Genomic DNA, 57,671 nt, shown 5'->3' on the forward strand with positions numbered 1-57,671 from the left:
TCAACCCGTCTACCAGGGGTTTCGCCATGTCATCAGGCGAACGTCAACCTCGCGATGATGCTGTGATCAGCAACTCACCGCACGGGGATGAAAACGGCTCACTGCCAGTCCCAGCGCGATCGGCGACATCGCCCGCGCCGCCCTTGTCCTCACCCATTTCGAGCACAACTGGCTACCAGAAATTCGCTGAGATCACTTCACTGGGGGAACCGTGATCGAATCTGTGTTTCGTACGGATGAGCTGGCCGCTGCGGACAGATACGACTCTTGGATCGAGATGACCGCTCGATCATTGCTCCCAACCGCCATCAGCTCTGACCACGCCGACGACTTTCACGCGGAGACACGAGCGCTGGATCTTGATGTCGTGCAGATGTCGGTGCTGAGGTTCCCGCCGATGCGATCACGTCGGACCCAGGAGCTGATCCGGCGGAGCGACCCGGAGACCTGTCAGCTCGCCCTGAATCCGTGCGGAATCATGGGCATCTCCCAACTCGGCAGGGACATGATCTTGCGCCCGAGTGAATTGATAGCCCTTGACAGCTCACATGCCTTCGATTCCCACATAGCCGCGGACAACGGCACAGGCGCTGGGGTGACAATTCTCCAGGTGCCTCGCGCGTTGTTGCCGCTGGCCGAAACTGACCTGAGAGAAATGATGGTCAGGCCTCTGCCCGGCCGATCCGGAGTCGGCATGTTGCTCACTCAGATGATTGGCCGAGTTCTTGCCGACACGAGCCAGTTCCGGTCCGCCGACGGCCCACGAGTGGGCGCCGTTCTGCTGGAGCTCTTGAGCGCGCTTCTGGCCAACGAGCTCGACGACCGCCAACCCGCTGGTCCAGCTCACCGACTGACTCTCCTGAGCCAGGCCAAAGCGTTCATCCACCAGCATCTCGGCGACGCCGACCTGTCGCCGGGGATGATAGCCGCAGCCCACCACATCTCCACCCGGCACCTGCACCGACTGTTCAACGACACCGGCGCGACCATCGCCGGTTGGATACGCCGACACCGACTCGAACAGTGCCACCGAGACCTCATCGATCCCCGTCGGCGCACACGTCCCATCCACGTCATCGCCGCTCGCTGGGGGTTCACCAACCCCGCTCACTTCAGCCGCACCTTCCGCGCTGCCTACGGGATGTCCCCCAGCGAACACCGGCACAACGCCCAGCGGTCTCGGTGAGGACACGGGACCCGCGGCAACCGACAACGTCACGTGATGGCACGGACGGACAAGATGATGGCGCGGGCCGTCAACGACAAGGAGCCCGCGGTACGGCAAGCTCCACTTGCCGCTTGGCATCGCGCCAACGTCCCAAATGATCATCCGTGGGGAATCTCGTACGCATCCAACAACCGTCGGTTGAGAAACAGATACGGCCGGTCGGCATCGAGAAGACTACGTGAGCAGTTGTTTCGTTGAACCGTGATGGTGCGGTGGCAGCGACTTGTGGGTGACCATTCACGGGATCGGCGGCGTGGCGGTACCACTCCAACCCGAAGGGACGCCGATGTCCAGTAAGGATCAGAACACCTGGCGAGACCCGGACGAGATCGCTCGCCGGGTGCGGGACGGGAGTCTCACCAGACGGAATCTGCTCACTCTGTTCGGTGTGTCGGCGGCGTCGGTGGCGCTCGCCTCGACCATGGGGACGGCAGCCGCGGCAACTCGCCGCCACGACTACGTGATCGTGGGAGCCGGCTCGGCCGGGTGCACGCTGGCCGCGCGTTTGTTGGCGGACTCGGGGGCGAGTGTGCTGCTGATCGAGGCCGGCGGCACGAACGACCTGCCGGTGGTGCGGGACTTCACCAAGTCAGCCATGGCGGCGGCACCGAACTCAGGGCTCGTCTGGCCGTACGAGTCGATGCCGCAGCGGGAGCTGTTGAACGTGCGGCAGTCGTTCGTGTGCGGGAAGCTCGAGGGCGGCAGCAGCTCGGTGAACGGGATGGTCTGGGTTCTCGGCAATCCGGCTGACTACGACAGGTGGGCCGCTCAGGGCGCCACCGGCTGGGACTACGCGAGCGTGCGACCGTCGCTGGAAGCGCTGTCCGGGCCCATCAAGCCGTCGGACGAGCTGACGCGGCGCAACCTGCTTTCCCAGGCCACGGTGAACGCGGCCGTCGACCTCGGCTACACGTTCAATCCGGACTACAACGGCGCGACCCAGTTCGGTGTCTCCTACACGCAGCTCAACGTGGTGGACAGAATTCGCCAGGACGCGTTCACCTCGTTCCTGGTCCCGTACCTCACCGACCCGCGCCTGACGATCATGACGGGCGCGGAGGTCGCGCGGCTGACGTTCGACCGCCGGAACGCGATCGACGGTGTCGTCATCAACGCCGGTGGCCGCCAGTTCACCGTCCGGGCAGAGCGGGAGGTGATCCTCAGCACGGGCACGGTCAACACCCCTCGCCTGCTTCAGCTGTCCGGCATCGGTGCGGCGCGAGATCTGGAACGACTCGGCATCCCGGTCGTCGCCGACCTGTCCGGCGTGGGTGCCAACCTGCACGACCACCTGATCTCGGTGGCGTTGAGGAGACTCCGCACGCCCGAGCCCGCGACGCACATCACCTCGATGGACGTCAGTGTCTTCACCGGCAGGGGCCGGGTGCCAGGGACGCCGAGGTACCAGGGCCAGATCTACTACCTGGCCGAGGGAGGGTATCCGCCCTTCTTCGGGAACTCGCAGGCGGTCGGTGTGATGAACCTGCGCCCGACCAGCCGAGGGTATGTCAAGCTGCGGTCGGCCGACCCAGCCGTACCGCCGATCATCCAGCCGAACTTCCTGCGGACCAAAGAAGACCTCGAGACGCAGCTCGATGGCTACCGGCTGGCCATCGAGCTGATCAACGCGAAGGGACTGCGCGACTGGATGATCGACGACGACGCCATCCCCGGCCCTGAGGTCAACACCCGCAAGGAGCTGATCCAAGCGGTGCGTACCTATTCGCAGGCCGATTTCCACGCGGTCGGCACCTGTCGGATGGGCACCGACAGGCACGCCGTCGTGGATCCCCAACTGCGTGTACACGGCGTCAGCGGCCTGCGGCTGGCCAGCGCCGCGATCATGCCCAGCATCACCTCCGGCAACACCAACGCCCCGTCGATGATGATCGGCGACCGTTGCGGACGGCTCGTTCTGGGTAACGCCTGACCCCGCGACTCACGATCCACACGGATGCCGCCTTACCCGTCTCGTCAGCGTATGTTCACGTCGGTGATTCGCTCGGGATCGATGATCGGATCAGGAGCAGTGCGCAGCGGAGCCGCTTGGTCCAAGGCCCGCGCCGGGTCTCCCAAACTCCGCGGCGGCGGGCTGTGACCCTGCTGATCGGCCCGGACTCGTTCGACGACGGCAGGGTCCACTCCGTCATCGGCCGCCTCGTCCGCGACCTGCGCTGCCCCCGTCAGCGCGACAACGACTGCAGTGACCCGGCGATCCGGTGCCCGGCCCAGCGCTTGATCTTGCGCAGCACCTCCAGCCGGCTCGCCGCCCGGTCGAGCCGGTAGTACAGCCGCGGCGGCATGTACGACAGCAGCGGCGAGTGCCGCTGGCCGAGCAGCGCGAACATCTGCGCGGGCTCCAGGCGCAGGTAGCGCGGCAGGTCCTCGTAGAACCGCGCGCTGTAGCGGGCGGCGCTCTGGACCGGCAACAGCGCGGCCTTGCGCTCCCGCGCGTAGGCCGCGAGCGCGGGGGCCAGGGCGGGGTGGCGCTCGATCGCGCCGGCCAGCGCGATGGCGTCCTCGATCGCGAGCGTGGTCCCGGCGCCGATGGAGTAGTGCGTGGTGTGCGCGGCGTCGCCGAGCAGGACGAGGTTGCCGCGGTGCCAGGAGCGGTTCGTCACGGTCTGGAAGCGCAGCCACTGCGCGACGCCCTGCCCGCGCCCGATGAGCCGATGCCCGTCGAGCAGGTCGACGAACAGCTTGTCCAGCAGCTCCAGGTTGCCCACCTCGTCGGCGCGGTCGAGCCCGAGCCCGAGCCACGTGGCGGGCGCGCACTCGATCACGCAGGTGCTGCGCTCGTCGTCGAAGGGGTAGCCGTAGCACCAGATCCAGCCGTGCTCGGTCTCCACGAAGGCGAAGGTGAAGGCGTCGAAGACCCTGGTGGTCCCGAGCCAGATGTAGATGTTGCCCCCAGTGGCGACCTCGGTGCCGAAGTCGTGGCGGCCGCGCAGCGGGCTGTTCACCCCGTCGGCGGCCACCACCAGGTCGGCGTCCGGGACCTCGCCGAGGATCTCGCGCTCGAACTCCACCCGCACGCCGAGTGCGATCGCCCGGTCGGCCAGGATGCCGAGCAGCCGGTGGCGGCCGATGCCGAAGCCCTCGTCGCCGCGGTGCGTGGTGGTGCGGCCGCCGACGAGGGCCTTTCCCTCTTGCCACCGTACGGACGCCTCGCCGATGGCGCGGCCCGACTCGGGATCGCTCTCGTACAGCCGGTCGAGCAGGCTGCCCCAGTACGTCACGCCCCAGCCGTACGTCGAACCCGCCGGACCGCGCTCGAAAACGGATATGTCACACGAAGGATCGCGCAGCTTCATCAGGATCGCGAAATACAGGCCAGCGGGTCCGCCCCCGACACAAATCACCTTGTGTACTTCATTTGGCACAGAGTAGTTATACGCGCACAGTGCGCCACCGCGCGCGCTACGCCACGCCGAACCCGAGCAAGCTGTTCGCACGCATCGACGAGCATCAGTCGGGGTGGCGGCGCCCTACGCCTGCCGAAAATCGCATCCATGCAGTTCAAGCCGCATGCGAGTACTCGCGGAGGACGCCGCCTAGCCGGTCTTGTCGGCGTATGTTCAGGTCGATGATCTGCTCTGGGTCCGTGATCGGATCGGGGACAGTGCGCAGCGGCGCCGCTTGGTCCAAGGCTTGGTGGGCACGATGGTGGTTGTACAAGTGTTCGTATTCCCGTAGGGCGTGCCGCAAGTGGTGTTCGTTCCATACGAGGCAGCGGTCGAGGAGTTCGCGGCGGCACAACTGCACCCACCGCTTCATGATCGAGTTCATGCGCGGCATCCGGGTACCGGTGAGCACCGTCTTGATGCCGGCCCCGGCGAGAATCTCGTCCATGAGGGCCGGGAACTTCCCATCCCTGTCTCGAATCAGAAAGCGCGCCCGACGGCCCGCATCGTCCAGATCCATCACCAGATTCCTGATCGCCTGGGCAACCCAGCTCGGGCTTGGATGAGCGGTGGTACCCAGCACACGGACACGCCTGGTGGCAGGCTCGATGACCGCCAGGATGTACGGGCGCTGCCCGTTCAAAGTGATGGTCTCGATGAAATCACAGGCCAGTAGAGCGTCGGCTTGCGAGCGCAGGAAGTCAGCCCACGTGGTGGACGCCCAGTCGGGCGCCGGATCAACACCTGCCTGCTTGAGGATCTCCCACACCGTGGACGGTGCGACCTTGATACCGAGCGCGGCGAGCTCACCATGAACCGCCGATAGCCCCAGCCGGGCTTCTCCCGGACCAGGCGCAGAATGAGGGCACGGATAGAGCGCACCGTGGGCGGGCGCCCGGGCCGCTTCGGCCGGCAGGTACGGGCATGACGCCGTCGCATCAGATCTCGGTTCCAGCGCAGGACGGTGCCCGGTCGGATGAGCAGCCGCAATCGGCGCAGGACCTCGCGTGGCAGCGAAGTGAGGAGGGCGGCGAGAAAGGGCCGGTCCTCCGGGGCAAATCTCACCCTGATATCAGGGCCGAGCTGCCGTTCGAGGACGGAGCCCCCACACGGCCATGACCTGGCCGGATGCAATTATCGGCAGGCGCACTCTCGTACGTGAGCACTCCGCCACGTGAACGTACAGAACTAGCCACGCAACGTGACCGGCTTCGCCCTTATGTCCGGGCCAGAGCTACTAACCGAGGGGTTGTGATCCAGTGGGCCACGGATTGCCTGACGCGGAGCCCTGCGTTTCGGACGGCCACAGTCGCACGGTGCCGTCGTCACCGGCGGTGGCGAACAGGCGTCCGTCAGGATGGAAGGCCACCGCGAGGACACGTCCCCGATGGCCGGTGAGGGGCCCGCCGATCGGCTGGCCGGTGGCTACGTTCCACAGTCGCACGGTGCCGTCTTCGCCAGTGGTGGCGATCAGGTGGCCGTCGGGGTGGAAGGCGACACCGTTGACGGGATGGTACGCGGTAAGGGGCTCGCCGGCCTGCTCACCGGTGTCGGGGTTCCACATGCGCACGGTGCCGTCGGCGCCGCCGGTGGCAAGCAGACGGCCGCCGGGGTGGAAGGCGATCGCGTAGACGGCTAGCCAGTGGCTGGTGAGGGGCTCGCCGGTCTGCTCGCCGGTGTCGGGGTTCCACAGTCGCACGGTGCCATCGGAGCCTATGGTGGCCAGCAGATGGCCATCGGGGTGGAAGGCGACACCGCGGACGCGTCCGGTATGGCCGGTGAAGGGCTGCAACGCCTGCTGGCCGGTGGCTGGGTTCCACAGTCGCACGGTGCTGTCGGCGCCGGTGGTGGCGAGCAGGTGACCGTCGGGGTGGAAGGCCACCGCATAGACACGTCCGGTGTGGCCGGTGAGGGGCTCGCCGACCTGTCGGCCGGTGGAGGGGTCCCACAGCCGGACAGTGCTGTCGTCGCTGGTGGTGGCGAGCAGGTGGCCGCGGGGGTGGAAGGCAACCGCGCGGACGTGTCCCTGATGACCGGTGAGGGGCACGCCGACCTGTCGGCCGGTGGAGAGGTCCCACAGCCGGGCGGTGCCGTCGTCGCCGGCGGTGGCGAGCAGGTGGCCGCCAGGATGGACGGCCAGCGCGCGTACGGAGGGCGGGTGCTGCAAGAGAGCAGGTAACCGCTGGATGCCTTGCGGGTTTGCCGCCAGCTGATTCCGCGGGCGGGATCTTTCCAGGTGGTCCTGCAAGCGGCGGATGCGCTCGTACAGGAACTCCCGGCTGGGCCACAATTCGGCCGCCAACGCCCACAGCCGTACGGTGCCGTCATCGCCGGCGGTGGCCAGCAGGTGACCGTCGGGGTGGAAGGCGAGCGCACCGACGCCTGCCGCGTGACCGGCGAGGAGGTCGCCGACCGGCTGGCCGGTGCCAGGATCCCACAGCCGAGCGGTACCGTCTTCGCCGGCGGTGGCCAGCAGATGGCCGCCAGGGTGGAAGGCCACCGCAAAGACCCGTCCCTGATGGCCGGTGAGGGGATCGCCGACCGGCTGGCCGGTGGCGGGATCCCACAACCGGATGGTGCCATCGGAGCCGGCGGTGGCCAGCAGGTGGCCGTCGGGGTGGAAGGCGACCGTAACGAATCCGTGGTGGCCGGCGAGGGGGGCGCCGACCTGCTGGCCGGTCGAGGGGTTCCATAGCTGGACGGTGCCGTCATCGCCACCGGCGGCGAGCAGGTGGCGATCGGGGTGCAAGGCGATCGCGCCGACCCGTCCCTGGTGGCCGGTGAGGGGGGTGCCGACCGGCTGGCCGGTGCCGGGGTCCCACAGGCGGACGGTGCCGTCGTCACCGGCGGTGGCCAGCAAGTGGCCGTCGAGGTGGAAGGCGACCGTAACGAATCCGTGGTGGCCGGTGAGGGGGGCGCCGACCGGCTGGCCGGTGCCGGGGTCCCACAGGCGGACGGTGCCGTCGTCACCGGCGGTGGCCAGCAGATGGCCGTCAGGGTGGAAGGCGACCACGCCGATGCCTGCCGCGTGGCCGGTGAGGGCATCGCCGACCTGCCGGCCGGTGCGACGATCCCACAGCCGTGCGGTGCCGTCGTAGCCGCCGGTCGCCAGCAGGCGGCCGTCGGGGTGGAAGGCAACCGCGTAGACGAATCCCTGGTGGCCGGTGAGGGGCTCGCCGACCTGCTGGGCAGATGCCGGTAGCTGGCGATGTGTCCTGGCCGAGTCACTATCAGGGCGCGAAGGAGAACTGCGAGCAAGTGCGGCGGCGCGGGCCGTCACCCACAGCGGCTTGAAGTCCTCCGGGTCGGCTTCCAGCGCTTCTGCCACGAGCTCGACCTGCCCCCAACGGGGGAGCTTCTCGCATCGCACCACCGCCCTGGCGGTGGTGTGACTCAAGGCCTTACCGGTACGGCGTTCGATCTCGCGAAAGCTCGGCGCGCCACTGTACAGGTGCGCATGGCCCAACTGATCGCGCAACGCAGCCAAGGCCACGGCAGCAGCGTCGTCAGCGCCCGGGGGGACGGCTGCGGGTACGGCGGGTGAGCTCATGATGCGTCGAGCATCCCAGAGCGGAAGAAAACGTAAAACCCGCTCTGTGGAAGTGCCCCCGCACCTGGTGTGAAGCGTCAACGTCTGTCAGCGAACGTAGCCAGATGGAACGATGCGCGCCCTCGACGGAAGACCTTGGCCAAGATCGGAAACGCCCCTAGCCACATCCCCATGCTGGGAACACGTCCCCGACTGCGAGGACCACGCCAGCGAGGCCCACCCAGGCCGCCCTCTGTCACCGGACACGGCACAGGAGTGCCCGCGAGGCGTCACAACCACGGGAAGGAACACCCACCGATGATGCCCTACCTCACTCTGGGCGCCATGGCCCTATTCGCCATCTACCACACCGCCGTGCAGGACAGGACAGCGCTCCGCAAGCCCCGCCCCCGCCGGCCCGCGGAGCGCGGCCCCGGCCTCTTCGTGCCGCAGCATGTGATCACCGCACTGGCCTGCCTCCTCTTGGGCGTCGCCGTCGGGGTGCTGGTGTGGCTGATCCCCACGATGTGGCCTCCAGTCGATGCGGCCTTGGCGGTCACAGGGCTGGCTCTGGCGCTGCATGGACTACGACGTGGACGATGACTCTTCTAAGCTCCCCGGGCGCGGATGTTGGGCATCAAGAGCGCCCGGCGCGAGCCGCGCCGACGTGGTGGATCGGCCGGCCCGGCGTGCGGCTCCTCGGCCGGTCCCCGGTCACCGCCCGCCAGGCAGCGCAACATGACCTGGGGCGGCGCCTTCCCCGCCCGGACGCCACGCCGCGAGTGCTTCGATCACCTGCTCATCCATGGTGAGCGGCACCTGCGCAAGGTCCTGACCGTGTACGAGCGCCATTTCAACCATCATCGCCCGCATCAGGGCCGTCCGCTCCGCCCGCCAATGCACGATCCCAGCGAGGTGATCGACATGACTTCCCGGAATCCACCGTCGAAGGACCGTCACAGGACTGATCAACGAGTACCACAGAGCAGCCTGATCACCCGACAAACGCCCAGCTCAGCAACAGTGTCCGCGTTTTGGCACCGCACAGGTACGGCGCCCGGCGGGCGCAGGATCAGCGCCCGCCGCCACCAGGTCGAGCGTCGAGTAGGTGTCGATGAGGAACGGCTTGGACACCTTGAGTCCGGCATCGACTCTCGGCTATGAGCTGCCATTACCCATCGTCATGGTCGGGACGGCGTCGAGGAGCTGCTTCGTGTACGGGTGCGCGGAACGCTCGATGACGTCCTCCGTCGTACCGTGCTCGACGAGCCGACCGGACTTCATGACCGCGATCGAGTCGGCCATGTAGCGGACCACGGCGAGGTTGTGCGAGATGAACAGGATCCCGACACCGGTCCGGGTCTGGATCTCCTTGAGCAGGTTGAGCACGGCACCCTGGACCGAGACGTCGAGCGCCGACGTGATCTCGTCGGCGATCAGGACCTCGGGCTCGGCGGCGAGGGCGCGGGCGATGGCGACGCGCTGCCGCTGTCCGCCGGAGAGCTGCCGGGGACGCTTGTGGACGTCGCCAGGATCGAGCCGGACCATCTCGAGCAGCTCGGTGACCCGGGCCGGCCGCTCCCGCCGCCCGATCGCCCGGGGCAGGCCCTCGGCGATCGACGCGCCGACGCTCATCCGCGGGTTGAGGGACGCGTACGGGTCCTGGAACACGTACTGCAGCGGCGGGTGGCCGCGCGGGTCGAGCCCCGCCCCCTTCCAGAGGATCGTGCCCGAGGTGAGCGGGGCGAGGCCGACCGCCGCCCGGGCGAGGGTCGACTTGCCGGACCCCGACTCGCCGACGAGCCCGACGACCGAGCCGGCCGCCACGGTCAGGCTGACCTCGTCGACGGCCGTCACGGCGCCCTGATTGTGGCCGTACCGGACAACTATGTCGCGGAGCTCGAGCACGTCACGCCTCACTTTCCAGGACCGGCAGCAGCGGATGCCAGCAGGCGACGGCGCCGCCACCGCCCGAGTCGGCCAGTTCGGGACGCGCCTGCCGGCATCGGTCGTCCGCCCGGCCGCACCGGGGCGCGAACGCGCAGCCCGGCGGCAGGTCAGAGGCGTGCGGCGGGCGGCCGGGAATGTTCGCGAGCGGCCGCGACCGGTCCGTCGACATGTCCGGGATGCTCGCGATCAACGCGCGGGTGTACGGATGCGCGGCCTCGGCGAGCCCGCTGACCGGCAGTTCCTCGACCACCCGGCCGGCGTACATGACCAGGACCCGGGACGCGTTCTCAGCCACCACCGCGATGTCGTGGCTGATCAGCAGGACGGCGGCGTCGCTCTCCCGGGAGATGCGCCGCAGCAGGCCGAGCACCTCCTTCTGGACGGTCACGTCGAGGGCGGTGGTCGGCTCGTCGGCGACGATCAGCGCCGGCTGGGCCATGAGGCCCATCGCGATCGACGCGCGCTGGCGCATGCCGCCGGAGAACGCCATCGGGTACTGCTTCGCCCGCGCCTGCGGGTCGGTGATCAGCACTGCGCTGAGGCGGTCGACGGCTCGTCGCCACGCGTCCCGGCGGCCGAGGCGTTCGTGGGTTTCAGCGACCTCGGCGAGCTGGCGTCCGACCTTGAGCGTCGGGTTCAGCGACGACATCGGGTCCTGGAACACCATCGCGAGCGAGGTGCCGAGCAGCCGCTCGCGGTCGCGGGGGCGCATCCGCCGCAGCTCGTTGCCCTTGATCTGGTGCACGTCGGCCTCGGCGACGTTCGGGTACGAGGTGAGCTGTGCGGCTGCCATGGCGGTGAGGCTCTTGCCCGATCCCGACTCGCCGACCAGCCCGACGATCTCGCCTCGGCGAAGGCGCATGCTGACGTCGACGACCGGGGAGAAGGGCGCGGTCTCGCCGGGTACGGTGACGGTCAGGCGCTCGATCCGGAGCACCTCGTCGCCCGGTGGCGGCGTCTCGGCCGGGGCCGTGTCCCGGCGCTGGGACCTGAGGGACGGGAGCCGGAGGTGACCGTGCTGGCTGCCGCCGAGGACCTGGGTCAGCAGCTCGCCGGCGAGGACGAATGCGAGACCCGCGACGACGATCATGATGGACGGCGCGAGCGCGGCCGCCGGGTTGGTGTAGATGGCCGGCAGCCCGTCGGCGAGCATGCGTCCCCAGTCGTACTGCGGCGGTTGCACGCCGAAGCCGATGTAGGACAGTGCCGATATGCTGAGCAGCGCCGCCCCGACCTGGCTGGTCGCGTTGATGACGAGGGGTTCCGAGATGTTCGGGATGACGTGGCGAATCAGGATCCGCCACCGCGGGACCCGGAGCAGTCGCGCGGCGGAGACGTAGTCGGCGTTCGCGACGCCGCTGGCGGTGGTGTGGGTCAGCCGCGCGAACGAGGGCGCGAAGGCGATCGCCATCGACAGCACGGCGCCGCGCGCCCCCACTCCGAAGATCATGGCGAGGAACAGGGCGAGCAGCAGCCCGGGAAAGGCGACCATCAGGTTCAGGACGGCGACCACCGCTCGGCCGGCGCGCCGGCCGAGCACGACGGGGACGGTGCCGATGATCAGCCCGCAGGCCACGCCGATGCCGACGACGAGCAGAGCGAGGACGAGGGACAGCCGGGTGGCCACCAGCGTCCGCGTGAGGACGTCGCGTCCGAGGGCGTCCGTGCCGAACGGGTGCGCCGCCGACGGTCCAGCCTGGAGCGCGCCGCCCGCGATCTCCGTGGCCCGGTCGCCGAGCAGCAGCGGCGCCACGACGGCGGTCGCGACCAGGAGCAGCAGCAGGGCGACCGTGACCACGCCGAGCGGCGACGACAGGTGATGGCGGGTACGTGACCAGGACACGTCAGCTCTCCTTGATCGTCGAGCGCGGGTCGATGACGGCGATCGCGATGTCGACCGCGAGGTTGATCAGCAGGATGCCGGCGCCGAAGAAGAGCGCGACCGCCTGGACGACCGGGTAGTCCTTGGCGAGCACCGAATGCACGAGCTCGGCGCCGACGCCGGGCCAGGCGAACACGTTCTCCACGAGCACGGTGCCGGCCACCATCGACGCGAGGATCATGCCGGAGACGGTCAGCGTCGGGGTCAGCGTGTTCGGCAGCGCGTGCCGCAGGTAGATCAGCCGCGCCGGGAGGCGCTTCGCGCGCGCCGCCCGGATGTAGTCCTCGCCGAGCACCCGCTGGGTCTCGGCCCGGACGATCCGCGCCAGGTAGGCGGCCGGCCCCACGACGAGGGCGGTCACCGGCAGCACGAACGACGCGGGACCGGACAGGCCCGCGACCGGCAGCGCATTGAGGGAGACGGCGAAGACGAACACGAGTCCGACCGACACCAGGTAGTCCGGCACGGAGAGCGCGAGCCCGGTCACGCCGCCGAAGCCGAAGTGCAGGCCGCGGCCCCGGCCGTCCCGGGTGGCGATACCGAGGAGCAGGCCCACCGGTATCGCCACCGCGAGGCAGACCACGAACGCGGTCAGGCCGAGCTGGAGGGTCGCGGGCACCAACTGTGCCATCTTCTCCCGCACCGGCGTCTGGGTGTCCAGGGACGTGCCGAGGTCGAGGTGGAGCAGGTTCCAGAGATAGTCCAGGTACTGCCGCCACAGCGGGTCGTTGAGCCCGAGACGCTCCCGGGCGGCCGCGATGGTCTCCGGCGGCGCCATCAGGCCCAGGGCTCCGCGTACCGGGTCGCCCGGCAGCGCGTGGACCATGGCGAACGATGCGGTGACGACGACCGCCAGCGAGACGACGAACCTTCCCAGCCGCCGGATCAGGAATACCGGCCACGGGTGCCTGGCGCGCAGCGACGACTTCACAGAACCTCCCATCCTCCCCGCCGTACCTAGCGCAGAACCCGGAGCGAGGTGGGCTCCAGCACGCGGGCGACGACGTCGAACTTGGCCCCGTTGCCCCAGTAGAGGTAGGGCGAGACGGCGATCGGGGTGATGTCCGCGTCCTTGATCAGGGCGCCCTCGCCCGCGTTCCAGTCGGCGCAGCCGCCGGTGCCGGACTTCGCCTGCGCCGCCTTGATCGAGCTGTCGAAGACGTCGTTGTGCATCGAGCCGTAGTTGATGCCGCCCTGCGACGGGGTGGCGCCGGAGAAGAACGGCACGAGCGTGGCCGGGTTGGACACGCCGAGGCCGATGAGGGTCGCGGTCCACGGGCCCTTGCCGCCGAAGACGACATCGGACCGCGCGTTGAACGACTGTCCCTTGAGGTCCACCTTGACGCCCAGCGCCGTCCACTTCTGGCCGATGTACTCGGCCGCCGCCGCGGTCGTGGTGTCCTCGTTGTCGTAGACGAACGCGACCTCGAGCGGCTTGCCGTCCTTGGCCCGGACTCCGCCGTCGGCGGCCGTCCAGCCGGCCTGGTCGAGCAGCGCCGCCGCCGCGGCCGCGTCGTACGCCGGCTTGTTCGGGGTGACGGTGTCACCGCTGCAGATCTTCGGGTCGGTCAGCAGCCCGTTGGCCTCCTGTCCGAGGCCGCTGGTGGCGACCTGGGCCAGTTCCTTCATGTCGAGAGCGCCGACGAGCGCGCGCCGGACGTTGACGTCGGCGGTCGGCAGACCGGCGGCCTGGTTGAAGGTGAGCTCGTCGTCGATGATGCTGCCGCCGTCCGAGAACACCTTGGCGGCCTTGAGCCGCTGGGTGTCGGCACCGGACAGGTACGAGATGTTGACGCCCTTGCTCAGCAGGAGGTTGGCCGTCGTGGTCACGCTCGTCACGAGCTTGAAGGTCACCTTCGCCGGCATGCCCTTCTCGGCGGTCGAGGCGCCGTTCGGCCCCCAGGCGTACCCGTCGCGGCGGGTGTACGTGTACTGGTTGCCGGCCTGGACGCCGGAGAGGACGAACGGACCGGAGCCGGCGGAGGCCGCCTTCAGGGAGTCGCGGTTCTTGATGGCGCTCGAGCAGACCAGCGGCAGCTCGGCCAGGTTCTGGAAGAAGAAGGGCGCGCCCTCCTTGAGCTTGACCGCGACGGTGCCGGCGGCCTTGTCGGCCGTTGCCGTGGCGCCGGCGGGAACGGCGGCGCCGCGCATGGGCGAGCCGTTGCCCTCGGCGGCCACGTAGTTGATGTTGTCGGCCACCGTCTGCGCGTCCATCGGCGAGCCGTCCGAGCAGGTGACGCCCTCGCGGACGGTCAGCGTGTAGGAGGTTCCCTCGCCGGTCCACGACTTGACGACGCTGGGCGCCACCTCGCCGGAGTCCAGCAGCTTGACGGGCGTGTCGTAGGCGAAGACGGCCATCATCTTGTTGACGCCGTTGACCGAGCGCTGCGGGTCGAGCGCACCGGGGTCGCTGTCGATCGCGATGGTGAGCGAGCCGCCGTCGGCATAGTCGTCGCCGGACGAGCTACCGGTGCTCCCACCGTTGGAGCAGGCAGCCAGCGCGACCGTCGAGCACAATACGGAAATCGAGACACGAAAAGGGCGATTTCGGACCATTGGCGCGTGACTTCCTCTGCGGCCGGCGGGACGAGCCAGCTCGGCGCTGGGTGATGTAACCCACGATTGAAGCCACAGCGCGGCGGCGATTCTTGTCCAAGCCCACAAAGGTGCCCGTGCTCGATCGTGGCCAGACCCAAGCCCCACGGTCGCCCCTCACTTTAACGTCGTCCGTCAGACCGTACCCGACTAGGTGAAACGTGGATCAAATGACGGAGGGGTCCGGGTTGGTGGACGTCGAAAGCCTCGGCAAGCGGTACCAGGAGCTCCGGTACCGCACGGCGCCCACCTGGGCGCACCTGATCGGTGAGTACTCGGTGGCGGGGCACTTCGAGGACGTCAGCGCGACGGCCGAGGCGGCCGAGCTCCGCGACCTGCGCGAGGTGGCACATGCCGCCGCCGCGCTCGCCCGTACGCCGGACGGCACACCCGTCTCGCTCGACGGCGCGGTCCTCGCCTGGCAGGCCGCGACCAGAGCCGACGTGCTCGAACACCGGTTCGCCGAGCTCGACGTCGACCCGCTCTTCGGGCCGGTGACCCAGTTCCCGGGCCAGGTCGCCAAGCTGGCGCTCCCGTCCGCCGAGGTGGCCGGCGCCCTGCCGAAGAAGTACCGCGGCTTCGCGCGCAATCTGCGCGACAGGCTGGAGCGTCTCGCTGCGGGCCGCGCGGCCGGCCGTACCCCGGTCGCCTTCGCCGTGGCGGACACCGTGGACAGGGTGCGGAAGTGGCTGCACACCCCGCTCGAGGACGACCCGCTGCTGGCCGTCGACCGCGCCGCGCGCACGGATCACCTGCGCGCGGTGGTCGGCGAGGTGGTGCGCCCCGCGCTGGCCGACTATGCCAACGCGTTGACATGGGAGGTCGCGCCGTCCGCGCGGCCCGACGAGCGGTGCGGGCTGTGCTGGCTCGACGACGGCGATCGCGTCTACGCCACCCTGGTCCGCTCGCACACCACCACCGACCTCCACCCTGACCGCATCCACGAGACCGGGCTCGCCCAGGTCGCGGCCCTGGACGAGGAGTACGCCGCCCTCGGCCGGGAGGTCTTCGGCACCTCGGACGTGCCCGCCGTCATGGCCAGGATGCGCGACGACCCGGCCCTGCACTTCGACGACGCCGCCGGCCTCGTACGCGCCGCGGAGGTCGCCCTGGCCCGGGCGACCGACCGCGCCCCGGGCTGGTTCGGGCGGCTGCCGCGCGCCGCGTGCGCGGTCGAGGCGGCGACGAGCGGATCGCTCGGCCAGTACATGCTTGCGCCGAAGGACGGCTCGCGGGGCGGGACGTTCGTCATCAACGTCTCCGATCCGCGTGCCTGGGCCCGGTACGAGGTTGAGGCCCTCGCCTTCCACGAGGGCGTTCCCGGGCACCACCTGCAGATGGGCCTCGCCGCCGAGCTCACCGAGCTGTCGGAGTTCCGCCGCACCACCACGGTCACCGGCTTCCTCGAGGGCTGGGGGCTGTACGCCGAACGACTCGCCGACGAGATGGGCCTCTACAGCAGCCCGCTGGACCGGCTGGGCATGCTGTCGTTCGACTCGCTGCGGGCCTGCCGCCTGGTCATCGACACCGGCCTGCACGCCAAGGGCTGGAGCCGGCAGCGGGCCAAGCGCTTCCTGGCCGAGCACTCCCCGCTGAGCCCGGGGCACATCGACGCGGAGGTCGACCGGTACATCGTGACGCCGGGCCAGGCCCTGGCCTACTTGGTCGGCCGGCTCGAGATCGTCCGGATCCGGCGGGAGGCCGAGCGCCGGCAGGGTGCCGGCTTCGACCTGGCCCGGTTCCACGACGTGGTGCTCGGCGCGGGGCAGCTGCCTCTGCCCTTGCTGGAGGCGCACGTCGCCGCGGCACTACCAGGCGTCGTCGGGTAGCGCGCCGGGCGGGCGGCGGCGATGCCAGTCGCTGACCGCCTGCACGGCTTCGCCCACCACGAGCAGGGCCCGGTCGGCGCCGCGCCGGCCGACCAGCTGTGCGCCGACCGGCAGCCCGGCCGGCGAGGGCGACACCGGCAGGCCGAGGACGGGCAGGCCGGTGACCGACCAGCAGCCGGTGAGCTGGTTGATCCGCCGGCTGACGAGGGTGAGATCGCCGTCCCCGGCAACGGGCGCGACGAAGGGCGTGGCCGGCACGGCGATGACGTCGGCCTCGGCGAGCACCTCGTCGACCCGGGCCCGCCAATCGAAGGCCACCGCCAGCGCGCTCTCGATCTCCTCGGTGGTGACCCGGCGGCCCGCCTCGATCCGCCCCTTGATCCCGGCGCAGACGCGGGCGTCGTGCCAGTACGGCCGGAGGTGACGGATCGCCTCGGAGTTCTGCAGCGCGGCCATCGCCTGGTGCACCCGATCGACGTCGCGCAGGGCCACCCGCCGGATCTTCGCGCCGTGCGCGCCCAGCAGGTCGAGCAGGTCGCGGAAGCCGGCGGCGACCGCCGGCTCCAGGTCGTCGAGGAAGTACTGCTCGGGTACGGCCACGGTCAGGCTGGACAGGTCCCGCGGCGGAAGGGGCCGCGAGCCCGTGCCGGCCATGACCTCCAGGGCGATGCGGGCCTCGGCCGCACTACGCGCGAGCGGCCCGACGACGTCCATGCTGGGGCTCAGCGGCGTTACTCCCAGCGTCGGCACCAGCCCGTGGCTCGGGCGCAGCGTGGTCACCCCGCAGAACGCGGCCGGGTTGCGCAGTGAGCCGCCGGTGTCCGTGCCGATCGCGAGCCGGACCAGGCCCGCGGCGACCGCGACGGCCGACCCGCCGCTCGAGCCGCCGGGGATCCGGTCCGGGTCCCACGGGTTGCGGCAGGCGCCCCACGTGTCGTTCTGCGTGGTCGCCCCGAAGCTGATCTCCTCGAGGTTCGCCTTGGCGACGATCCGCGCGCCGGCGGCCCGCAGCCGGCGCACCACCTCCGCGTCGATCACCGCCGCGGGCGGATGCGGGCCGCGGAGCCCGTCGGTGCGCACCGTCCCGGCGACGTCGATGTTGTCCTTGACCGCGATGGTCCAGCCCGCCATCGGGCCGTTCTTCTCGGCCGCGATGCCGTCCTCGATCAGCTGGGTGAAAGCGTTCAGCCGGGTGGCGAGCGCCACCACGGCGGCGGGAGCGCCGCTCACCGTTCACCGCCGAAGGCGCCGCCCCGTGCAAGATCGGCCAGTTCCGCGGCGCTCATGCCGAGTTCCTCCCGCAGGATCTGCTCGCGGTGCTCGCCGAGGCCCGGCGCGCGGTCCGGCGCCGGGTTCTCCCACCAGGCGCGTCCCGCCGTGCGCACGTGCCGTACCGTACCGAAGCTGGGGTGTTCGGTGTCGACGACCAGGCCGCGCTGCGCGGCCTGCGGCTCCTCGAAGGCCTCGCGCAGCCCGTTGACCGGGCCGCACGGCACGCCCGCCGCCGACAGCAGGCCGACCCAGTGGTCGGTGCCGTGCCGGGACAGGGCGGAGTCCAGCACCGCGTCCAGGTCGGCCTGGTGCGCCTGGCGGCCGGCGAGCGTCGCGAACCGGGGATCGGCGGCGACCTCGGCGACGCCCAGCACCTTGGTCAGGCGCTCGAAGAACACCGGCTTGACGCAGGCGAGCATCAACCAGCCGTCCGCGGTGGGGTAGGCGCCGAACGGCACTACGGAGGGGTGCGCCGACCGGGTCTTGCGGCGGGTCTCGTGCCCCCGGGTGAGGAACCAGGTCGCCGGGTAGGAGAGCATCGCCATCGCCGTGTCGAAGAGGCTGACGTCGCACTCGCCGCCGACGCCGTCGCGCCGGGCGACGTGGATCCCGGCCAGCAACGACATCGCCGCGACGACTCCGCCGCAGTAGTCGACCAGCGAAAGGCCGCTCTTGGTCGGCGGTCCGGCCGGGTCGCCGGTCAGGTCCATCCACGCGGCGAGCCCCTGGACGACGTAGTCGTACGCCGGCTCCGCCCGCCGCGGCCCGGTCATCCCGTAACCGGACAGCGAGCAGACCACCAGCCGCGGATTGAGGTGGCTCAGGTCGGCGTACCGGAGGCCGAGCTTGTCCGGCACGTCCCCGCGCAGGTTGTACATGAGCGCGTCGGCGCCCTCGACGAGGCGGTGCAGCACCGCCACGCCGGCCGGAACCGAGAGGTCGAGGCAGATGCTGCGCTTGTTCCGGTTGAAGCTCTGGAAGAAGAGGCTGTCGTCGTCCTCGGCGAACGGCGGGACATGCCGCCCGATGTCGCCGCCCGTACGCGCGTCCTCGATCTTGATCACGTCGGCGCCGAGCTCGGCGAGGTGCAACGATCCGAACGGGCCGGCGCCGTACTGCTCGACGGCGATGATCCTGATGTCACTGAGTCCCGTCACGTCTGCTCCTGTGCTCGATGACCGCGTGGGTGCGTGCCATCTCGTTCCTGGTCACCATCACTGCCTCGTCAACGCCCATGCCGGGCCGGGCCAGCAGCACGTCCGCGCCCGCGCCCATCGCGACGTGGGTGGCGATGCGGGCCGACAGGTCGGTCTCGGTGCACGACCCTCCGAGGTACGCCGCGACGCCCGCGGCCCGGCAGGCGAGAACGGACCGCACGGCGTCGTCGAGGCTGCCGACGTCGGGCATCTTGATCTGGATCATGTCGGCCGCCCGCGCGTCGAGGAAGGCCAGCACGTCCTCGTGGGTGTTGCACCACTCGTCGGCGACGATCTGGACGCCGGTTTCGTGTTCGCGCAGGCGCAGGAGGACGTCGATCTGGGCCTCCCGCGACGCCGCGCGCATCGGCTGCTCGACGCGCAGCGGGAACGGCGCGCACTTCTCGGCCAGCCGGGCGAGGAAGCCGGCCACCTCGGCCGTGGAGGGGAAGACGTCGCCGAGGGTGCCGTAGCAGTCGATGTGGATCACCGGCTGGTAGTCGTCGTCCGGGCGCCGCGCCAGCACCCGGTCGCGTACCCAGCCGACATAGTCCAGCAGCAGGTGGCCGCCGGGCCCGACGAGCAGATCGGCGTTGTTGATCAGCCCGTGCGGCAGGCTCTCGACCCGGCGCAGCACCATCCGGTCGACCGCGCCCCGCCGGTCCTCGCCGGACTGGGCGAGCAGCGGGACTGGACCGATCGGATCGGCGCCGCCGTACTCGGCGGCGACCACCTCGGCCATCGTGCGCCGGGTGGCGTTCGCTGCCGCATCGAGCAGGGCCTGGCTGACCCCGTACGCGACCGCTCGCGGCAGCCCGAGCGGCGCGATCAGGGCGGAGGTCTCCCGGAACGAGTCCACGGTCGCGTCCAGCAGGACGTCGCGCAGCACCGGCAGCCAGCGGTCGCGGGCCGCCTCCGCCAGCAGGACGGGCTCGCGTCCGGAGCCGCCGGCGTACTGCACCGACACCCCGGCCCCGGTGGCCACGCGGTCGTCGTCGAGGAAGAGCAGAATCTGCAGCGACTCGCTGGGCTGGCGGATCGCGCGGTAGCCCGGGGTGAGCGCGGGGCCGTCGTAGAAGTAGCCGTCGCGTACCGCCCCGGCCTTGATCGCCGCCTGGTCGTCGTTGCTGTAGGTGCCGATGCCGGGCACCGCCAGAATTCCCGAGACGCGCATCAGCCGGCGTACCTTGTCACCCAGTCCACGACCCGGGCGTTGTAGTCGCGCCGGAACCGGGGCGGGCTGTTGAACAGCATGTTGTGCGACGCCTCCGGGTAGATCACGATCTCGGTCTGCACGCCGAGCTCGCGCAGCGCCGTGTGCCACTGCCTGGCCTGGTCGAGCGGGCAGCGGACGTCCGCACCGCCGTGCAGGAGCAGCGTGGGAGTGCGTACGTCGGCCACGTGGGTGATGGGCGACATCGCCGCGTAGTTCTCGGCGTCCGCCCAGAACGCGCCGCCCCACTCGCTGGTCGACAGGGCGCGCCGGTTGTCGGTCGTGCCGGCGGCGCTGCGCAGATCGCTGATGACGCCCCCGCCGACGGCCGCGGCGAACCGGTCGCTGCGGCTGGTGAGGTAGCAGGTCATGTAGCCGCCATAGCTGTAACCGGTCACCGCGATGCGGTTGTCGTCGACGAGCCCCTCGGCGACGAGCTCTTCGAGGGGTTCGAGGAAGTCCGCGGTGTCCGAGGTTCCCCACCGGCCACTCACGGCGCGGGCGAACTCCTCGCCGTAGCCGTCGCTTCCCCGCGGGTTGAGCAGCAGTACGGTCCAGCCGCGCGCGACGAGCTCGTGGTGGTAGAGGTGCACGGCCTCCGCGGCGCCGTTCCAGGCGTTGTGCGGGCCGCCGTGGATGTCCAGCAGCAGCGGCTGCGGGCCGGTGGCGTCGGGGTCGCGCATGACCCATCCGGTGACGGCCGTCCCATCGGAGATGGTGAACGTACGCTCGGCGCGCGGGGCCGGACGCCGGTCGCCGAGCCGCTCGCGATGGTTGGTCAGCTGGGTCGACGTGCCGGTCGTGAGATCCAGGACGTAGATCTCGCCGAACGTGTCCGGCCCGTTGCCGAGGAACGCGACCAGTGTGCCGGCCACGCTCAGGCTCGAGACGTTCTGGTCGGGCGCCGCGAGCAGCGCGGTGGGGGTGCCGCCGGTCTCGGGCATGGTGTACGGCACGACGTAGCCGCCCTCGCGCACGCAGAACAGGACCGTTCCGAGCTGCGGCACCACGCGCGGCGTCGAGCCGGGATAACCGGGCGCGCCGTACATGACCTGCCGGTCCATCTGCTCGGTGAGGTGCCGGGCCGTGCCGTCCGCCGGATCGACGAGGAGCAGGCCGGTGAAGCGCGCGGGCCCCTCCGGGTGGCCGCAGACCAGCAGCCGGGTGCCGTCGCCCGTCCAGGCGAGCGGCCCGGCGCTGCCGGATTCCGGGCCCGCCGGCCGCGGGACCCGTCCGGGGTCGCCGAGGTCGATGGTGTACGCGGCGGATTGCCGGGTGAGGTCGGCGTCCGCGGACATGGCGGCGGAGAAGGCGATCCGGGTGCCGTCCGCCGACCAGGCCGCCCCGGATGCGCTCCACTCGCCGGCGGTGATCTGCTCGCATCCGCCCGTGCCGACGTCGGCGACGTGGATGTGCTGCCGCGGGGCGCTCAGCACGCCGGCGCCGTCAGCGTAGTAGTCGAGGCGACGGCTCACGACCGGCGCGCCCCACGCCCACGTGCCCTCGGACTCCGGGGGATCGGCCGGCGCGGTGAACAGCAGCCGCGAGCCGTCCGGGCTGAACGCCGGGGCGCCCGCTCCGCCGGGCCGGCGGGTGAGCTGCCGCGCCTCGGACGTCCCGACGTCGAGCAGCCAGATCTGGGGCCGGCCGTCGGTGGTGCGCAGGAAGGCGAGCAGCCGGCCGTCCGGCGACCAGTCCGGGGCGCAGTCGCCGACGCCGTCGGTCAGGCGGCGCGGGTTCCCGCCGCCGGTGGGCACCAGCCACAGGGTCTGCTCGACGCGGTCCGCGTCGAGGTCGTCGGTCTGGACGACGTAGGCGACCGCGCTGCCGTCCGGGCTGATCGCCGGTTGCTTGGGTACGTCGATCCGCCGGATGTCGTCGACAGTCAGATAGCGGTTCACACCGGTCCTCTCGTCGGTTGCCTGGATGCCGGACACCGCTGATCGTCACAAGTCCGGGGGCGGCGGCGCTGGTGTCGCGGCACGAAATTGCGGGCGCCGGGTAGCGTCGCGCGACGAGGCTGCCGGTCAGGAGCGCATGAAGAGCCGGAACTGGAGCATCAGCGACAGCCGCTCGTCGTGGTTGTCCAGGCTTATCCCGGAGACCTCCGCGACCCGCTTCAGGCGGTAGCGGAACGTGTTGGGGTGGACGTGCAGCGACGCCGACGCGGCGATGTTGTCGCCGAAGTGGTCCAGCCACGCGCGCAGTGTCGGCACCAGGTACCCGTGGCGCTCGTCCTGCTCGACGAGGCGGGCGAGCGGCCCGCTGAGGCCCATCCCCCGCGCCGACACCAGGTCGCTCATCTCCATCATGAGCAGCTCGTACGCGTGCTCGACCGTCGAGCAGACGCGGTCGCCCTGCTGCGCGCTGCGGGCCAGCCGCAGCGCGCGGTCGGCCTCCTCCCGGGCCCGTGGGAGGGCGTAGGCGTCGGGCGCGACGGCGCTGACCCCGATCACCGCGGCGGACCGCCGCCCTACCCGGGCGAGGAAGTCCTTCGCCATCCGCTGACCGCGGTCCGAATGCGGGTCGGCGGCCGGGGGCAGTGGAACGATCCCGTACACGACGTCGCCGACCAGCGCGGCGGAGGCGCCCGGCTGGACGGTGCCGAGGTGCATGTCGAACGCGTCACCGATGCGCAGCAGCTCGGCCGCGCGGTCGCCGCGCAGGCGTGCGGGCTCGTCCTCGCCGTCCGGGAGCGCGACCGCGAGCACCAGCATCGGGCGGTGGGGCAGGCCCAGCCGGGCCGCGACCTCCTCCGCCTCCGGGCCGCCGGCCAGGACCTGGGCGGTAAGGTCCGAACGCATTCGGCGCTCCACGTTGGCGTTCGCGCGGTGGCTCAGCAGGTGCACGGCGACCGTGCCCTGCAGCTCGCGGAAGGCCTGCATCCGCTCGTCCGAGAGCGGACCGGGGACCGCGGCCCACACTGAGCCCAGGATCTCGTCGTCGGCCCGGATGCCCAGCACGACGCGGGGCATCGTGAAACCGCCGTACCCGCTCTCGGGCGGATCGACGAAGAGCGGCTCCTGGGTGCGGTACAACTGGCGGAAGATGCCGCGCTCGGTGAGATCCTGCGTGGCCCAGGGCGTGACCTGGCGGTTGAGGATCGCGCCGATGCGCGACGGGTCCGCCTCCTCCTGCCGGATCGAGAAGGCGAGCACCCGGGAGTCCCGGTCCTCGACCGTGACCGGCGCGTCGAGGATCTCGGCGATCGCGTTCGCCAGGGCGAACAGGTCGCCGGTCGGGACGCCACCGAGCGGCGCCGCGAGCGCGGGGCCGGACGAGCCGTTCATCAGCGGCGCGAGGGTCGCGGCGAGCTGGATCCAGGAGTTCTCGTTGCCGAGCGCGAGCACCGGCACGGCGGTCCGCGGGCCGGTCAGCGAGGCGACGGCGCTCTCGTGGACGATGAGCGCGCCGCCCTGGCGGGCCACCCGCTCGCTGAGGGCGGTGAGCTGCTCACCAGCCTGGACCCCGACGGCAAGAACCAGGGGGCGCCGCGACCAGGCGACCTGGTCGGCCGGGTCGAAGATCACCAGGCCGTCGACGATCCGGTCGAGGTCCTGGCCGTCGAACGCCGGGCGGAGCAGGGTGTGGCCGGCGTCCTCCAGGATCCGGGCCAGCGTGATCGACGGTCCGTCTACCACGACGGATGCTTCCGGCTGTTCCGGGTGCCCCACAGCTGTGATTCTAACCACGGCCGGTTGGCCCGATCTTGTTCCACGGCACTATCGGCCTGCTCGATCTGGTGCGGCAGCACCATCTGTACGGGGCTTCGGGGTCACTGCGGGATGGGCGGTAGCGGTCGCCGCTGTCTATGAGGCCGCTGAATGTCAGCGTTTCATCGGTCTGCTCAGCCCGAGGTCGGTGGGTGGCCCGGGTGCGCGGTGGTCGGTCGGATGCGGCTGCGACGGCTTTGGTTTGATCACCGCAGTGTCGGTGGTGTCGGCGTCCGACAGGTCCAGCAACGTCTGCAACGTCAGGATCGAGGCCGCCACCGACGCCGGCATCGATGGACGGCCCTTCCCGGACGGAAACAGATCAGCGAACTGCTCGTCCGGGAACAGCGCGGCGGCGTCGAGAAGCTCCCGGTCTGCACGCTCCACACCCCGCACCCAGAAATCATCGCATATCGGCATAAATCACTACAGACGACACGCCGATTCTTCAGCGGCCTCCTATAGGGGCAGCCACTCGGTGTGAACTGTTGCTGCGGCGAGGGCTTCGGGGTCGGGGGTGACGCCCAGGCCTGGGCCTTCTGGGACTGACATGTAGCCGTCGCTGAGTTCGAGGGGCGGGGTGATGTCCTGGTGGTAGAAGCGCGACGAGGCGGAGATGTCGCCTGGTAGCCGCATGCCGGGCAGGGCGGCCAGGGCGGCGTTCGCGGCGCGGCCCAGGCCGGTCTCGACCATGCCGCCGCACCAGACCGGGACGTCGTGGGCTTGGCAGAGGTCGTGCACGCGCCGGGCCTCGAGGTAGCCGCCCACCCGGCCGGCCTTGATGTTGACGACACGGCACGCGCCCAGTCTGATCGCGTCGGCCGCGGCCCGGGCGGAGGTGATCGACTCGTCCAGGCAGATGGGGGTTCGCAGGTGGCGGGCCAGCTCGGCGTGGCCCAGCACGTTCTCCTCGGCCATCGGCTGCTCGATGAGCAGCAGGTCGAAATCGTCCAGTTTCCGGAGTTGGTCGACGTCGGCGAGCGTGTACGCCGCGTTCGCGTCGACCTGCAACGGGATGTCGCCGAACTCGTCCCGGATCGCGCGCACCGCCGCGACGTCCCAGCCTGGCTCGATCTTGAGTTTGATCCGCCGGTATCCGTCGGCCAGGTAGGCGCCGACCGCGGTGACCAGTTCGTCGAGGGTGTCCATGATGCCGACCGAGACGCCCGACGGCACCGACGTGTGGACGGCGCCGAGCGCGCGGCTCAGCGGCATCCCCAGACCCCGTAGCTCGGCGTCCCAGACCGCCATCTCGAGCGCCGCTTTGCTCATCCGGTGCCCGCGGAAGCGATCCAGCGCGGCGCTGACGAGGTTGACGTCGATGGCGGGCAGGTCGCGCAGCGCGGGCACGAGGAAGTCGCGCAGCGTGATCATCGCCGCGCCGACGTACTCCGAGGCGTACAGCGGGTGCTGCGCGGCGACACACTCGCCCCAGCCCTCGGCGTCGGCGGTGACGGCGCGGAGGATCAGCACGTCTTTGGTCGTCTGGGTGCCGAAGGAGGTGCGGAACGGCGACACCAGGGGCAGCCGGAGCCGCCGCATCTCGATGCCTTCCAGCGCGGATACCTTACCCATCAGGGTCACCTCAGTCCTCGGTCCGGGTCAGGGGGATGTTGGCGTACGCCGGGCCGGCGTCGCCGACCGTCAGCACCTCGCCGGTCGCGGACAGGTAGCGTCCCGGGCCGGCGGCGGTGAGCTGCAGGGTGATCGGGTCGTCGAGGGAGCCCCCGCTTGGCAGGTCGATCACGGCGTGGTCCCCGTCCTGCCGCAGGCGGTACGGCGCCATCGGCACCTCCCCGACCCGGGATTCGTAGTCGCCGGCCAGGCCGGGTTCGAGCGTCGACGGGCCGAGCTCGGGCACGACGGTCCGGTACCGCACATCGCCGGTGACGGCGTCGAGCTGGTAACGGACGTGCCCGGCCGCGTCGCGCAGGAACACGGACCGGCCGTCGACGCCGTGAAGTTCGCCGTCGCGGGCGACGATGTCCCGGATGTCGCCAAGGCGCCCGACGTACCGGCCGGCCGCGTCCTGCGGGTAAGGCGAAGCCGCCGCCGGGGGTGGGGTGGCCCGCGAGCCGTGGCCGTCCGCGAGCCGCCGGACGATGTCGGCCGCCAGCTCGTTCTGCAGGTCGTGGTCCACGGAGTTGGTGAGCACCGCACCGCCGATGCCGAGGTCCGGCAGCCAGAACACCTGGCAGAGGAAGCCGAAGCCGGACCCGCCGTGGTGCAGCACCCGGACCCCGGGCGCCCAGCGGTCGACGTAGAGCCCCAGCCCGTACCCCTGGGTCTGCTCCTCGGTCAGCCTCGGGAAGTCCAGGTGTTGCCGGGCCAACTCGGGCCGTAGGACGCCGTCGCCCTCGCGCAACTGGAATCGCAGGTAGCGCAGTACATCCGCCACGCTGGCGTAGAGACCGCCCGACGGCACCATCGGCACTCGCCGGGGCACGTCGCGACCCGCGCGGGCGAACGTGCGGGAGTGCCCGAGCGCCCGGTCCTCGTCGCCGTCGAAGGCGCCGAAGTCGAACGTCGACCGGGTGAGACCGAGCGGCTCGAACAGCCGCCCGCGCATGAACTCGGCGAACGTCTCCCCCGCTGCAGTGGCCACCACCTGGCCGGCGAGGTCGATCCCGAGGTTGGAGTACTCGTGGTGGTGGCCGACGGGGAACCGCAGCCAGGTCTCGGGGATGCTGGCGAGGTGCTCCTCGAACGTGGCGTCGCCGACCTCGTAGTTGGACCCGACCGGCGCCTCGTGGGTGAAGCCGGCGGTGTGGGTCAGCAGGTGGCGCAGGGTGATCCGGCGTTCGGGCCGCTCCTCGAAGTCGCTGTGTACGGTGAAGTCCGGCAGGTGGCGCAGGATCGGCTGGTCGAGGTCGACCAGGCCCTCCTGCACGGCCAGCAGCACGCCGGTCGCGGTGACCAGCTTCGACGTCGACTGGACGCTGAACATGGTGCGGACGCCGATGCCGCCGCCGAATCCCTCGGCCCACAGGACGCCGTCGGCATCACACAACCCTACGGCGACCCCCGGAATCCCCCGCGACCTCGCTTCGCGGGGAACGGCTTCGGAGAGGTACGCGATGAGCTCATCGACCCGCGACATGACCCGACCCTTCTTCGGTACGACCCCGCGCCGTCGACGATCCGGCCAGGATCGCCTCGTATCCGGCCGGATCGGTGACCCCCTCGGTGTCGAAGAGGACGAGCGTGGATCTGGGCCGCAGCAGCGAACCCGCCCGCGAGTCGAGCCGCAGCCGCCGGAGACCGGCCAGGCCGGCCGCGCCGCTCTCGCTGGTCGCGACGCCGAGCGCGGCGAGGTCGCGGACGGCCGCGGCCACCTCGAGGTCGGAGACCCGGGTGGCGGCACGGACACCCTGCTGCAGCGCCGGCCATGCCACCAGCGAGACCTCGCCGCAGTTGAGCCCCGCCATCGTGGACTCGTGCGGTCCCGGCACCGTCACCCGTTCCCGGGCCGCCAGGGACTGCCATAGGCAGTCGGCCGCCGCCGGCTCGGCGGTGACGACGCTGCACGACCCGCTCGCGAGGCTGCGGACCGCGGCCGAGGCGAACGCGCCCACGCCCACCGGGACGAGCGCCAGGTCGATCGACGCGTCCGAGCCGAGCTCCGTGGCGAGCTGGCGCCGGGTCTCGGCGAAGATCGTCGAGTAGCCGGCGGCCACGGCCTCGGGGATCCGGGTGTACCCGGGCCACGACGTGTCCGAGACGAGCAGCTCGTGCCGACCGTCGGGCCGGTCCCGCTCCGCGCTCTCGGCCGACCGGCGAACGGCGTCGTCGTACGATCCGGCGACCACCTCGACCTCGGCGCCCTCACCGCGGATCGCATCGACGCGTGCCTCGGCCATGTCCGCGGGCACGAAGATCCGGCTGTTCAGGCCCAGCCGGCGCGCCAGGTACGCGACGGCGCGGCCGTGGTTGCCGTCCGTGGCGGTCGACAGGACGATCGAGGCGCGCAGGGCGCCGGCCGCCTCGGCGAGCGCGTCGAACGTCGGGAAGGGCACGCGGCCGATGTGGCCGGCGATCGCCACGCTGACGGCCCAGCTCGCACCGACGACCTTGAACGACGGCAGGCCGAGGCGCTCGACCTCGTGCTTGACGAGCACGTGCGCGACGCCGACCTGGTCGGCGATCGCCGGCGCCGGCACCAGCGCGGACTCGGCGAATCCCGGGATCGATCGGTGAAAGTGCTCGATCGCGTCCGGAGGGCGTTCCGCCCAGCCGTCGAGGGCCGACCACGCCGGGTTCCACAGGACGTTACTCTCGAAGTGCGCCATCTCAGTCCCCAGTTCCCCTTTTCTCATCGATGGCCGAGCCGGCCAAAATCCGGCGCGCGCGCTCGACGACCGGGGCGTCGACCATGACGCCCCCGACGGCGACCGCACCCTGCCCGGCCGCCGCGATCACCTCGCGCGCCCAGGACACCTCCTCCGGCGACGGCGCGAAGGCGTCCCGGATCGCGCCGGCCTGGACCGGATGGACTGCGAGCTTGCCCGCGTAGCCCTCGCGGCGCGCTCGCCCGGCGTCGGCGAACGTGGCGTCGTAGTCCCGCAGCGCCATGGTCACCCCGTCCACCGGCGCGGGCTTCCCAGCCGCGCGGGACTCCAGAGCCAGCCGGCTCCGGACCTGCCTGACGACGTCGGACTCCTGCTCGCAGCCGAGATCGAGGGCGAGGTCGACAGTGCCCAGTATGAGCCGCTCCACCCGCTCGACGGCGAGCATCTCGGCGACTCGCCCGACGCCGGCGGCGGACTCGACGAGTGCCGCCGCCGGCACCGGGAGCAGGTCGCACACGCGTTGCAGGTCCGCCGCCGACTCGGCCTTGGGCACGACCACGCCCCGCAGGCCCGCGCAGCCGACCAGCGCGCGCAGATCGTCCGCATGCCACGGTGATCCTGCCGGGTTCACCCGTACCCAGGCGGATCCGCCGACGGCGAGCCAGCCCGCGACGTGGTCCCGGGCCGCCGGCTTGGCAGTCGGCGCCACGGCGTCCTCCAGATCGCAGATGATCTGGTCGGCGGCGCTCGCGGCCTTCGCGAAGCGCTCAGGGCGGTCGCCCGGGACGAAGAGCCAGGCCGGGCCTCGTACGGTGCTCATGCGACCAGCGCCGCGAAGGTCCAGTCGAGGACGGCTCCGCGACCGGCCACCGACGTCTGGGTGTTGAGCACGGCGATCGCGGTGCCGTCCCGGTAGGGCGTGACGCCCCGCACCGTGACGCGGCTGCGCACCGTGTCGCCTTCGAAGACGGGCGCGACGTGGTCGCACGCGAACCACTCGGTCACGGTCACCAGCCCCGGGATCATCCGGCAGGTCTGGCTGAGCGCGAGCCCGATCGTGTGCCCGCCGTAGACGAGCCGGCGGCCGCCGGCGGCCTCCGCGTCGTGGTGCACCGCCGCGATGTTGACGGTGAGCCGCGCCAGTTCCGGCGCGCTCGAGACGACGTCGCCGGCCGCCAGCTCGAAGGTGTCGCCGGCCGCAGGCGGCCCGCCGGGCGAGGGCGCCAGCGGCTTGAGCGACCACTGCGCGAGCCAGTCGGGGGCCGTCGCCACGTCCGGCACGGACGGTGCGGTGAACAGGCCGTCGACGTGGGGGCCCGCCTCCGGGGCCGGTCCGGCCCCGTCGCGGCAGGGCAGCAGCGCGCACCGGTCGAAAGCGAGGATGACACGTCCGGTCTGGTCCCGGGTCACGATGCTCAGGACCGCCTTGCCGCGCTCGGGCCGGTCGGGCCGGGACCGGACCCGGCGGAGAGCGACGACCTCGGTCGAGGTGGCGAGGGTGTCGCCGAGGTACGGCGTCGCCCGCGGCCGCAGCCCCCGGTAGAAGAGGTTCGCCACCACCTGGCGGGTCACGACGCTCGACTGGCCGACGGCCACGTCCCAGACCACGCCGGGGTACGCGAGGCCGGGACGTCCGGTGACCCGCTCGGCGAGCGTCTCGTCGAGGCAGAGCCGGAGCCGGTCGCCGAGGATCGCCCGGTGCTGGGCATGGAGCCCGGCATCCAACGTGACGGCCGGCGCGGTGAAGGTGTCACCGACGGCGAGGTCGTCGAACCAGGGACCGTCCACGACGCTCATGCGTCCTCCTTCAGTGCCGGCGCGCCGGCGGTCAGGTAGCGGGTGAGCAGGCGCACCCCGCGGCCGTTGGCGCCTGCGGCCCACCGGGCGTCGGCGGCCGGGCGCATCACCGTGAGCCCGAGGTCGAGGTGCGCCCACGGCACGCCGGACGCGAACGGCTCGAGGTACAGCGCCGCGGTGATGGCGCCGTACGGCTGGGGCGCGTCCGGGTCGAAGTTCCGGGTGTCCGCCACGTCGGAGGCGAGGGTGGCCCGGTAGGGCTCCCACATCGGCATCGCCCACCCGGGCTCACCGGCCGCGCCGCCGGCGGCCAGCACCCGCGCCAGCAGGGCGTCGTCGGTGCCGAAACCGGCCCATATGTCGGGGCCGAGGCCGGTGGCCGAGGTCAGCGTCGCCAGGTCGACGATCGCGGCAGGGCCGGCCTCCACGGCGTACGCCATGGCGTCCGCGACCACGAGCCGTCCCTCGCAGTCGGCGTTGGTCACCTCGACGGTCCGGCCACCGCGATGGCGCAGGACGTCCCCGATCCGGACCGCGTCCGGGCCCGGCATGTTCTCGGCGCACGGCAGATAGGCCCGCACCGGCGCGTCGGAGCCCAGGCGGGCCAGCGCGACGAGGGCGCCGAGAACGGCGGCGGCGCCGGCCATGTCCGCCTTCATGGTGAGCATGCCCCGGGTGGGCTTGAGCGACAGGCCGCCCGCGTCGAAGGTGATGCCCTTGCCGACGAGCGCCGTGTGCGGGCCGTCGCCTCCGCGTCGCAGCTCGATCAGGCACGGCGGATGCACGCTTCCCCGGCCCACGCCGGCGATGCCGCCGAATCGCTCGCGCTCCAGCGTCGCGGCGTCGTGTACGCGTACCTCGAACCCGAGCGCCTCGCCGAGTTCCTGGCACACGGTCGCCAGCCGCGCCGGGACGAGTTGGCCGGGCGGCGTGTTGATCAGGTCCCGAGCGAGGTTGGCGGCCGCGCCGAGCGCGACCCCTTCCCGTACGGCATGCTCCGAACCCCCGTGCCGACGCGGACCGGGGTCGAGCCGGGCGAGCAGGTCGGCGACGGTCCAGTCGGGGCGGTATCGGTACGTGCCGAGGGTCCAGCCCTCCGCCGCGGCGACCGCGCAATCCGGGTCGGCCTCCCAGCACCCGATCGCGTCGAGCACCGCCGGCGCGGATCCGCAGTGCCGGGCCGCCGCCATCGCGGCCGCCCGCACGTGGTCGAACGCCAGACCCGGCCGGGGATCACCGACGGTCACGTAGACGAGGTCGGGGCCGTCGAGGATGGGGACCCGGGCCACGTCGCCGGGCTCGGCCGGGCCGAGGCGAGCCCCGATCGCGTGCACGTCAACATCAACGCCGGCCTCCGCGAGGAAGCCGGCGACCGGGGCCGGCACCGCCCCATCGGTCCCGACCGGCACGACGACCACGTCCGCCACCCGTTCCGTCACCTGGTCCTCCTGAACACGCGGGCCGCCCGCTGCGACCCGTCTCGTTTGAGCAAGCTAACCGGCGGCGCCGGCCGCCGTCGGTGTCGAACACCCAACCTCGGGACCGCCTTTCATGTCGGGCCACAAGAGTCGCCACAGCACCCGATGAAACGTTGGCGGCGCCGTCCAAAGCGCCGGAGGAAAACCCATGAACGCACTGTCCGTCGGCTCCCGCTCCCGGGTCGCCGGCGTCGTCGCGGCGTCGGTCCGGATGATCCGCTGCGAGTCACCCTCCACCGACCTCGCCGCGGTCGCCCGAAGCGCCGACTGCGTCGCGCGGGTCGGCGAAGAGATCCTGGGCCGCCCCGCCGAGCCGATCGTCACCGCCGGCCGCACCCACCTGCGCTGGCGGTGGGGAAAGGAACCACCTCGCGTGCTCGTGCTGGGGCACCACGACACCGTCTGGCCGCTGGGCACGATCGACACGATCCCCTGCACGGCCGGCGACCGGATCCGCGGGCCCGGGTGCCTGGACATGAAGGTGGGCCTCGCCCTCGCCTTCCACGCCATCGCCGCGCTCGACGACCCATTCGGGGTCACCCTGCTGGTCACCGGCGACGAGGAGCTCGGCTCTCCGACCTCCCGCGAGCTGATCGAGGATGAGGCCAGGGGCTGCGCCGCGGCCCTGGTACTGGAGGCCGGCGACGACTCCGGCGCTCTGAAGACCGAGCGCAAGGGCCGTGCCCACTACGAGCTGACCTTCGCCGGACGCGCGGCCCACGCCGGCCTGGAACCGCACCTGGGCGCGAACGCGCTGATCACACTGGGCGCCGCCGTCGGCGTCGTCGCCGCGCTGGCCGACGACGCGGCGGGGACCAGCGTGACGCCGACGATGGCTTCCGCCGGTACGGCCGTCAACACGGTGCCGGACCGGGCCACGCTGACGATCGACGTTCGCGCCCGGACCACCGAGGAGCTGCGGCGGGTCGACGCCGCGATCCGCGGCCTGGCGCCGGCGAACGGTGACGTCACCGTCGAGATGGAGGGTGGCATCGACCGTCCGCCGCTCGATGCCACGATGACGGCCGGGTTGTTCGAGCGGGCCCGCGCCGTGGCGGATCGGCTGGGCATCGGCCCGCTCGCCGGCGTCGCGGTCGGCGGCGGATCGGACGGCAACCTCACGGCCGCTGCCGGGGTGCCGACCCTGGACGGCCTGGGCGCGGTGGGCGGCGGGGCGCACGCCCGCCACGAGTGGGTCGACGTGGCTCGGCTCGGCGACCGTCTCGCCCTGCTGACCGGGCTGCTCGCCGACCTGCTCGGCGAGGCCAGGCGATGATGCCGGAGCACGGAGTGTCAGTCCGCGAGGCGGCCGGGCTCGCCGACCTCGAGGCGATCGCCGCCCTCTTCAACCGGGTCTGGGACGGCGCGCCCGACTCCAGCCAGATCACCGTCGCGTTGCTGCGCGCCTTCAGCATGACCGGCAACTACGTCGCCGTCGCATTCGTCGGGGAGCATCTGGCCGGTGCCGCGGTCGGGTTCCTCGCGCCGCACAACGGATCCCTGCACAGCCACATCACCGGGGTCGAGGCGAAGTACCGCGCCCAGCAGATCGGCTACCTGCTCAAGTGCCACCAGCGCGACTGGGCGCTGGGCCGCGGCATCGGCTCGATCACCTGGACGTTCGACCCCCTGGTCCGTCGCAACGCGTACTTCAACCTGGTCAAGCTCGGCGCCCGGGCGACGGACTACCTGCCCGACTGCTACGGCCCGATGCACGACGGGCTCAACCGCGGCGAGGCCAGCGACCGGCTGTTCGTCGAGTGGGACCTGCTCTCCCCCGCCGCCGTCGGGCCGCCCGAGGGCGACCATCGGCCGCTGATCACGGTCCGCGACGACGCGCTCCGGGTGGTGCCGTGGACCGGCGGGCCCGCCTTCGTCCCGGTCCCCGAGGACATCGAACGGGTCCGGGTCGAGAACCCCCTTCTCGCGCGGGCCTGGCGTGCCCGCGTACGGGACGTGCTGGCCGGGGCCCTGGCCGGCGGCGCCGAGATCGCCGCCTTCGACCGGCGGCACGGCTACCTGATCACCTACCCAGCCAAGACAGGAGAACGATGACAGACCACCCGGACGTCGTGACGATCTGCTCCGACCTCATCGCGATCGACACCAGCAACTACGGCAAGGCGGGCAGCAAGGGCGAGCTGGCCGCGGCCGAGTACGTCGCCGGTCTCCTACGCGGGGCGGGGTACGACCCCGAGATCATCGAGTCCGAGCCGACCCGGGCCAACGTCGTTCTCCGGGTCCCGGGCGCCGACCGGTCGCTGCCCGGCCTGCTCGTCCACGGGCATCTCGACGTCGTCCCCGCCGAGCCGGAGCGGTGGACGGTGGCGCCGTTCGAGGGCCGGGTGGCGGACGGGTACGTGTGGGGCCGCGGCGCGACCGACATGAAGGACATGGTCGCGATGATGCTCGCCACCCTGCTGCGGTGGGCGGCCGACGCGACCGGACCACGACGCGACGTGGTCTTCGCCTTCGTCGCGGACGAGGAGGAGGACGGTGCCCTCGGCGCCGAGTGGCTGGTACGCAACCGACCCGAGCTCTTCGCCGGGGTCACCGCCGCCGTCGGCGAGTCGGGCGGGCGGCCCGTGCCGGTACGGGCGCCCGACGGGACGGTACGGCGGTTCTACCCGATCGCTGTCGCCGAGCGTGGCTCCCTCCACATGCGCGTCCGCGCGACCGGTACGGAGGGCCACGGGTCACGCCCGAACCCGGACAACCCCGTCGTCCACCTGGTGACCGGCCTGGCCCGGATCTCGGCGCACCGGTGGCCGCTGGCGCTGACGCCACCGGTGCGCCGGCTGCTCGACACCGCCGTGCGGACCCTCGGCCTCGACGCCGACCTCTCCTCCGACGAGGGCGTCGAGGCCGTCCTCGACCGGATCGGGCCGCTGCGCGAGTACGTCGAGCCGTCGCTGCGCTGCTCGACGAACGTCACCGTGCTCGACGCGGGCTACAAGTTCAACGTGGTACCAGGCGAGGCGCACGCCGAGATCGACGTACGCTCGCTGCCCGGCGCCGAGGACGAACAGCTCGCCGTCATCGACGAGTTGCTGGGACCGTCCGTCACCCGGTCATTCCTGTCCTACCGCCCCGCGATCGGGGCCGGCTGGGACAACGCCTGGTACGACGCGATGGCCGCGTCGGTCCTGCGCCACGACCCGGACGGCGTGATCGTCCCGTTCTGCATGGGCGGTGGCACCGACGCCAAGCCGTTCGCCGAGCTGGGGATGGCGGGCTTCGGCTTCGCCCCGCTCGGTGAGGACCCCGACGGCCGCACACCAGCCGGCATGCACGGCGTCGACGAACGCGTGCCGATCGCGTCCCTGCGCAGCGGCCTCGACGTGCTGGACGACTTCCTGCGCACGGTATGACCCGCTACGGCGCCGCGAACGCCCTGGCGTGGGACCGGTTGCATCCCCGCCTGCCCCGCCGGGCTGCCTGGCTGGACCACGGCGACCTGCCCGTGCTGGAAGGCACGCTGATCCGGCTCACGGTGCGGCACCTGCCCGGTGACCGTGACCCGAAACCGTTGTGGCTGCGGTCGTCCCGCACCGGCGTCTGTCCGTCTCATGTGGACAACCTCTGGCAGGCGTTCCCGCGCAGGTTCGACCTTTCGTGTCGGGGTCGGTGAGGCCGAGCAGAATCCGGAGCGGCGGGGGAACCCGCAGCTGGTGGTTTCGCCGGTCACGATCCGGACCGCACGCGCATTCGTCGCCTGGGCCCACCGGCGTCTCGGTCCGCCGCCCGGTGCCAAGTTCGCGATCGCCGTCCAGACCACCGACGGAACCCTCGTCGGCGTCGTGCTCGTCGGACGACCCGTCGCCCGGGCCTTCGACGACGGCCGCACCGCCGAGGTCACCCGGCCGGCCACCGACGGCACGCCAACGCCTGCTCCGCGCTGCTGGGCGCCGCCTGGCGGGGCGCCCGCGCGACGGGCTACTGCAGGTTGATCACCTGAGACGAAGGTGGTGCAGGAAACGCTGGGACACACCTCCAGCGCGTTCACCGCCGACACCTACACCTCCGTCCACCCGCAGGTGGCCACGGCCGCAGCGGAGAAGACCGCCGCCCTGATGTTCGGCAAGGAAGACCAGGCCGAAACCGGCAAGCTCATCGCGCTGAGGAGCTGACAATCGGATTAAGCATCCCTGAGCCGTGCCCGATCAGCGCTCTGATGTCCTCTACCGCACCCCGCGCCAAAAGGCGTGGTGATGTGGCCGCGCGGAAAGACTCTGCTCTTTCCCGGCACTTTTCCACCGACATCGAACACGGCACTCCCTTTGGACAGAGAAACTGTCGGTATGGCTTTCCCGTCTCAGGAGCATCAGCCCTTCGCTCACCTGAGCACGCCCAACGCGGCCTTCTACCGGGGGATCCTCCGAGCGTTCGCGCGAGCGAAGGAACGATTCATCGTGCATCTCCGGCCCGAGGACGTGGCGGCGGAGCTGCGGCGGGACAATGACGACGCGCTCGCGCAGGCACTGGACAAGCTGCGGGAATGGGGCAACCTGCGGGCCGACGCCGACACCGGCAGGGTCACGAGCGTGGAGGACTTCCACCGTAAGCGGTACCTGTTCCAGCTCACGCATGCCGGGCAGGCTGCCGAGCAGGCGATCTCGTTCTACGAAGACGCCATCGGGAAACGCGGGGCGCTGCAGTCTGTGGCATTGGGAGACATCGCCGAGCAGTTGCAGTCGCTGGTCGTTCTTGCTCGCGACGCGGATCCCGACCCTGCGCGCGCGCACCTGCTACTGCTGTCCCTGTCCGATCGGTTCTCGTCGCTGGCCGACAACGCGCAGGCGTTCATGGCCTCGTTGCGGCGCGCGATCGACTTCTCCGACGGCGACGTGGCGGGGTTCATCGCCTACAAGGAGCGGCTGATCGACTACATCAACCGCTTCATCGCCGACCTCGCCAACTCCGGCGCGCGGATCGCCACGCTCCTAAGTGAGCTGGACAAATTCGACCATGATCGGCTGCTCCGGCTGGCCGCGCGCCGCGAGGCCGCCGACGCGGTGCCCGACGAGGAGGAGACGGCGGAGGCGTACGTCAGAGCCGAGGAAGCGGCGTTCGCTTCCTGGTCGAATCGCTGGCGCGGTCTCCGGGACTGGTTCGTCTCCACGGGCGCCGGTCGGCCGTCGCAGGCGCGACTGCTGCGCCAGGCGGCGATCACGGCGATCAAGCAGCTCATCGACACGGTGGGGCTGCTCAATGAGCGGCGGTCCGGGCGTTCCGATCGCAGTGCGGACTTCCGGGCGCTGGCGCGGTGGTTCGCCGAGGCTCCCGATGAAGCGGCGGCGCATCGGTTGTGGCGGGCGGCGTTCGGGCTGACTCCCTCCCGCCATCTGACAGTGACGGCCGCGACCCTGGAGGAATGGCACGAGGTCGACGCAGGAGTCCCCTGGCGTGAGGCGCCACCCATCAGGATCTCGCCGCAACTTCGCCGCACCGGGTCCTATGAGCGGCGCGGTAAGCCGAACAAGGTGACCGACCGCTCTCAGGCCCGCAGGTTGCTGGTGGAGCAGGCCGAGCGGGAGGCGAGCGAGACGGCCGCGGCTCGGGCCGCGCTGCGGACCGACGGTCCGGTCCTGCTGTCAGAGCTGGACAGTCTCGATCCACGAGCCTTCCAGTTGTTCCTGGGACTGCTGGGCGACGCGCTCGCGACCCGCCGGCCAGGCGACACGGAGGTGAAGACGGTGAGTGCCGACGGATCGATGGAGATACGCCTGATGCTCGTTGCCGATGGCGGCGAGGTCCAGATCCGTACCGAGGACGGTGTGCTCACCGGGCCCGAGCACGTGATCGAGATCACCGACCTGACGGCCGGCCCGTGATCGGGGATGAGGAGCGGGCCCAGCGGCGTGCCGCGCTACGCGCGCTGCTGGCCAGGCCGCTGCTCACCGCCGGGCGTGATCCCGAGGCGCTCCTGCTGGTGCGCCGCCATGTGACCGAGCTGCGCGACTGGCTCGCACGCGAGACCGGCTGGCGGCTGATGGCGGACTCGGGGACGGCGCGGCTGTTCAAGACCGCCCCCGACGCGCAGGACGCGACTCACCCGGCGCGGGGAAAGGCGGGAGAGCCGTACGGTCGACGCCGTTACGTACTGTTCTGCCTGGCTCTGGCCACGCTCGAACGGGCGGACGCGCAGACCACGCTCGGTCGGCTGGCAGAAGAGGTGTTGTCGGCCGCGGCAGAGCCGGAGCTGGACTTCGTCTTCACCCTCGACAGCCGTACCGAGCGGGCCGATCTGGTAGCGGTAGTGCGAATGTTGCTGGACTGGGGCGTGCTGAGCAGGGTCGCCGGCGATGAGGAGGCGTACCTGTCGAAGACCGGCGACGTGCTGTACGACGTACGCAGGCCGGTACTGGCCACGCTGCTCACCGGCGCGCGGGGCCCGTCCACGATCTCTGCGTCCTCGTTCGAGGAGCGGCTCACCGAGCTGATGGCCGAACCGGTCGCCGACACCGACGACCTGCGCAACCAGGCCCTGCGCCGCAGGCTGACCCGCAAGCTCCTGGAGGATCCGGTGATCTATTTCGCCGACCTCGACGAAGCCGAGCGCGCATACCTGGCCTCCCAGCGGCATGCCATCGTCCGTCGGCTGGAGGAGGCCACCGGGCTGGTGGCCGAAGTTCGAGCTGAGGGCATCGCGATGGTCGATCCCGAGGACCAGCTGACCGATGTCCGCATGCCGGAGCAGTACACCGACGGCCACGTGACGCTGCTGGTGGCCGAACAGCTGGCCGTCCACGGCGAGCTGACGCTCGAAGAGTTGAAGGCCTTCGTCCGGCAGGCGGCCCGCGAGCACACCTCCTTCTGGCGTAAGGGCGTGACCGAGCCGGGCACCGAGACCGGCCTGCTCGCCACGGCCTTGGACAAGCTGACGGCGCTGCGGCTCGTGCGCGTCGCCGATGGCGCTGCCGTGGGGCTGCCCGCCGTCGCCCGCTACGCACTGGCCGAACCCGTGATCAAAGGACAGTGATGCTGACTTCCCCGACCTCCGAACGCTGGAAGCCGCTGCGCGCCGGGCTCGTCGACCTGTTCTATTACGACATAGAGGAGTTCCACTTTCACGACGGGCGCCTGCTGCTGCGCGGCAACAACGGCACCGGCAAGTCCAAGGTGCTGGCCCTGACACTGCCGTTCCTGCTTGACGGAGAGCTGGCCCCGCATCGCGTTGAACCGGACGGCGACCGACAGAAGCGCATGGAGTGGAACCTGCTGCTGGGCGGCAAACACCCGCACCCCGAGCGGCTGGGTTACGCGTGGATGGAGTTCGGCCGACGCACGGCGGACGGTTCTGAGGAGTTCCGTACGATCGGGTGCGGGCTGAAGGCGGTCAAGGACCGCGGCGTCGTCCGGCACTGGTTCTTCCTCACTCCACAGCGCATCGGTGCGGAACTTCATCTGCTCTCCTCCACCGGCGTGGTGCTCACCAGGGAGAAGCTACGTGAGGCCGTCGAGGGCCGCGGGATGGTGTACGACCGGGCCGCTGACTACCGCAGGGCCGTGGACGAGGCGCTCTTCGGGCTCGGCGAGCACCGCTACGAGGCCCTGGTGAACTTGCTCATCCAGTTGCGCCAGCCGCAGTTGTCGAAGAAGCCGGACGAGAAGCTGCTGTCCCGCGCCCTGACCGAGGCGCTGCCACCGCTCAGCCCCGCTCTGATCGCCACGGTCGCCGAGGCGTTCCGCGGCCTCGACGAGGAGCGCGACGCCCTGCGGGGACTGGAGGAAGCGCGCGAGGCGGCGACCGGCTTCCTGATCCACTACCGTCGCTACGCCGCCATCGCGGCCAAGCGCAAGGCCGCCGTGCCACGACTGGCACACAGCCGTTACGAGCATCTGGGCCGGGCCCTCGGCGAGGCCGAGGGCCGCCACGCCGCAGCGGAGGCGAGTCTGGCGGCAGCACAGCAGGTGCTGGAAGAACTGGAGGAACAGCGGACTCTGCTGGAGGCACGCCGGGACGCGCTTCGAGAGAGCCCCGAGATGCGTGACGCGGAGCGGCTCAAGCAGTACGGCCAGGAGGCCAAGCGGCTGGCCGATCATGCTCGCCGCTGTGCGCAGGAACGCGACCGCCTCGCAGGCGAGGCGCAGCGCCGCGAGCAGCGAGCCCGTACGGCCCGGGACAAGGCCGACGCGGCAGGGCGCGACCTCGGCAGGGTGCAGGATCTGACCGTGTTGGCCGCCCGTGAGGCGCGGTGCGAGCCCGGGACGGCCCGTACGGGGCCGGATCATCTCCTTGTGGCCGACCAGCCGGAGCTGGCGCGGATCAGGCGTGACACCGAGGCACTGGCGGATCGTCAGGAGCAGGCGATCGGCGAGTTGGAGCGGCTCATCGACCGCATCCGCCGGGCCCAGGAGCGGATGAGGGCCGCGCGCACCGAGGTGGAGCGGCTGACCGCGGAGACACAGGCCGTGGCTCAGCGTGTCGCCGACGCGGAAGAGGCGGTGGGCGGGGCCGTCACCGGGCTCGTCCAGAAGTACACCCTCTACTTGGCTGGTCTCGTCGAGCTGCGGCTGGACGATCCCGATGAGGTGATCGCGGCGCTGCAGTCCTGGGCTGCCTCTACCGACGGCCCCAACCCTGCCGCGAACGCCGTGGGCGACGCGACCAGAACGGCCACTGACGCGCTCGGCCGGTTGGGAGCAGAGCTGGACTCCGAGATCAAAGAGGCGACGCGGGCCGCCGCGGACCTGTCCGAAGAAATCTCCCGCTTGGAGGCCGGTGGCCACGAGGCGCCGCCCGTGCCGCACACGCGCGACCCCGCCACCCGCCTCGGCCGTCCCGGTGCACCCCTGTGGAAGGTGGTGGACTTCGCCGATGCGGTGCCCGACGACCATCGGGCCGGTCTGGAAGCCGCCTTGGAGGCCGCCGGCATCCTGGACGCCTGGGTGACGCCGGGTGGGACGTTGCTGGCCGCGGACGACACCGTCATCGTCGCCGGTGAGCCGCTGTCCGGCCCGTCCTGTGTCGCCGTCCTGCGTCCGGCTGTTGACCGGGCCGATCGGCAGGCCGCGGCACTGGCCGACAGCGCCGTGGACGCCGTGTTGTCCGCCATCGGCCTCGGGCCGGGTCACGACGGCCGGACGTGGGTGGCAGTCGATGGCAGGTGGGCGAACGGCGTGCTGACCGGCTCCTGGCGCAAGAGTGAGGCGCACTACATCGGCGAGGGCGCCAGAGAGGCGGCGCGGCGGACTCGGCTGACGACCCTCCGCGGGGAGCTGGACCAGGTCAATCGGCGGATCGAAGACCTGCGCGGCCGGCTTGAGCTGCTCGCCGCCCGCCGGGACAGGCTCGCCGCGGAACACCGCGGCCTGCCTTCGGACACCGAGTTGCGAGAGGCGCACGTCAAGCGCGCCACCGCCTACGAACGGCGTGACGAGGTCAACGCCGCGCACGTCGCGGCGGGCATGGCGCTTCGCGAGCGGCAGGACGAGCTCCGGAAGGCGGGCATCCGGGCTGAGGAGTTCGCCGCGGACGTCGGCCTGCCCGCGGATCCCGCGGCGCTCGATGAGGTCAAGGGTGCGCTCAACCGCTATCGGCTGGCCCTGGCCCAGTTGTGGCCCGCCATACAAGTCTGGCGTGACGCGCACGAGACCGCCGCGGACGCCGCAGGGGAGCTCGGCAGGACGAAGGAACAACTCGGCGAGGCCGCCGAACTGTCAGCGAAGGCGGGTGAGGAGGCGGGCGCCGCGGCCGAGGCATACCGCACACTGGTCGAGACCGCGGGCTCCGCCGTGGAAGAGCTGTTCCGCCGGCTCGACCAGGTGCAGCACGCACTACGCGAGCGCGCCATCGCCGAACGCTCCACTCGCCTGCGCGAGCAGCAGGCCCTGCAGGAACGCGGCAAGGCCGAGGGCGAACGCGACAACCTGCGCAAACAGATCGAGGATGCGATCACGGCACGCGACGCCGCCGTGCACGAGTTCCAGGTGTTCGCCGCCACTGGCCTGCTGAACGTCGCGCTGGCAGGCCTGGACGTGCCCGACACGGGCGGGGAGTGGGCGGCGACACCCGCCGTGCTTCTGGCCAGGACGGTCAACGCCGAGCTCGACACGGTGGACGATGGCGACGGCCCGTGGGACCGGGTGCAGAAGAAGGTCGCTGAGGAGCACAAGCTGCTGTCGGACGCCATGGCCAGGCACGGGCACTCCGTCGGACTGGCCCTGCACGACGGCGTCATGATCGTCGACGTGATCTTCCAGGGGCGCGCCAGGGACATGCCCGAGCTGGCCGCGGCGCTGGCCGAGGAGACCGGGCAGCGCGCACAGCTTCTGTCGGCCAAGGAACGCGAGATTCTGGAGAACCACCTTCTCAACGAAGTCGCCGGCACGCTGCACGAGCTGATCGCCGCGGCCGAGTCGGAGGTCCAGGAGATGAATGCCGAGCTGGAATCCCGCCCCACCTCCACCGGCATGCGGCTGCGCCTGATCTGGAAGACGGCCAGGAACGCCCCCGACGGGCTCGACCGGATCAGAGGCAAGCTCCGCCAGACCGTGGACGCCTGGTCCTCCGCCGACCGATCCGCCGTCGGCGCGTTCCTTCAGGAGCGAATCGCCCGCGAGCACACCGACAATCCAGCCGCGGGCTGGACCGAGGCCCTGACCAGAGCGCTGGACTATCGTGCCTGGCACGAGTTCGCGATCCAGCGGCTTCAGGACGGCCAGTGGCGGGCCGCGACCGGCCCCGCCTCCGGCGGAGAACGGGTGCTGGCGGCGTCGGTGCCGCTGTTCGCTGCCGCCTCGGCCCACTACAAGTCCGCGGGCAACCCGTACGCGCCGCGCCTGGTCGCGCTGGACGAGGCGTTCGCCGGGGTGGATGACGACTCCCGGGCCAAGTGCTTGGGACTGCTGGCCACGTTCGACATGGACGTGGTGATGACCAGCGAGCGGGAATGGGGTTGCTACCCGCAGGTGCCCGGGCTGGCGATCTGCCAGCTCTCGCGACGGGACGGCATCGACGCCGTGCTGGTGACGCCCTGGCGATGGGACGGGCGCGAGCGTCGGCGGACAGAACGCCCCACCATCGCTGTGCCCGCGCCCTCCCCCGCACCCGCCGTACGGCAGGACGGTCTGTTCGGCATGAACGAGGACGGCACGGCCGGATGAGCGGCAGCAGCACGAACGGCTCCGTGGCAGGCAGCGGTGCGAGCGAACGGCTGGGGCGGCTGCTGGGCGGCGACGAGACCGCCTGGCTGGTCGACCGGGCACGCCGCCGCCTGGAACAGGGCAAACCGCTGACAGGAACGGTGACACTCACGACGGCGACCCCCGCACAGCGCCGCGCGGCCGAGGTGCTGCTCGGCCGCCGGGCGGGAGCCGGGTCCTCCCTGTCGGTCTCCTTGGACGAGGTAGATCGCATCCTGCGAGTGGGCGGCATCGCCGCGGACGGGCTGCGCGAGGCCGTCATCCGGCTACGTGGCCCAATCCGGGACCTGACGGGGGAGAAGGCCGCGCAAGCAGCGGACTGGAAACAAGCCTTCGCCAAGCTCGACGCCCTCATCTCCGAGCGGCCCGAACTGTCCGGGTGGCGATCGTGGCTGGAGTCCACCGGCCTGGTCAGAAGGCTCGCCACCACGGCCGGCGAAGCACGTACCCTGCTCGACCGGCTGAGCACCGTACTGGAGCGACTGCCGTCACCGGGCACGCGCCTCGGCCGGCTCGCCGCCGAGACCTGCGCGGACGCCCACGCGCTGGACGAAGGACGCCCGCTGGCGACCCTCGCCCTGTCCGCGGCGCGTGCCCTGTCCGGCCTGCCGTACGCGGGCGAAGGCGGCGCGGACGCCCGCCGCTCGACCTGGGCCGCAGTCGGCGTGCACCTCGACGACCTGTCCTCCTTCGTGCTCTGCCTGGGGCTGCCGGGTGACGACCACTCCCCCACCGGACGCATGCTCAGCGCGGCCAGGGCGGCGGGCGAGCCATGCGTGCTGACCCTGCGTCAACTCCTCCGCCACGAAGCACCACTGCGCGCGAACCTGGTCAGGATCTGCGAGAACCCGGTGGTAGTCGCGGCGGCGGCCGACGAACTCGGAGCCTCGTGCCCACCCCTGGTGTGCGGCGGCGGCCGGCCGTCGGCAGCCGTCTGGCGGCTGCTGGACCTGCTCGCAGCCGGCGGCGCGACGTTCGCCTACCACGGGGACTTCGACTGGGGCGGGATCGCCATCGCCGCCGCGGTCCACGAACGGGTCGGATTCCTGCCATGGCGCTTCGACGCCGCATCCTACCGAGCCGTGCCCTCGTCGGCTCCGCTTGCCGGGCAGATGCGCCCGACCCCCTGGGATCCGGAGCTGTCCGTGGTGATGGAGCGACGGGGTGTGCGGGTCGAGGAAGAGCTCGTACTCGCTGAGCTGATGGCTGACCTGGCTCCGAAAGGACGTCGCGGACACTGAAGACGCGGACTTCTTCGTGATCATCGAGGTAGTCTCAACTCTCGGCTCACATGTTCCCGATCTATCGGACGGGGAAGGCCTCGAATGTCCGTGGGCCGGTAACCGAACAAGCCCGGAGAAGAAACGGCACTGTCATGGACGTCATGAAGCAGGCCGCGGCCCTCAAGGGGCAGCTGATCGACTTCGCCCTGTCACCCCGGTTCGCCCGCGAGCTCAACAAGGCCTTCGAGCAGAGCGACCCCGAAGGCCTCGCCGACGGCGAGGCAGCCGTGAGCATGATCATCGATCACTTCGTCCTGCAGCGGCGGCTGGCCTCCGGCGACACGGTCATCGACCGCTTCCTGCGCGCCCATCCCCGCCTGAGCCCCCAGGAGCGGGAAATGATCCTCGGCTGGAGGGATGTGGTCGAAGGGATCTTCGAGGTCCAAGGTAAAGACCAGGACGCCGTGATCCTGTTCAACCTCATCGACGAGCTCACCTACCGCGTCCGGTCCAACATGGGCAAGTCCGCCTTCCGCCCCATCAGAAAGGGCATGTTCCTCATCTGCCGGCTGGTGCCGCTCGGCGAGGACTGGCTGGTCAGCGCGAACATCAGCCTCTTCCCCGCCGACGCCCGCGACCAACTCCTCACTCAGGCGGCGGAGTTCGGCCTGCGCAACCCCAAGCTGGTCTTCCGCAACCCGGACAAGCTCGCCACCGCACGCCGCATACTCACCGAACAGCGAGACGTCTTCATCGACCTGTACGGTGCCGAATACATCGTCGTCCGGGGAGAGGACGTGGCCCCGCGATACGACGCCTTCATGCGGGCCTGCATGGATCGAGCCGAGCCCGGCAACACCTCCCCTCTGCCCGGCTTCACCCTTCCCGATGACCTGCTGGAGGCCGAAACGGTGGCCATCCACTTCGACCCCGAAACAGGCATCAGCCTCTACCTCGATTTCGGCCTCCTGCAAGAGCTCTTCGCCAACCCGAAACTGATCAACCGGCGCCGCTACCGCGAATCCCTGACCTCCTACCTCCGCGGCGACGACATCTCCCCCGCCGCCATCAAGCTCCTGACCGAGCCCGACCCGGACAACGCCGGCGTCGTCTTCGGCAAGCTCCTCAAGAAGAAGGACTTCTCCTGGCCCGAGCACGGGGAGTCACTGCTGCGCCGGTACAAGGCCCGTTACTTCGACGAGCCCCAACTGCCCACCACCGTCCCGGTCAGCGGCATGATGGCCGGACATCTGCGCAACGCCCTGCGCGAGGAGTCGTCGGAGCCGTGATCTCTGCGCAAAACCGCAAACCGCCGGCAAACAAGAAGCACTGCGGTCACCCTCGGTAGTGCGGCAGTCTCGCCGAACTACCAAGAGGGCGTATGGCCCTTGAGCCGACCGCGGAGCAGCAGGCCGCGAGGGATGTGTTCGTCGCTGGCCGCGATCTGGCCCTGGTCGCCGGCGCCGGATCCGGCAAGACCTCCACCCTGATCCTGATGGGCGCCTCCACCCGCAAGCGGGGGCTGTACATGGCCTTCAACCAGACGATCGCCGTAGACGCCCAGCACCGATTCGGCCCGAATGTGATGTTTCGTACCGCGCACTCGCTGGCCTTCCAGGCCGTCGGGCGCCGCTATCACCAGCGGTTGAACGCTTCAGCGCGGATCCCCGCGAAGCACATCGCCCACATCCTCGGCATCACCCGCGACCTGCCCATCGGCTCTCACCGCGTCACGCTCGCCCACCAGGCCCGCCTGGTGATGGGCATGATCCGCCGGTTCTGCTACAGCATTGACCGCGAGGTGACGGCCCGCCATCTGGACGGCGGTGCGTGCCCGGCTGATCCCGGTCAACCCGGCCGTCGGAGCCGAACTGCATCATCCCCATCGACCTCATCCGGTGATCTGGACCGCCGGACGGGCAGCCCGCCGGCAACAGTCGGGAGAACGTCCGGCGACAGCGGTGTGGACCGAACAGCAGCTCGCGGCGTTCCTGACCGACCTGGCACAGGACAGCCTGTACGCCGCCTGGTGGCTGGCCGCGCTGCGCGGCCTGCGGCGGGGCGAACTGGCCGGTCTACGCTGGACGGACGTCGACCTGCAGAGTTCGGAGCTGACGGTGGCACAGCAGCGAGTGCACGCCGACGTCCAGGTCGTGGTCGGCCCATGGAAAGGCTCCGCCAGCTGCCGGGTAGTGGCCCTGGAAAGGGAGACCGTGCGGGTGCTGATACGGCACCGCGAGCGGCAGGAGGAGCTGAGCGCGACGGCGGGCGACCGCCGGCAGGACTCGGGATACGTGTTCACCACCGCCGATGGCGCGCCACCGCGGCCGGACCATCTCACCGGCCGCTTCCGCCGGCTGGTGGCCGCCTCCGGACTGCCACCGATCCGTCTGCACGACCTGCGCCATGGCGCCGCCACGCTGGCGCTGGCCGCGCACACCTACCTGAAGGTGGTGCAGGCCATGCTGGGACACGCCAGCATCGTGCTCACCGCCGACACCTACGTCTCGGCGCTGCCGGAAGTGGCCCACGAAGCCGCTCGGGAGACAGCCCGGCTGGTGCTGAACGCGGCGTCCGCACTGGGGCGACAGCTCGGCAGCTGACTCAGGATTGCCCCACATTTGCCTCATGCCGCCAACAGATGCGCCAGCGCCTGGAGTTTCCGCAGGTGGAGAAGCACGCCCTGCAGGATTCGAACCTGCGACCGTCGGATTAGAAGCGGGGCGTACGAGCACGCACGGAGCACGGTCGGCACCGTTAGCGATCATTCCACGCCGGCCGTCCAGGCTGGGACCCAACCGAAACGTTCGGGCGTGGGAGCGCGCACCGCACACAGCGACCGTTTCCCTATCCCACCGTTTCAGATTGGCCCACCACGCCATCGCGCCCAGTTCCGTCACGAGACCATCACAATCCGCACACAAGCGGAAGCCCTCCAGCCGTAGATGCCCGATGTCCTCCTTAGACAGGAGGGGCAAGCAGATGAAAAGCACCCAACTCGGATACGCCGTCATCGATGTGGAGACCACAGGGCTGCGGACGTCGTGGCACGACCGGGTCATCGAGGTCGCCGTCGTCCTGCTCGACCCGCTCGGATGCGTCACCCGCGAATGGAGCACCCTGGTCAACCCCGAACGCGACCTGGGGCCATGACGCATCCACGACATCGCCGCCGCTGACGTCCGCCACGCGCCCGCCTTCAAGGACATCGCCAGCACTCTCACCGACCTGCTGCGGGGCCGGGTCCCCGTGGCTCACAACCTCCGTTTCGACCTCGGCTTCCTGCAGGACGAATTCGGCCGGGCCGGCAGTCCGATCCCCCGTCTCGACGCCATCGGCATCTGCACGATGACCGAGGCCCTTCGCTATCTCCCCGCCGCACCGCGTACCCTCGCCGGCTGTTGCGCCGTCGCGGACATCCCACTCGACGGCGGCGTTCAGCCCTGCCGCCTGGTCGGAATGGCCGTCGGCAGTCCCCCTACGCCGCGCTCACCACATCAAGCTGAATGCATACAGTGCATTGATGAGTACACGGAGTGAGAATAATGAGATCACGGAGTCCACGACCGACAGGAGACCCACATGCGTTCCCTCACTCTGCTTGCGGTCCTCGCCGCCGGTGCCACCCTCGCCATCGCAGCGCCCGCTGCGGCCGGCACCCTGCACGCCGCCGGCCCCCGCTGCCCTGACGATGCGGTCTGCTTCTGGACCGAGCCCGGGTTCGAGGGCGAGCGGCAGGTCGTCCGCCCCGTCTCCGGCTCGCGTCCATGCATTCCGACTCCCGACGCCCACGCGGAATCGGCCGTCAACAACACCCGCTTCTCGCGGCTGCTGTACCTCGACGCCGACTGCTCCAGCCGGCCTGTTGCGTTCATCCCGGCCGGCGAGAACAGGCCCTCCCTCGAGCCTCCCATCGCCGCCTGGCGGTGACCCATCGCCCGGCCAAGTGCCTGGCCCAGCCTGACATCGCACGGACGTCACCGCACTGGCAAGTCAGCAGGAAGCCGGCGTCCCCACCCCCGCCGGGCCCACACCCAGGCAAATCAGCGCACCGGCTCAGGCCAACCCTGCTGCCCGTCATCGAGATCAACCAGAGGCCGATCTAGTCAGGCCGCGCCACAGCCCAGTGGGTGCCGCACCCATTCTGGATGGACCTCACCGACCTCGATGCTGTTCTCATCAAGGGCGTTGGCGATGTGGAAGCGGCCCGTGACGAAGCCGAACTCCACAGCGAGGACGCCGGCCGCCACGCGAGTAGAGCCACCTCGCGCAGTTGCTGGCCGATGAACGGCTCAAGCCGTTCATCGGCGCTGGACCACGCCGGAGTTGGCTCGAACCACTCCCAGCCGATGATCCCAGCCGTCGTGTCGATGGTGTTCCAGCTGATCGACAGCTCATCGAACTTGGAGTGGCTGATCTCTACTTGCGCAGAGCGCGTTGTCGATCAGGCGGGCCGTGGCCTGGCCTTGGGCTGGGGTACCGGGGTAGGTGGTGCGGGAGACGATCACGCTGGTGCGGCCATCCTCGGTGACGGCGTTGTCGGTGATGAACCCGGGTGTGCCACCGGGATGCGACCATGCCGTGATCCCGCAGCTCAGCCGCTGCTTGGCCATGCCCAGGCCGAATTCCCTGCCGGGCGCGCCGACGGGGACCGTGGTGGTCATCTTCTTGAGCTGACGTGGCGTCAGGAGCCGGCCGCCCAGCAAAGCTCGCCAGAACCTGCCCAGGTCGCCGGTGGTGGTGACGGCCTCGCCCGCCGGGCCGGCCCAGCCGAGGCTGAGCACCGTGGCGCGGAAGGGCCGGCCGGTCTTGGCGTCCTCGGTGTAGCTCTGTGGGTGCGGCTTGGGCAGCCGCGAGGCGTCACCGGGCAGCGTCGTCTCGCGTAGCCGCAGCGGCGTGACGATCCGGTGGGTCACCTCATCGCGCCAGGAGTTACCGGTGGCCTTCTCGACGATCATCCCGGCCAGGAGGTAGTTGATGTTGGAGTAGCTCCAGCGGGCGCCGGGGGAGAAGAGCGGGCGCCGGCCCACGCTGAGAGCGACCAGCTTGCGCGGGGACATGCGGAGGAACCGGTAGGCGCGGTAGCCCTGCTCGGTGCGCATCTTCATCTCGATGTCGCCTACGGAGTCGTGCAGGCCGCTGGTGTGCTGGAGCAGGTGCCTGACGGTGATGGCGCGCCCGTCGTTGCCGTTGCCGCGCACCAGTCCAGGCAGCCACCGTTCGACGCTGTCGCCGAGGGACAGACGGCCCTCCGCCTCCAGCTGCAAGATCACGGTGGCTACGAAGGTCTTCGTGTTGCTGCCCATCCGGAAGTGCCCGTCGAGCGGGATCGGCATGGTACGGCCGCGCACCGCCGTACCGGCTGCCGCGGACAGGTCACCGGCGGGAGAGACCACCCGTGCCTGCACCCCCAGCGTGCCGGCGTCGCGGATCGCGGCCAGATCCCGCTGCAGGGCCGCCTGGTCGTAGCCGGACGTGGCGTGGGCCGGGCCCGCCGCGAGTGTGACGACCGTCGCGGCCGTGACCGCTGACGCCCCGATCGCGTGGATGCGGTGGTTGATCGGATTCCTCTTCATCATTCTTGCCTCCCGGCAGATGCGACCGCCGTAGCAGTCGGGTGGGACTCGAAAGGTCCGGTGCGATGGCCGCCTGCGGCGGGCCGTGGGCTCAGCGGCCACCAGACGGCCCGGCCGAGCAGCGCGGCCAGGGCGGGGACCAGGACCAGTGACACGACGAGCGCGGAGAGCAGGATGCCGAGCGTCATCGCGAAGGCGATCTGCTCGTTGCCCGGGGACGTGACGAGGCCGGCGAAGGAGGCGGCCAGCACCAGGCCGGCCGTGGCGATGGCCGGCGCGGTGTGCCGTACGGCGCGGGCCACGGCGGCGCGAGCCGTACCCGGTCGCCGCATCTCCTCCCGGATGCGGTCGGCGATCAGGATGTTGTAGTCGGTCCCCAGTGCCACGACGAACAGGAACAGCACGAGCGGAAGCGTGAAGCCGACGCCGGGCTCGCCGATGACGTGCTGGAACAGCAGCCCGGCTGCGCCGAGGGTCGCGGCGAAGCCGAGCCCGACGGAGAGCAGCAGGATCACCGGAGCGAGCAGGCTGCGCAGGAGCAGCAGGAGGATCAGCGCGATCAGCGCGGCCGCGACCGGAAACACGATCTTCAGGTCGTGGTCGACCGCGGTCGAGATGTCGGCGACGATGGCGGGCGTCCCGCCCACGTGGGCCGTGATCCCGGCAGGCGTGTGCTGGGCGACCGTGGCCCGAATCGGTCCGACGGCCAGGTCGCGGGCCTGCCGGCTCCGCGGGTCCGCGGTCGGGTAGAGGTCGATGCGGGCGGCACGGTGGTCCTTGTTCAGGACGGTCGGTGCGATCTGGCCTACGCCTTCGACCTGGGTGAGCGCTCGGGAGAGGCCGTCGAGCCGGTCGGCGGTGAGGGTGCCGCCGTCTTTGGCGGTGATGAAGACGCTCGTCGGGTCGGACACGCCGGCCGGCAGCGTACGGGAGATCTCGGCCGCGGTGGCCGCCGCGGGGGTCTGGGCGCCGGAGCCGCCCTGGCCATAGTCCATGCGGATGCCGATCAGCCCGGCGGCCAGTGCGGCGAGCAGGCCGATGGAGGCGGTCAGCATCATCAGCGGCCGGCGCGTGACCAGCGCACCCAGGCGGGCGGCCCAGCCCTCACCGGTCTCGGGGCGCAGAGCCGTACGGGAGGGCCAGAACATCTTGCGCCCGGCAGCGGCGAGCAGCGCCGGCAGGAGCGTGAGGCTGCCGACCATCATCACCACGACCGCGACGGCGATCGCGGGGCCCATCGAGCGGAACTGCCCGAAGGTCGCGAGACCGAGGGTGGCGAACGCGGCCACGATGGTCAACGCCGCCGAGGTGATCGCGCTGCCGACCCGGCCGGAGACCTGCGCGGCCACCTCACGGGCGAACTGCTCGGGCCTGGTGCGCAACTGCTCGCGGTAGCGGAACAGCAGGAACAACAGGTAGTCGATGCCGATGCCGAGCAGGACCACGTTGATGAGGCCCGGGGTGCCCGCGTCGAGCTTGAGCCCGGTGAGCATCGCGGCGCCCGCGACGGCTCCCGCCGCCACGAAGCCGATCATGGCGACCGCGAGCAGCGGCAGCAGGGCCGCCAGCACGCTACGGAACACCAGCACGTTGATCAGGACGATGAGCCCCACGATGAGCCCGCTCCCGACCGTCGTGACGGTCTTGCGGGAGTCGACGGTGTCAACGGTTTCAGCGAGCGCTCCGGTGAAGCCGGTACGCATCCCCACCTCGGAGAACTGGGTCCTGGCTGAGTCCCGGAAGGTCCGGTAGACGTCCTGGACGCCCTTGTCCCCGCGGTTGCCGATCAGTTCGACGGAGAGCAGTTGGAAGCTCCGGTCGGGCGCCGTCATCGCCGGGGCGATCCGGGGCGTCTGGGAGCGGTCCGGGATCAGGAACCGCTGGGGGCCGTCGTCCTCCCTGGGCATGATCACCCGGCGCTTGGCCAGCTTCGCGGCCTCGACCTCTACGCGCTGCCGGTCGGCGGCGCTGAGGGCCTTGCCGTCGGACCGGGCGACCAGCACTGTCACCGTGGTGGCGTCGGGGTTCACCCCGAACCGCTCCTTGGCGATGCGCAGCGCGGCGGCCGAGTCGTAGCTCCGGGGCAGGAAGTCGCCGGCCTGGTTCTGGGTGACGCGGTCGAACAGCATCGGGGTCAAGGCGCTCAGTACGACACCCAGCACCGCCCAGAGGGCGATGACCTTCCATGGGTGTCTGGTGGAGTACCCGGTCAGGGCACGGATCACGATCTCCTCCGGCGGACGGCGTCTGCCGGGAGCTCCCGGCCGATATCCAGACCATCAGCCGCAGAAGCGGTAAACCTCCTGGTAGCGGATGATTCGCAGCGGGGCCCTGGGGCCTTCCGCCTCTCGGGGACCAGGACCGTGGTCCTGGTCCCGGCCTGGCCATCGCCGCCGCTGTGTAACCCTGTTCCGGGGGGCCGTAAGGCCGGATACGGGGGAACAGCATTGTTGAGCAACGCCCGGGAGCTGCCGTGGGCCCGTAGCGACGCGCTCGTCGCCGGCGGGGCGTGCGTGATGAACCTGCTCAGCTACGCGTTCTTCAACGCCCCCGACGGCCGGCACGCCGTGAGTGTGGCGGGGTTCCTCTTCGTCGCGCTGGCGGCCCTGCCATTGCTCGCCCGGCGCCGCCATCCGGTGGCGGCGCTCGCGGTCGTCCTGGTGCTCGATACCGCGGCCACCCTGATCGTGCCGCTGCCCAGGCATTTCGGCGCCGTCCTGGTGGTTGCCCTGTACGCGGTCGCCAGGGCCCGCCCCGGCCGGGTCACGGCGATCACGGCCGCCGCGACGGTATCGCTGACCCTGCTGAGCCAGAACATCGGCCACGTCCCGCCCTGGCAGGACGCCGTCGTCCCGCCCCTCACCACCCTGATCGTCGTCGGCACCGCCACGGCGGTCAACCGCTGGCAGGCAGAGGTGGCGGCCAACCGCAGACTCCTCGCCGACCGCGCGGTGGCCGACGAGCGGCGCCGCATCGCACGGGAGTTGCACGACATCGTGGCCCACCACATCACCACCATGCAGCTGATGGCAGGCGGCGCCCGCGCCAACGTCGCGGAACCGGAGGTGGTCAGGGAGGCCCTGGTCACCCTGGAGTCCTCCGGGCGGCTCGCGCTGCGCGAGATGCGCCAGCTCCTCGACGTGCTGCGGGACGGCGACGAGCCGGAGACCATGCCCGCCCAGCCCCAGCCCGGCGCCGACGACCTCGGCCGCCTGGTCGAGGAATCCCGCCTGGCCGGACTGCCGACGGACTTCGGCGTCCACGGGCAGCGGCGGCCGTTGCCGCCGACCGTCGGCCTCACGGTGTTCAGGATCGCCCAGGAGGCTCTCACCAACGCCCGCAGGCACGCGGGGCCGGCGCGCGCGTCCGTGCGGCTGACGTACCGTCAGGACCGGGTCACCATCGAGGTGCGAGACGACGGCGGGGGCACACTGACGCAGGAGGGGGCATCGTCGGTGGGCTCGGGCGGTTACGGCCTGATCGGCATGCGCGAGCGCGTCGCCCTGCACGACGGCACCCTCACCGTCGGCCCGCAGGCCGACGGGGGGTTCGCTGTAGTGGCCGACCTGCCGCTGACCACGGACGAGGCCGCCGAGGCGGCCGTCCAGCACGAGGGGGCGCGCCGATGACCGGGACCGGGCCGACGCTGCCGAGGATCAGGGTGCTGATCGTGGACGACCAGCCGCTGGTACGTCGCGGACTGTCGCTGATTCTCTCTCCCGACCCGTCCTTCGAGGTGGTGGGAGAGGCCGAGAACGGCGGGCAGGCCGTCACCCTCGCCCGCCAACTGCGCCCCGACGTCGTGGTGATGGACATCCGGATGCCCGTCCTCGACGGCGTCGCCGCGACCAGGGAACTCGCCGCCACCGTGCCCGGCAGCCGGGTCCTGGCGCTCAGCACCTTCGACATGGACGAGTACCTCGTGGGCGCCCTGCGAGCCGGAGCCTACGGGTTCCTGCCCAAGGACAGCTCCCCGGAGGAACTGAGCGCGGCGATCCGCACCGTCCACGCCGGCGACGCCGCCGTCGCGCCGCGCCTGCTCACCCGGCTGATCTCCACCTACGTGCGGGCGCCCCACGGTACCCGGCCGAACCCCACGGGCCTGGACGAACTCACACCCCGCGAGGTCGAGGTATGGCGCCTGATGGCCACCGGCCTGGACAACACCGAGATCGCCCGCGCCCTCGACCTCAGCCTGTCCACCGTCAAGAACTACATCACCAGCATCTTCGGCAAGCTCTCCGTCCGTGACCGCGCCCAGGCGGTCATCGTGGCCTACGAGTCTGGGCTGGTCACGGCCCGGGGTGCAACCAAGGGCGACGAACAGACGGGTTAGCCCCTGAACTCCCTGACGGGAGGCCCGTTCCGGGCTGAAGACCGGTGTGGATGCCCGCCGACGTCGTTCCTCTATGGTCCGGTCGAGGCCGTGGGTCGGTCGGACGCCGGGAGCCGCGCTGTGGGCCCTTCACTGTGCTTCGAGCACCATGACCAATCCGGCTGACCCCGAGCGCGTGCAGATGATCGGCTACGCCCACGATCGATCGGGTCATCGTGGAGTAGGACTGCACTTCCCGCAGCCGCTGTCCGGGCTTGTCCTCATCGAGCACGCGCCCAGCCCCCAGACGGTACGGGCTACGATGGCGGTGGCCCCGCTCGAGTTCGGGCCGCCTCGTGGCGCGGATGGAGATCCTCTCCGAAAAGGGGCCGCGCCCCTCACCCGCCACCGTCTTGCGCATGCTGCGCGACCACGATGAACAGAACGCGCCGAAGACACGGACGTGAGCGCCGAGCCGGCACTAGGCTCCTGGGACGTTCTGGGGGCTCATCGCCTGGACCCGGGTGGAGCACCATCGAGGCGTTCACCACCAGTGGATGGATCTTGGTGCAATCGCACCGCCGACCGCCCCGACTTCATGTTCCCGCACGAAGCACTCTCGGATGAGGTGATGGAGGGTTACTGGAACATTGATCTAGCTCCGGAGGCCTGTGAATGGGACTCGCCGAAGGCACCCGCACCTTGGCGCCCGCGCAAGTACGTAGAACGGCTACCGTCACTGTCGGCCTGCTCATGGGCGTCTGGGTGATCGACTATGTCGATCGGGTGATGATGGCCGTCGCGTTGCCGTTCATCGGCGAGGAGTTCGCGCTCACCAAGACCGAGCAAGGCTGGCTGATCACCGCCTTCTCCCTGGTCTATCTGCTGTCCCAGGTGCCGGGTGGCATCCTCGCCGACAAGTTCGGCGCCCGCCGCCAACTCATGGTCTCTCTGCTGCTCTGGTCGGTCTTCACCGCCCTCACCGGTATTGCCTGGGGCCTGGCCTCCCTCCTCGTCATCCGTGCTCTCTTCGGCGTCGGCCAGGGCCTCTTTCCCGGCGCGTCCTTCAAGGCCATCGCGGAACGCACCACCCCCGCCGTCCGCGCCACCGCCGCCGGCGCCATGCTCGCCTCCAACCAGCTTGGTGCCGGCGTCGCCCCGCTCCTCGTCGCGCCGCTCATCCTCGCCCTCGGCTGGCGCCACACCTTCTGGGTCATCGCCGCCGCCGGCGTCGCCATCGGCGTTCTGCTCTGGAAGCTGCTGCCCCAGGCGCTGCCCGCCCACCTCAACGGCTCCGACGTCGTTCAGGACGAGGGGACCAGCCTCGGCGCCGTCATGCGCTCGCCATCGGTCTGGAAGTTCGCCGCCCTCTTCTGCACCACCAACATGCTCGGCTACGGCTTGATCACTTGGGTGCCCAGCTACCTGCTGGAGGAGCGCGGCATCTCCCTCATCAACACCGGTGTCATGTCCGCCATCCCCGGCCTGGTCGCGTGCGCGACCGCCTTCCTCGGCGGCTGGCTGTTCGACCGCTTCTTCCACGACAGGGCCCGGCTCTACGTCATTCCCCTGCTCCTGGTCACCGCCGTGCTCCTGGTGCTCATGCTGATGGCTGACTCCGCTGTCGGGTTCACCGTCTACCAGACCCTCGCCATGGGCGTGGCGGGCCTTTCCACGATGGGCATCCTCGGCATGCCCGTGCGCGCCCTGCCGCCCGCCTTCATCGGATCCGGCATGGGCGTCGTCAACGTCGGCGGCCAGATCGCCGGTGTCCTCGCCCCCGTCCTCATGGGCTTCCTGGTCGACAAGTTCTCCTACACCGCTGCTTTCGGCCTGCTCATCGCCACCACCGTCCTCGGCGCGCTGATCGCGTTGATCGTGCCCCAGCGCCCTGAGCAGTTCAGCCTCGGAACGAAGGAGCTCGCGTGACGACATACGATCTGGTCCTGACCCGCGGCCGGGTCATCGACCCCGAGACCGGCCTGGACGCCGTACGCGACGTCGGCGTCGACGGCGGGGTCATCCAGGCCGTCTCCGACCAGCCGCTCGACGGCGTCACCACCGTCGACGCGACCGGCCTGGTCGTCAGTCCGGGCTTCATCGACCTGCACAGCCACAGCATGGACGTCGCCGGCCACCGCCTGCAGGCGCTCGACGGCGTCACCACCGTCCTGGAACTCGAGGCCGGCGCCTACCCGGTCGCCGCCGCCTACCGCAGGGCCGAGATCGAGGGCAGGCCCCTCAACTACGGCTTCGCCACCTCCTGGGCCGTGGCCCGGATGTCCGTCCTCCTCGGCCTCGACACCGGCGGCGACCTGAAGGATGACTTCCTCGCCAACATCGGCCGCGAGGAATGGCAGCGCGCCGCTCCGCGGAATGTCGTCGACCGCATCGTCGGCATGCTGGAGCGCGACCTCGGCGACGGCGCGCTCGGCATCGGCATCCTCGTCGGCTACGCGCCCCGCGTCGATCCCTCCGAGTACCTCGCCGTGGCCGCCCTCGCCGCCAGCGTCGGGCTGCCCACCTACACCCACGCCCGCGAACTTGTCGAGATGGATCCCACCACTCCCGTCGACGGCGCCGAGGAGGTCGTCCGCGCCGCCGCCGAGACCGGCGCGCACATGCACTACTGCCACGTCAACAGCACCTCCATCCGCCATGTCGACCGCGTGCTCGGCCTGGTGGAGAAGGTTCGCGCCGAAGGCTCGCGCGTCACTACCGAGGCCTACCCCTACGGCGCGGGCATGACCGGCGTCGGCGCGGCCTTCCTCGCCCCGGAGCTCCTTCACCGGCGCGGGCTGACCCCGCACTCCATCGGCCTGCTCGGTGCCGAGGGCCGTATCCCCGACGCCGACACCCTGCGCCGAATCCGCGAGAGCGAACCCGGCTCGGCGGCCTTCGTCCACCTGCTCGACGAGGATGACCCCGCTCAGTTCGACTACATCCAGCGGGCCCTCACCTTCACCGACGCCGCTGTCGCCACCGATGCCGTCCCCCTCCTGTGGCGCTCGGGGGCGCCCGACCCGTTCTCCTGGCCGCTTGGGCCCGGCGCCGTCACTCACCCTCGTACGGCCGGCACCTACGGCCGGACGCTGCGCAGGCTCGTCCGGGAGAACGGGGTCCTGTCACTGCCCGAGGCTGTGCGCCGGTGCACGCTCATCCCCGCCGACGTGGTGGGCTCGGGTGTTCCGGCGATGCGGCGCAAGGGCCGTGTTCAGGCGGGCTGCGACGCCGACCTGACCGTTTTCGCCCCCGAGACCGTCAGCGACCGTGCCACCTACACCGAGACGGTCAGGCATTCCTCCGGGTTCGTTCACGTCCTTGTCGGCGGCCGGTTCGTGGTCCGTGACGAGCATCTGTTGCCGACCGCCATGCCCGGGCGCGCTGTCAGAGCCTGATGCCCGGTCCGGGGCGTCTGGTTGACGGCCCAGACCGCCGTTTCCGGCCGGGCTCCGGTCCAAGCCCCAGCAGGGCCGTGACCCGGTCAGGTTCCGAGGCAGGTTCGGTCGCACGGTCCCGCCTGTGGCCGTCCTTGGTGGGCCGCGGGCGGACCGGTCACCAGTGCCGCCGTAGACGGCCAGCCGTTCGCGCAGCCCGATCAGCCCGCGCCTGCCCGGGTGCGACGGGCCGCGCCGCGCGCTGCATGACCTACAGCCACGGCAGGACCTCAGGACAACTCGGGGTCCTTTCGTCGTTTCCGGGCCTCGAAACCACCGCACCCACCTGGGAAAACGGGCCTGCGAGCATTCCGCGCATGTTCCGCGACCAGTGGCACAGGGCTGCCCTCGGCCGCCTCACCCTGCCTACGAGCCAAGACCATCGATCATGCAAAAGACCAGGTCAACCCACAGATGGCCTGGTCTCGGTTGCGCGCCCTGCAGGATTCGAACCTGCGACCGTCGGATTAGAAGCAAGATCTTTTAGTGCCATTCGATACCGTTTGATGGTAGTTCATGCCGCCTTCGCGTACATCGCGTGTCAGGCGGTGCCGGGCCCTGACGACACGTGACGGGGCGTACGAGCACGCACCGAGC

The 57,671-nt window shown here is 70.9% G+C and carries 45 protein-coding genes and 1 pseudogene; 23 read left to right on the forward strand and 23 right to left on the reverse strand.

The genetic code is table 11. The annotated features are described in order from the left end of the window. Positions 1 to 277: 277 nt before the first annotated feature. Positions 278 to 1,186, forward strand: a complete 909-nt coding sequence (locus IEZ27_RS55695; protein WP_379478724.1) for a helix-turn-helix domain-containing protein — start codon at positions 278 to 280, stop codon at positions 1,184 to 1,186. 271 nt (positions 1,187 to 1,457) lie between these two features. Then, positions 1,458 to 3,158: a GMC family oxidoreductase gene (locus tag IEZ27_RS49545; RefSeq protein WP_189653630.1), complete on the forward strand. Its 1,701-nt coding sequence runs from the start codon at positions 1,458 to 1,460 to the stop codon at positions 3,156 to 3,158. A gap of 253 nt (positions 3,159 to 3,411) precedes the next feature. On the opposite strand, the gene IEZ27_RS49550 is transcribed toward IEZ27_RS49545, so the two are convergent. The 3 genes from IEZ27_RS49550 to IEZ27_RS49560 form a co-directional block, all read right to left on the reverse strand. Continuing rightward, complete coding sequence (locus IEZ27_RS49550) at positions 3,412 to 4,467, reverse strand: FAD-dependent monooxygenase (protein WP_229825047.1); 1,056 nt, start codon at positions 4,465 to 4,467, stop codon at positions 3,412 to 3,414. A 280-nt stretch (positions 4,468 to 4,747) separates the two neighbouring features. Further along, positions 4,748 to 5,401 (reverse strand): integrase core domain-containing protein, encoded by a 654-nt coding sequence (locus tag IEZ27_RS49555; protein ID WP_229825048.1) that lies wholly within the window; start codon positions 5,399 to 5,401, stop codon positions 4,748 to 4,750. Between the two features lie 468 nt (positions 5,402 to 5,869). Then, positions 5,870 to 8,125 (reverse strand): WD40 repeat domain-containing protein, encoded by a 2,256-nt coding sequence (locus IEZ27_RS49560; protein WP_189653632.1) that lies wholly within the window; start codon positions 8,123 to 8,125, stop codon positions 5,870 to 5,872. Positions 8,126 to 8,479: 354 nt separating this feature from the next. On the opposite strand from IEZ27_RS49560, the gene IEZ27_RS49565 reads away from it, so the two are divergent. After that, positions 8,480 to 8,764, forward strand: a complete 285-nt coding sequence (locus IEZ27_RS49565; protein ID WP_189653633.1) for a hypothetical protein — start codon at positions 8,480 to 8,482, stop codon at positions 8,762 to 8,764. Between the two features lie 111 nt (positions 8,765 to 8,875). Here IEZ27_RS49565 and IEZ27_RS49570 read toward each other — a convergent pair whose 3' ends face one another. From IEZ27_RS49570 to IEZ27_RS49590, 5 genes are all read right to left on the reverse strand, one after another. Next, positions 8,876 to 9,034 carry a hypothetical protein gene (locus tag IEZ27_RS49570; protein WP_189653634.1) on the reverse strand — a complete coding sequence of 53 codons (159 nt, stop codon included), beginning with the start codon at positions 9,032 to 9,034 and terminating at the stop codon, positions 8,876 to 8,878. A 285-nt stretch (positions 9,035 to 9,319) separates the two neighbouring features. After that, positions 9,320 to 10,069 carry an ABC transporter ATP-binding protein gene (locus IEZ27_RS49575; protein WP_189653635.1) on the reverse strand — a complete coding sequence of 250 codons (750 nt, stop codon included), beginning with the start codon at positions 10,067 to 10,069 and terminating at the stop codon, positions 9,320 to 9,322. A 1-nt stretch (position 10,070) separates the two neighbouring features. After that, positions 10,071 to 11,954: a dipeptide/oligopeptide/nickel ABC transporter permease/ATP-binding protein gene (locus IEZ27_RS49580; RefSeq protein ID WP_031169951.1), complete on the reverse strand. Its 1,884-nt coding sequence runs from the start codon at positions 11,952 to 11,954 to the stop codon at positions 10,071 to 10,073. 1 nt (position 11,955) lies between these two features. After that, on the reverse strand, positions 11,956 to 12,936 hold the full coding sequence (locus tag IEZ27_RS49585) for an ABC transporter permease (RefSeq protein WP_189653636.1): 981 nt from the start codon (positions 12,934 to 12,936) through the stop codon (positions 11,956 to 11,958). Positions 12,937 to 12,950: 14 nt separating this feature from the next. Then, positions 12,951 to 14,510 carry an ABC transporter substrate-binding protein gene (locus tag IEZ27_RS49590; RefSeq protein ID WP_189653637.1) on the reverse strand — a complete coding sequence of 520 codons (1,560 nt, stop codon included), beginning with the start codon at positions 14,508 to 14,510 and terminating at the stop codon, positions 12,951 to 12,953. Between the two features lie 248 nt (positions 14,511 to 14,758). On the opposite strand from IEZ27_RS49590, the gene IEZ27_RS49595 reads away from it, so the two are divergent. Next, positions 14,759 to 16,417 (forward strand): DUF885 domain-containing protein, encoded by a 1,659-nt coding sequence (locus IEZ27_RS49595; RefSeq protein ID WP_189653638.1) that lies wholly within the window; start codon positions 14,759 to 14,761, stop codon positions 16,415 to 16,417. Here IEZ27_RS49595 and IEZ27_RS49600 read toward each other — a convergent pair. The 12 genes and pseudogenes from IEZ27_RS49600 to IEZ27_RS49655 form a co-directional block, all read right to left on the reverse strand. Next, the gene (locus IEZ27_RS49600) at positions 16,397 to 17,647 is read right to left on the reverse strand and encodes an amidase (RefSeq protein WP_189653639.1); all 1,251 of its coding nucleotides are present in this window, start codon (positions 17,645 to 17,647) and stop codon (positions 16,397 to 16,399) included. The two genes, IEZ27_RS49595 and IEZ27_RS49600, sit on opposite strands and share 21 nt — an antisense overlap. Next, positions 17,644 to 18,846, reverse strand: a complete 1,203-nt coding sequence (locus IEZ27_RS49605; RefSeq protein ID WP_189653640.1) for a CaiB/BaiF CoA transferase family protein — start codon at positions 18,844 to 18,846, stop codon at positions 17,644 to 17,646. Before IEZ27_RS49605 ends, IEZ27_RS49600 begins: the two co-directional genes overlap by 4 nt. Next, the gene (locus IEZ27_RS49610) at positions 18,830 to 20,059 is read right to left on the reverse strand and encodes a methylaspartate ammonia-lyase (protein ID WP_189653641.1); all 1,230 of its coding nucleotides are present in this window, start codon (positions 20,057 to 20,059) and stop codon (positions 18,830 to 18,832) included. The genes IEZ27_RS49605 and IEZ27_RS49610 overlap by 17 nt, the downstream gene beginning before the upstream one ends. Beyond that, positions 20,059 to 21,999 carry a S9 family peptidase gene (locus IEZ27_RS49615; protein WP_189653642.1) on the reverse strand — a complete coding sequence of 647 codons (1,941 nt, stop codon included), beginning with the start codon at positions 21,997 to 21,999 and terminating at the stop codon, positions 20,059 to 20,061. The genes IEZ27_RS49610 and IEZ27_RS49615 overlap by 1 nt, the downstream gene beginning before the upstream one ends. A 126-nt stretch (positions 22,000 to 22,125) precedes the next feature. Further along, the gene (locus tag IEZ27_RS49620; RefSeq protein WP_189653643.1) at positions 22,126 to 23,739 is read right to left on the reverse strand and encodes a PucR family transcriptional regulator; all 1,614 of its coding nucleotides are present in this window, start codon (positions 23,737 to 23,739) and stop codon (positions 22,126 to 22,128) included. Positions 23,740 to 24,027: 288 nt separating this feature from the next. Continuing rightward, positions 24,028 to 24,207, reverse strand: a pseudogene (locus IEZ27_RS54605) (IS5/IS1182 family transposase); the annotation flags it as partial. A gap of 63 nt (positions 24,208 to 24,270) precedes the next feature. After that, on the reverse strand, positions 24,271 to 25,386 hold the full coding sequence (gene menC / locus IEZ27_RS49630; protein ID WP_189653645.1) for an o-succinylbenzoate synthase: 1,116 nt from the start codon (positions 25,384 to 25,386) through the stop codon (positions 24,271 to 24,273). 10 nt (positions 25,387 to 25,396) lie between these two features. Next, positions 25,397 to 26,911: a serine hydrolase domain-containing protein gene (locus IEZ27_RS49635; protein WP_189653646.1), complete on the reverse strand. Its 1,515-nt coding sequence runs from the start codon at positions 26,909 to 26,911 to the stop codon at positions 25,397 to 25,399. Next, positions 26,895 to 28,100, reverse strand: a complete 1,206-nt coding sequence (locus IEZ27_RS49640; protein WP_189653647.1) for a pyridoxal-phosphate dependent enzyme — start codon at positions 28,098 to 28,100, stop codon at positions 26,895 to 26,897. The genes IEZ27_RS49635 and IEZ27_RS49640 overlap by 17 nt, the downstream gene beginning before the upstream one ends. 1 nt (position 28,101) lies before the next feature. Further along, entirely contained in the window at positions 28,102 to 28,920 is an 819-nt protein-coding gene (locus IEZ27_RS49645) for an HpcH/HpaI aldolase/citrate lyase family protein (RefSeq protein ID WP_189653648.1), read from the reverse strand. Then, positions 28,917 to 29,897 (reverse strand): MaoC family dehydratase, encoded by a 981-nt coding sequence (locus IEZ27_RS49650; protein WP_189653649.1) that lies wholly within the window; start codon positions 29,895 to 29,897, stop codon positions 28,917 to 28,919. Before IEZ27_RS49650 ends, IEZ27_RS49645 begins: the two co-directional genes overlap by 4 nt. After that, a complete protein-coding gene (locus IEZ27_RS49655; RefSeq protein ID WP_189653650.1) occupies positions 29,894 to 31,336 on the reverse strand; it encodes a leucyl aminopeptidase family protein in 1,443 nt (480 codons plus the stop codon). The genes IEZ27_RS49650 and IEZ27_RS49655 overlap by 4 nt, the downstream gene beginning before the upstream one ends. 187 nt (positions 31,337 to 31,523) lie before the next feature. Between IEZ27_RS49655 and IEZ27_RS49660 the strand changes: the two genes are divergently transcribed. From IEZ27_RS49660 to IEZ27_RS49725, 15 genes are all read left to right on the forward strand, one after another. Further along, positions 31,524 to 32,651 (forward strand): M20/M25/M40 family metallo-hydrolase, encoded by a 1,128-nt coding sequence (locus tag IEZ27_RS49660; protein ID WP_189653651.1) that lies wholly within the window; start codon positions 31,524 to 31,526, stop codon positions 32,649 to 32,651. A gap of 14 nt (positions 32,652 to 32,665) precedes the next feature. Continuing rightward, positions 32,666 to 33,430, forward strand: coding sequence for a GNAT family N-acetyltransferase (locus IEZ27_RS49665; protein WP_229825049.1), 765 nt, complete (start codon positions 32,666 to 32,668; stop codon positions 33,428 to 33,430). Continuing rightward, the gene (locus tag IEZ27_RS49670) at positions 33,427 to 34,746 is read left to right on the forward strand and encodes a M20/M25/M40 family metallo-hydrolase (RefSeq protein ID WP_189653653.1); all 1,320 of its coding nucleotides are present in this window, start codon (positions 33,427 to 33,429) and stop codon (positions 34,744 to 34,746) included. The genes IEZ27_RS49665 and IEZ27_RS49670 overlap by 4 nt, the downstream gene beginning before the upstream one ends. Further along, entirely contained in the window at positions 34,743 to 35,006 is a 264-nt protein-coding gene (locus IEZ27_RS49675; RefSeq protein WP_189653654.1) for a hypothetical protein, read from the forward strand. The genes IEZ27_RS49670 and IEZ27_RS49675 overlap by 4 nt, the downstream gene beginning before the upstream one ends. Further along, on the forward strand, positions 34,945 to 35,325 hold the full coding sequence (locus IEZ27_RS55700; RefSeq protein WP_379478723.1) for an XF1762 family protein: 381 nt from the start codon (positions 34,945 to 34,947) through the stop codon (positions 35,323 to 35,325). The genes IEZ27_RS49675 and IEZ27_RS55700 overlap by 62 nt, the downstream gene beginning before the upstream one ends. Positions 35,326 to 35,343: 18 nt before the next feature. Continuing rightward, positions 35,344 to 35,505: a hypothetical protein gene (locus tag IEZ27_RS49680; protein ID WP_189653655.1), complete on the forward strand. Its 162-nt coding sequence runs from the start codon at positions 35,344 to 35,346 to the stop codon at positions 35,503 to 35,505. 171 nt (positions 35,506 to 35,676) lie between these two features. Continuing rightward, entirely contained in the window at positions 35,677 to 37,209 is a 1,533-nt protein-coding gene (locus IEZ27_RS49685; RefSeq protein WP_189653656.1) for a TIGR02677 family protein, read from the forward strand. Continuing rightward, positions 37,206 to 38,357: a TIGR02678 family protein gene (locus IEZ27_RS49690; protein ID WP_189653657.1), complete on the forward strand. Its 1,152-nt coding sequence runs from the start codon at positions 37,206 to 37,208 to the stop codon at positions 38,355 to 38,357. Before IEZ27_RS49685 ends, IEZ27_RS49690 begins: the two co-directional genes overlap by 4 nt. Further along, the gene (locus IEZ27_RS49695) at positions 38,357 to 42,484 is read left to right on the forward strand and encodes a TIGR02680 family protein (RefSeq protein WP_189653658.1); all 4,128 of its coding nucleotides are present in this window, start codon (positions 38,357 to 38,359) and stop codon (positions 42,482 to 42,484) included. Before IEZ27_RS49690 ends, IEZ27_RS49695 begins: the two co-directional genes overlap by 1 nt. Further along, positions 42,481 to 43,764: a TIGR02679 family protein gene (locus IEZ27_RS49700; protein ID WP_189653659.1), complete on the forward strand. Its 1,284-nt coding sequence runs from the start codon at positions 42,481 to 42,483 to the stop codon at positions 43,762 to 43,764. The genes IEZ27_RS49695 and IEZ27_RS49700 overlap by 4 nt, the downstream gene beginning before the upstream one ends. 134 nt (positions 43,765 to 43,898) lie before the next feature. Further along, the gene (locus IEZ27_RS49705; RefSeq protein WP_189653660.1) at positions 43,899 to 45,035 is read left to right on the forward strand and encodes a hypothetical protein; all 1,137 of its coding nucleotides are present in this window, start codon (positions 43,899 to 43,901) and stop codon (positions 45,033 to 45,035) included. Positions 45,036 to 45,572: 537 nt separating this feature from the next. Further along, positions 45,573 to 46,349: a site-specific integrase gene (locus IEZ27_RS49710; RefSeq protein WP_189653661.1), complete on the forward strand. Its 777-nt coding sequence runs from the start codon at positions 45,573 to 45,575 to the stop codon at positions 46,347 to 46,349. A gap of 379 nt (positions 46,350 to 46,728) precedes the next feature. Then, a complete protein-coding gene (locus IEZ27_RS49715) occupies positions 46,729 to 46,899 on the forward strand; it encodes an exonuclease domain-containing protein (RefSeq protein WP_189653662.1) in 171 nt (56 codons plus the stop codon). 12 nt (positions 46,900 to 46,911) lie between these two features. Next, positions 46,912 to 47,286: a 3'-5' exonuclease gene (locus IEZ27_RS55705; protein ID WP_379478725.1), complete on the forward strand. Its 375-nt coding sequence runs from the start codon at positions 46,912 to 46,914 to the stop codon at positions 47,284 to 47,286. Between the two features lie 42 nt (positions 47,287 to 47,328). Further along, positions 47,329 to 47,676: a peptidase inhibitor family I36 protein gene (locus IEZ27_RS49725; RefSeq protein ID WP_189653663.1), complete on the forward strand. Its 348-nt coding sequence runs from the start codon at positions 47,329 to 47,331 to the stop codon at positions 47,674 to 47,676. A 176-nt stretch (positions 47,677 to 47,852) separates the two neighbouring features. On the opposite strand, the gene IEZ27_RS49730 is transcribed toward IEZ27_RS49725, so the two are convergent. The 3 genes from IEZ27_RS49730 to IEZ27_RS49740 all read right to left on the reverse strand — a co-directional run bounded on the left by IEZ27_RS49730 (position 47,853) and on the right by IEZ27_RS49740 (position 51,547). Further along, positions 47,853 to 47,996: a hypothetical protein gene (locus IEZ27_RS49730; RefSeq protein ID WP_189653664.1), complete on the reverse strand. Its 144-nt coding sequence runs from the start codon at positions 47,994 to 47,996 to the stop codon at positions 47,853 to 47,855. A 144-nt stretch (positions 47,997 to 48,140) separates the two neighbouring features. After that, a complete protein-coding gene (locus IEZ27_RS49735) occupies positions 48,141 to 49,325 on the reverse strand; it encodes a serine hydrolase domain-containing protein (RefSeq protein WP_189653665.1) in 1,185 nt (394 codons plus the stop codon). Next, a complete protein-coding gene (locus IEZ27_RS49740; protein ID WP_189653666.1) occupies positions 49,322 to 51,547 on the reverse strand; it encodes an MMPL family transporter in 2,226 nt (741 codons plus the stop codon). Before IEZ27_RS49740 ends, IEZ27_RS49735 begins: the two co-directional genes overlap by 4 nt. Before the next feature lie 225 nt (positions 51,548 to 51,772). Between IEZ27_RS49740 and IEZ27_RS49745 the strand changes: the two genes are divergently transcribed. From IEZ27_RS49745 to IEZ27_RS49760, 4 genes are all read left to right on the forward strand, one after another. After that, entirely contained in the window at positions 51,773 to 52,951 is a 1,179-nt protein-coding gene (locus tag IEZ27_RS49745) for a sensor histidine kinase (protein WP_229825050.1), read from the forward strand. Then, entirely contained in the window at positions 52,948 to 53,658 is a 711-nt protein-coding gene (locus IEZ27_RS49750; RefSeq protein WP_189653667.1) for a response regulator, read from the forward strand. Before IEZ27_RS49745 ends, IEZ27_RS49750 begins: the two co-directional genes overlap by 4 nt. Before the next feature lie 732 nt (positions 53,659 to 54,390). Next, the gene (locus IEZ27_RS49755; RefSeq protein WP_229825051.1) at positions 54,391 to 55,566 is read left to right on the forward strand and encodes an MFS transporter; all 1,176 of its coding nucleotides are present in this window, start codon (positions 54,391 to 54,393) and stop codon (positions 55,564 to 55,566) included. Further along, positions 55,563 to 57,035 carry an amidohydrolase family protein gene (locus IEZ27_RS49760; protein WP_189653669.1) on the forward strand — a complete coding sequence of 491 codons (1,473 nt, stop codon included), beginning with the start codon at positions 55,563 to 55,565 and terminating at the stop codon, positions 57,033 to 57,035. Before IEZ27_RS49755 ends, IEZ27_RS49760 begins: the two co-directional genes overlap by 4 nt. Positions 57,036 to 57,671: the final 636 nt, after the last annotated feature.

Origin of the sequence: Nonomuraea spiralis (assembly GCF_014648435.1) — a bacterium.
Classification (GTDB): domain Bacteria; phylum Actinomycetota; class Actinomycetes; order Streptosporangiales; family Streptosporangiaceae; genus Nonomuraea; species Nonomuraea spiralis.

Excerpts from the sequence above, each read along its gene's own strand:
- IEZ27_RS49750 (WP_189653667.1), top strand. The coding sequence starts at position 52,948 with ATGACCGGGACCGGGCCGACGCTGCCGAGGATCAGGGTGCTGATCGTG.
- IEZ27_RS49675 (WP_189653654.1), top strand. The coding sequence starts at position 34,743 with ATGACCCGCTACGGCGCCGCGAACGCCCTGGCGTGGGACCGGTTGCAT.
- IEZ27_RS49695 (WP_189653658.1), top strand. The coding sequence starts at position 38,357 with ATGCTGACTTCCCCGACCTCCGAACGCTGGAAGCCGCTGCGCGCCGGG.
- IEZ27_RS49660 (WP_189653651.1), top strand. The coding sequence starts at position 31,524 with ATGAACGCACTGTCCGTCGGCTCCCGCTCCCGGGTCGCCGGCGTCGTC.
- IEZ27_RS49700 (WP_189653659.1), top strand. The coding sequence starts at position 42,481 with ATGAGCGGCAGCAGCACGAACGGCTCCGTGGCAGGCAGCGGTGCGAGC.
- IEZ27_RS49715 (WP_189653662.1), top strand. The coding sequence starts at position 46,729 with ATGAAAAGCACCCAACTCGGATACGCCGTCATCGATGTGGAGACCACA.
- IEZ27_RS49570 (WP_189653634.1), bottom strand. The coding sequence starts at position 9,034 with ATGCGGGCGATGATGGTTGAAATGGCGCTCGTACACGGTCAGGACCTT.
- IEZ27_RS49670 (WP_189653653.1), top strand. The coding sequence starts at position 33,427 with ATGACAGACCACCCGGACGTCGTGACGATCTGCTCCGACCTCATCGCG.
- IEZ27_RS49755 (WP_229825051.1), top strand. The coding sequence starts at position 54,391 with ATGGGCGTCTGGGTGATCGACTATGTCGATCGGGTGATGATGGCCGTC.
- IEZ27_RS49650 (WP_189653649.1), bottom strand. The coding sequence starts at position 29,897 with ATGAGCGTCGTGGACGGTCCCTGGTTCGACGACCTCGCCGTCGGTGAC.
- IEZ27_RS49685 (WP_189653656.1), top strand. The coding sequence starts at position 35,677 with ATGGCTTTCCCGTCTCAGGAGCATCAGCCCTTCGCTCACCTGAGCACG.
- IEZ27_RS55700 (WP_379478723.1), top strand. The coding sequence starts at position 34,945 with ATGTGGACAACCTCTGGCAGGCGTTCCCGCGCAGGTTCGACCTTTCGT.
- IEZ27_RS49645 (WP_189653648.1), bottom strand. The coding sequence starts at position 28,920 with ATGAGCACCGTACGAGGCCCGGCCTGGCTCTTCGTCCCGGGCGACCGC.
- IEZ27_RS49585 (WP_189653636.1), bottom strand. The coding sequence starts at position 12,936 with ATGGGAGGTTCTGTGAAGTCGTCGCTGCGCGCCAGGCACCCGTGGCCG.
- IEZ27_RS49635 (WP_189653646.1), bottom strand. The coding sequence starts at position 26,911 with ATGTCGCGGGTCGATGAGCTCATCGCGTACCTCTCCGAAGCCGTTCCC.
- IEZ27_RS55695 (WP_379478724.1), top strand. The coding sequence starts at position 278 with ATGACCGCTCGATCATTGCTCCCAACCGCCATCAGCTCTGACCACGCC.
- IEZ27_RS49705 (WP_189653660.1), top strand. The coding sequence starts at position 43,899 with ATGGACGTCATGAAGCAGGCCGCGGCCCTCAAGGGGCAGCTGATCGAC.
- IEZ27_RS49735 (WP_189653665.1), bottom strand. The coding sequence starts at position 49,325 with ATGATGAAGAGGAATCCGATCAACCACCGCATCCACGCGATCGGGGCG.
- IEZ27_RS49610 (WP_189653641.1), bottom strand. The coding sequence starts at position 20,059 with ATGCGCGTCTCGGGAATTCTGGCGGTGCCCGGCATCGGCACCTACAGC.
- IEZ27_RS49595 (WP_189653638.1), top strand. The coding sequence starts at position 14,759 with ATGACGGAGGGGTCCGGGTTGGTGGACGTCGAAAGCCTCGGCAAGCGG.
- IEZ27_RS49565 (WP_189653633.1), top strand. The coding sequence starts at position 8,480 with ATGATGCCCTACCTCACTCTGGGCGCCATGGCCCTATTCGCCATCTAC.
- menC (WP_189653645.1), bottom strand. The coding sequence starts at position 25,386 with ATGGGTAAGGTATCCGCGCTGGAAGGCATCGAGATGCGGCGGCTCCGG.
- IEZ27_RS49640 (WP_189653647.1), bottom strand. The coding sequence starts at position 28,100 with ATGGCGCACTTCGAGAGTAACGTCCTGTGGAACCCGGCGTGGTCGGCC.
- IEZ27_RS49725 (WP_189653663.1), top strand. The coding sequence starts at position 47,329 with ATGCGTTCCCTCACTCTGCTTGCGGTCCTCGCCGCCGGTGCCACCCTC.